This window comes from Planococcus sp. VCh962, from assembly GCF_057748275.1.
The window spans coordinates 1-40,761 of the sequence record NZ_JBYLHS010000016.1 but is presented as its reverse complement, the minus strand read 5'-3'; the positions used below and the strand labels follow the sequence as shown (position 1 = coordinate 40,761).

Sequence of the window (40,761 nt, the reverse complement as noted above, 5' to 3'; positions counted from 1 at the left end):
CATACCATCTTTCGAGAGGGGTTACACTTTTTTCTTAAGTTGACAGCTATGGGCTTGGCGCTCGCCCGCGGCAAGCGCAGCTGGTTGGCGGAATATCGATTAAAAGATGATAGCCAATACAAGTTCTAACTTTCTCAACAAGCTGAAAATAAAAAGATGGAGGAGCACCGTCTGGGTGCTCCTCCATCTTTTATTTAGCCGATCTTTTTCTCCAAAGCAGATACTGTTCTACAGCAATCGCAGCTAATGTCCCTGTAATCAGCCCGTTCGAAAATGTGGCGGCAACTACCGCTGGTAGCTCGGCTACGCTTTCCGGCGGCAAAAACATGAAGCCTACGCCAATCATTAAGCCAAAAGCGGAGACTTTATAAGCTTGCTGGCTGTCACTTTCTTCTGTCAGTTCATCGAAAGCCATTTCCACCATTTTTGTAAAGATGGCAAAAATCACTGCATAAGCGACCGGTGCTGGAAGTGCCGCCAGCAGCGCCATCAAATTCGGAAACAGGCTGATGAAGGCAACAATCAATCCACCTATGATAAACGGCTTTAAGGAAGGGTTCCGGGTTGCACTGACAAAGCCTGCGGCGCCTGAAATTGGCACAGGCCCAATTGCAGAAAACAACCCGGCCAGCATATGATTGATGCCGGACGCTACAGAAGCCTGCTTAACACGGTCTTCCTGCTCAATGGAAAATGTATTTTTCAGCACCATTTCCATCACCCGTATGGATGCCATCATATTGGCAATGAGCAAGATGGTGAGAAACAGCGCGGTAACGAACATGCCGCTGTCCCAAATGAGCGGACCGAACACGAGCATTTCTGGAAACGCCACTACCGCATTCGATGTAAAAGTAATTTCCTTTGTTTTGCCTAACACGCCAAAGATTAGCCAGCCTGCTGCAATTGCGAGCAGAATTGAGTAACGGTTGACCCAGGCAATTTTGTGGCTCATTAGAAAAAATGTGATGCCTACCACTGCAATGCCTCCAAGCAAAACCAGCAGATCCACCGGCTGTCCTTCCTCAACGATGCCAAGCAATCCGCTTATAATGGATTCGCTCAATTGCAAAACAAGCAGCACCAAGTAAACGAATGTAATCGTTGGCGTGAGCAAGGATTTCATCTTCCCTACCACTCCGGTATAAGCGAAAATGATGAACAACACACCGCTGTAAAGCAATCCGCTTTGCAGCGCTTGCAATGACGTCTCCATTGAAGGGTACATGACGCCAACCAGCCCGGCATAAATAACGAATATGCCCCACCATAATCCTGCTGGTCCTTCGTTAATGGGCATTCTGTGGCCTAGCCATGCTTGTACAAGACAGGCGATGCCGAGGATAAAAATCGTCCGCTGGACAAATAGAGCGGTATCTCCGCTGTCCATGCCGAATACATTAGCGATGGCAATCGGAGCTGCAATGGACGAAGCCAAAAGAAACACCGCCCATTGTAATCCCCCAAATAAATTTTTCATCATATCATTGCTCCAATTCCTGCTTTCTGCTATTTCATTTCAGTATACCCACTTTTTTCTCCATTAAAAAGAAGCCCTGAATTAGCTCAGGACTTCTCGTCGCGTTCACTGTTATTTTTTCCAACAGGATGTTTTCGTTCCTCTGGAATTTCAATCTGGTTTTCTTGTTCACTTTCAGCGCCGCTATTTTTATGGTAAACAACAGGATACCCTTGTTCCTCCAGCTGTTTCACTTGTCTTCGAGATGCTCTTACTAAAAGCCATACAATCAGAATCGATAAGAGAAAAATAATGACTACTGAGATAATCCCTGGAATGTATTCTGACTTATCTTCAGGAAAATATAAAAAATCCATCGCTTTGTTTCCCGCCTTTATATGTTGAAGTTTCCCTTCATTATACAGGAAAGCAAATTCTACTTAAGAGAGGAACGTGAACATTTAGTGGCGAACTTTTGGCAAATCGCGTAAATATTCGGCCATGACTTGTTTGGTTTTTTCTTTTAGAAAGTGTGCGGGCGCTTGGAGCGACTGCTCTGCCGTAACAGACCCGCCTGCCACCGCATGCATTTCCGGAAAAATTCCTGAAAACTCCTTTGATGCTTCTAATGCACCGGAAATCAAAATGACAGGCTTCCTTTGCTCGCGGCACTTTTTCGCAATGCCAAAGGTGTTTTGCCCGCCAAAGTCTGAAGATCCGTTTTGCCTTCTCCCGTAATCACTGCATCCGCATCTTTTATCCGTTCTTCAAAATCCATCGCTTCCAATACGACATCAATTCCTCTTTTCACTTTCCCGCGAAAGAAAGCTTGAATCGCTCCACCGGCCCCTCCTGCTGCTCCGGCTCCTTGCGCTTGGTGAAGAGCTATTCCAAATTGGTGGGTCACTACGTCTGCAAATTGTGTAAGGCTGGTATCCAATTGATTTACCATTTCCCGGGAAGCCCCTTTTTGTGGCCCGAAAATGCTGGAAGTACCGTTTGGCCCCACTAATGGATTATCTACATCGCTTGCCACTACAAATTCACAAATTGAAAGGCGTCCATCAAATTCACTGTCGTCAATCCGGAAAAGCAAACGGAGTGGCGCACCGCCTTCAGCCAGTTCCTTTCCGTCTTTTTGCAGGAATTTCATTCCCAAAGCACGGAGCATACCAGTTCCAGCATCATTGGTGGCACTGCCGCCAAGCCCGATAATAAATTTCCGATACCCTGCATCTAAGGCGTGCTTGATTAACTCCCCTGTCCCAAATGTAGAACTGATCAATGGATTTCTTTCTTCAGGAAGCAGCAGATTTAAGCCGGATGCTTCTGCGATTTCAATGACACAAGTTTCTCCGTCTCCAAGCACGCCATATCGGGCTTTTCTTTCTCTCCCTAATGGATCCCGGACAACAACTGAGACTGTATTGCCATTGGTGGAACGAATCAGGCTGTCCATCGTTCCTTCGCCGCCGTCTGCTGCTGGAAGAGCAGTTACTTTAATCAGAGGATCGACTTCCAAGATGCCTTCTGCCATTGCTTCCGCAGCTTGTACAGCGGTTAAACTTCCTTTGAAAGAATCAGGTGCTACAACGATTTTCACAATTCCAACTCCCTGCTGCCGCTTTTAATTCCAGTATAGAACAATTTATCCGTTAAAACACCAACATAAAAACCGACTGCCTTCCGAAGGATTTCTTTTCCTTCAAGCAATCGGTTTATCCCCATTTATTTAATTGGATTCTGACACAACAGTAAAGCGTTTGTTGATGTGCTTAGGATTTTCAATTTCATCCACCAAGGCAATCGCATAATCCGGATAGCTGACATAACTCTTGCCTTTTTTATTGACCGTAATGCTGTCTTCACCAATTTCGTAATGCCCTGTTCGCTTGCCTTCAGAATCAAAAAATGCAGCAGGACTTAAGAAAGTCCAGCGAATTCCTTCAGCGTCTTCCAGATCAGCCAAGTTTTGCCCTTGGTTTGATGCGATGGCCTTGAAAGCATCCGGGAATTCCGGTGTTTCGATTAAACGAGTGGTTCTGGCTTCATCCACGAATAAGCTTCCAGCCCCGCCGACGACGATCAATCTTGTTTCCGGCGCATCTTTTAATGCCTGAATCAGCGTTCTACCGGCTTCCACATGCTGCGCTGCTTTTTCAGGTGGTACACCAAAAGCATTCACAACTACGTCAAACTGCTTCAAATCTTCAGCAGTCAGACTGAATACGTCTTTTTCAATGGTAGCCACAGCCTCCTCTTCCATTTTCGAAGCATCCCTGACTATTGCTGTCACCTCGTGCCCTCTTGAAACCGCCTCTTTCAATATGAGGCCTCCCGCTTTTCCTGATGCACCAATAATTCCGATTTTCATCCTATTCGCCTCCATTGTTATAGCTGTTCTACAGCTTCTTTCAATAATTCAAATGAACGCTTTCTCTTTTCCTGGTCGTAAATATAAGAAACTGCCATCAATTCATCGATTTGCAGCTCTTCAACAAATGGCCGCAACTGACGGCTGATCGTTTCCTGATCACCTATAAATGTATACTGCGACATACTGCGCGCTATATTTTCTTCGTATAAGCTCCATTTGCCATCCATTGTATCAACCGGTGGCTGAAGAAGGTTTTTCGTGCCTCTCACCACATTCAAATAAAACAATTGGCTGGAAGTCGACAGTTTTTCCGCTTCTTCATTTGTTTCTCCTGCTACCACATTTACGCATACAATGACGTACGGTTCCGCTAAATATTCAGAAGGCTGAAATTGGCTGCGGTAAATCTGAATGGCTTGCTTTAGCTGCTGCGGAGCGAAATGGGCTGCAAAAGCATAAGGCAGGCCGAGGCGTGCAGCAAGTTGTGCGCTAGAGGTGCTGGATCCAAGAATAAAGATCGGCACTTCCGTCCCAACTCCCGGATACGCATGAACCATGCCCTGATGCTCGATGGGTTTTAAGTAATTCTGGAGTTCCACTACATCTTGCGGAAAAGCATATGCTGTCTCTTGTGTGGTTCTGCGCAATGCATGGGCCGTTTGCATATCCGTTCCCGGTGCGCGGCCAAGGCCCAGATTGACGCGGCCCGGATACATCGTTTCCAATGTCCCGAATTGCTCTGCCACAACAAGCGGTGTATGGTTCGGGAGCATGATGCCTCCAGATCCTACTTGAATTGAGTTTGTATGATCCAAAACTTTTGAAATCAAAATCGATGTTGCAGAACTCGCGAGTGTCGCCGAATTATGGTGTTCAGACAGCCAAAAACGGTGATACCCGAGTTTTTCGACATGCTGGGCCAGGCTCACCATGGCTTCAAGTGCATCTTTTGCCGTTTGCCCTTCTGAAATGGCTACCAAATCAAGAACGGATACCGGCAATGTGTTTATATGTTGGTCCATCAACTAACTTCCTTTCGATATAAAGCTGCTATTTAACAATAGAACCAAAATATCTTGAATACAAACTATCTGCTTGCTCAGTCGGTAACCCCAAAGTTTATTGAATCACTGAATAGGCAAATGATTCTGCGCCCTTGCCCCCAACCAAAGCCCTTCTTCTTAATATAGGGCACAACCTTAAAAGCTCGTCTTTATTCATTATTTCCCTGATTTTCCTTTGAAAACACATGAATAAATTTCGAATATCGGTTTTCTTTAAATTTCAAAAGCCTGGCCAATCTTTGCAAATTGCACTTTCCCTGTATAGGCGGTTCGGGCAGCTTCAAGAATCTCTTGTATATCACCATACTGTGGCAAATGCGTTAGCCATAATTCCTTGGCTCCTGCCAGTTCAGCAAGTTTTCCGGCTTGGCTGCCGCTCATATGCCCTTTGATAATGCCCATGTATTTTTCATATAAATTCGCCTCTGACACCAACAAGTCGGCATTTTTTGAAAAGGCAACCAATTCTTCTTTCCATTCTGTATCTGCTGTGAAAACCACTGATTTTCCTTCAGCCGTAAACTTTAATGCTAAACAATAAACCGGATGAATCGTTTCACAAAAAGCCACTTCCCACGGCCCAATCTGCATCTTTTGAGAAACATCGATGGCTTGTCCTTCTGTTACACCTTTATATGACAGGCTCTCAAACATTTCGGAATCTTGATCATGGCCATAAATCGGAAATGGCGTTTTCCATTCCTTTAATTGCATGCCAACCATGGCCGCATGCTGCAGCACTCCAATATCCGCCACATGATCCGGATGATAATGGCTGATAACCGCCGCATCCAGATCCCGCAGTTCCGTATAGTTCTGAACAGCAGCCAAAACTCCGCTGCCGCAGTCAACAAGACAGCGGAACCCGTCTTGTTCGAGCAAAAAAGAGGAGGTGGCCTCGTTTTTATTCGGATAGCCTCCCCAAATTCCAATTGTTGTGATTTTCAAAAGAATCGCCCCTCTGCTATTGTTTTCCTCAGTATAACGGATTTGCAGAATATCCATCTTGTTTACTTCAAGAACCTTAGTGGTATGTATAGTAGTGAGATTAAATTTAACAATAAAATCTGGAGGGATTATTTTGACAGTTAAAATGACAGTAGAAAACGCATTGCAAGCAAAGGCAGAAATCGAAAAATTAGAAGCACAGGGCTTCACGCATGACGATATTTACGTTTTTGCCCATGACAAACGACGAGAAGCGGATATTGCAGACGCTTTAGATACTGAAAAAGTCGGCATGGCAGAACAAGGATTTTTAAATAATTTGAAAAACATGACCGTATCACGCGGAGATCAATTGCGCTCTGAAATGGCAGCAGCTGGCTTGACCAAAGAAGAAGCTGAAGAGTATGAAGAAGAACTCGACAAAGGCAAGCTTGTAATCATTGCCAATAAAAATGCCTAAACTATTTTTTAAAAACCACCTTTCTTATTGAAAGGTGGTTTTTTTATGACAATTTAAGGTTATATTAAAATAACTTGTTAAATTTAATTTAATTTTTCTTATCTTAAATTTAACTGCCGCTTCTATTGGAATTACAATTCCATATCCATAGTTGTATAGAATTATAAAAGCGTTTTCATTTTATACCTAATTCTATATTGTAACGCTCACTCTATTTTGTTATATTTGAATAAGGTTAATTTTCTAATTATAAAAACAAAAGCTTTTTATAAATAGTAAATAACTTCAAGGGGGATATTATGATGAAAAGTTTAAAAATGGCAAGTGCCTTTATCGGCATTATCGTTGGAGCAGGTTTTGCTTCCGGCCAAGAAATTTTGCAGTATTTTACAAGTTTTGGAATCATGGGAATCTTTGCCGCTTTTATCTCGACGGTTATGTTTGCTTATCTTGGAATGAGCTTGACACGTCTTGGAAGCCGAATGCAAAAAACTTCCCACAAAGACGTCATTTATGGCATTAGCGGAAAAGTTCTGGGCACAATCGTCGATTATATCATTATCTTCACGCTATTCGGTGTTGGTGTGGTGATGGTGGCAGGAGCTGGATCTATTTTCACCCAGCAATTCAATCTTCCCGCTGCGCTAGGCAGTACTGTCATGGTTGTTCTAGTGATTCTTACAATCATGCTCAATGTTGAAAAAGTGATTGGCATCATTGGCGGTATTACACCGTTCCTTATATTGACGGTTATTGTGCTGGCTATTTACAGCTTGCTAACAATGGATTCATCGTTTTCAGTATTAGATCCCATTGCGAAAGAACAGTTGACAGCGGTTCCAAACTGGTTCTTATCTGCAGTAAATTATGCATCTTTTAATATTGCAGTCGGTGCTTCAATGGCCATTGTAATGGGCAGTACTGAAAAAGATGAAAAAATTGCTGCTCGCGGCGGGTTGCTCGGGGGCCTTGGGCTCGGGGTTTTAATTATTTTAAGCCATCTGGCGATTTTTGCGAAAGTGGATGAAGTTGGAGGTTCTGAAATGCCAATGCTTCAAATCGCCAACGACATTTCACCGATTATCGGCTTGTTTATGTCCTTCATCTTATTTGGAATGATTTTTAACACGGCAGTTAGTATGGTATATGCGTTTTCAGCGCGTTTTGTCCAATCCGGCACACCTAAATTCAAGATTTTTGTAGTCATCGTGGGAGTCGTTTCCTACGTATTAAGTTTCCTCGGCTTTACCGAACTTGTGAATATGTTCTATCCGGTCGTCGGCTACCTCGGGTTCTTCCTGGTTGCGGCTTTGATCTGGACGGATATCAGAAATTCAGGAAAACCTGTTGGTGTGAATAGCAGCCTGAATAACAATTAAAAAAAGCCGTCAAAGCATGGGATTCCCGCTTTGGCGGCTTTTCATGTTATGGTTTTATTAAACCATGGCGGAAGGAGCGATTTTCATGGATGCTTTTATCAAAACACCTGAACAGCAAAAATTAATCTCTCAAATTCAGGAATTGAAGCCTCTTTTCCAAAAACGTGAGCCGGAGCTCGATGCCCTGGGCTCTTTTCCTTTTGAAAATATACAGGATTTGAAAAATATCAATTACCATACATTGACGCAGCCAGCAGAGTACGGCGGACAAGGTTTCGGTTTATATGAATACATATTGGCGCAAGAAGCGATTTCCGAAGCTTCCGGCCCAACCGGGTTATCGATTGGTTGGCATGTCGGGATTGTACTTGAGTATGCCGAAAACCGGCATTGGCACAAAGCTTCAGCCCTTTGGCTGATGAAAGAAATTGCCCAAGGGGCGTTGATCAATACCGCTGCTACTGAAAGCAATGCAGGAAGCCCTGCGCGCGGCGCTTTGCCGCGGACTACAGCTGTGCGCGATGGCGAAGAATGGATTGTCAATGGGGAAAAAACCTATACTTCCATGGCACCCGTGCTCGACTATATTTTTGTAACGGCGACTACGCAAACCGACGAAGTGATTACCGTCATTATTCCCCGAGAAGCAGATGGCGTTTCTTTTGATGAAACGTGGGATATGCTAGCGATGCGTGGCACCGCAAGCCATACCCTTGTGCTTGAAAACGTGCGCATACCGGCCTCTTTTGTGCTGAAACCATTGAACGCCCAAGCGGCTGGAAAGGGATGGCTGCTCCACATACCTGCTTGTTACATTGGCATTGCGGCTGCCGCCCGGGCCTACGCCATTGACTTTGCAGCAAGTTATGCCCCGGCTTCGCTTGGAAAGCCGATTGCCGAAACGCCGAATATCCGGCAAACGATCGGGGAAATGGAATTGGAGCTGGCAACCGCTCGCCATCTGTTATACGGCACTGTCGAACGCTATGAAAATACGTCCAACAAAGCAATGATGGATGAAGCACTGAACGTGACAAAAATTGCGGTCACCCACGCAGCAATGGGGATTGTCGACAAAGCCATGAAGATTGTCGGTTCCCGTGCCTTGTCCGAATCCAATCCGATGCACCGTCATTACTTGAATATCCGCGCCGGCCTCTACAATCCACCCATGGAAGACATGGTGAAAGGGCAAATGGCCGGAAAAGCCATTGCATACTTCAAAACCAGATCTGGAGGCGAATCAAAGATATGAGCATCCAAATTTTCATCAACGATAGAGTGATTGACACTTTCAGTTTTTCACAAGAAACAGTGACTGATCCTGCTTCTCAGCGAGACTTGCATAAAATTATTTTCGACTTTAAAGTAAGCAGTAAAGATTACCACGACATCGCGGTACTCCTGTATGAAATGGATTTCCATATCCGCGTGCCTGAAAAAGGCCTTGATTTCCCTGCTTCCATTTCAAATTATTCAACTTCCATCACAAACCTTTATCACGAAGGGGAAGTAGCTGACTATCATTTGGAATTGATTGAAAAAGCATAAAAGAACGCAAAAAGATGGCCGGAGACTTCCTCCCAGCCATCTTCTTGCGTTTATGCCCAACTTCGGGCGGTTTATGCCCAAATTTTTTATTATATGCCCAACTTCAAGCTGGTTATGCCCAACTCCCTTATTCCCGTTTAAAACGGCTGCTCCGGCGCCTCGATCTTAGTTTCTGCATCAAATCTTCTGCTTCATCCATTTTTGCCGCGGCAGTTTTTTCATCCAATACAATGGATGTGATTTCTTCTCCGTCCATCACAATTTCAAACCATGAATTCACCTGGCTGCCTTCCGGCAAATACTGAACGGGCAACACAATTTCTCGTTGTTCTTCTTCCAGCAGAATGACAGCTAACTGGCCATCTTCTATCCGGTCTAATGTCCCTCTCATCCAATCACTCCCCTACACAAGCAAGGCCTTGTTCTTTGATGGCATTAATTTTGCCTGTGCCGATTCCTTTGATTTCATCCAGTTCTTCGATCACCTCAAAAGGCCGCTCCTTGATGATGGCATCTGCCAGAGCCGGTCCTATTCCCTCAATTTCCTGAAGCTCAACAGATGACGCTACGTTGATATCAATGCAGCGATTCTTCCCTTCAACTGCTATTCCTTCTTTTTCAGTGCTTATTTCATAGGTCTTGCCATCAGTCTCAAGCACAACCGTTCCGTTGATATCAGTGCCATATACTTTGGCTCCGGCATTTTCAGTCGCTGCGATCACTTCCGCATGCGGGTGTCCATAAGAATTATCAATTCCAGCGCTGTAAACGGCTACTTCAGGGGAAACCGCTTTTAAAAACGCAGTACTTGTGGAGGTATTAGATCCATGATGGCCAAGGTGCAGAATTTCTGCATCCAAATCTGTTCCATTGTCGATCATTTCCTGCTCTTCCTTCACTCCGGCATCTCCTGTGAAGACAAAACGGACATCACCGTAAGTCAATTTCAATGAAATGGATTCTTCATTGACCTTACCCGTGACTTGTTCCGGATATAACACTTCGATTTGCAGGCTTCCGACATCGAAAACCTCCCCGCTTCGCGGTTCATAATAATCCGTGCCGGTTTCGTCAATCGCCTTTAAAGCATCCATAAAAGTATTTGATGTACTGGCATTTCCCGACATCCATACTTCACCCACTTCAAAATCCTGGACAACTTGCTCTAATTGGCCGATATGGTCGGAGTCTGGATGGGTTCCCACAACGATATCCAATTTTTCCAGCCCTACTTTTTTTAAATAATCGACTGCAGCCGTACTGTTCCAGTCACCGGTATCAATCAATAACGCATATTCTTCAAATTGCAGCAAAGTCGCATCTGCTTGTCCTACATCAATAAAATGAACCGTTAAATTGCCTGGTTTCTTCTTAGAAACAGCTGTTTCCGGGGGTTCAGCGGGCTTTTCTTGCGTTGCCGGAGCTTGAAGACATCCCGCCAAGACAAGTGCCAGCAGCAGACTTGCTATCAGCAAAAATTTATTTTTCATTTTCCCTCGCCTCTTTCTATAGTGAATTTTACCATATCGGCCACTGTCCGTTCTCTAATGAGACTATCTTGTGGTAGAATGGGAAAACAAGCTATAGAAAAGGAGGTTGTCTGCATGGAGGACTTATTAAGGCAGATGCTGGCTGAATTACGGGAATTCCGGGAAGAAACAAATGATAAGCTGGAGAAACTGGAAGCCGGCCAAAAAGAGCTTAAAGACATGCTGCGGCATAATTATGCCCTGACGGCTGAAAATCTTACTGATATCCGGCAAGATGTCCGTCTGAAGCATCAAGATGTCCAAGCAGACGTCGACCTTCTTTTCAGAGAAGTGGAAGCCGTTAAAAGGCAGGCCAATAAAGAGCGCTTCCAATCACCGGAGGATTTCTCTACCTTGCAATGATTGTCAGTTGGCCAATCGGCCTTTTATAGAACGGATGATGTTATCCGTGTATGACTTATAGATTTAAAGAGGCTGGCCAGGGGGAACCCCGGCCAACCTCTTTTTTACGTATATTCAAGTGGACATATAATCTCCGCCATTCATATGCAAGAATTGCCCGGTCATATAAGAATTCTGGGGATCCGCCAGAAAGACGAAAGCTTTTGCAAGTTCATACGGCTGGGCTGGCCGGCCGGCTGGAACATCTTTTCCGAATCCTTCTTCCAGATTCGGGTCCAAATGACCGAAAGTTTTTGTGATCAACGGTGTCCAAACCGGTCCCGGTGCAATGCCATTCACTGCGATTTCTTCACGGACAAGGCGGCGGGCAAGGGAACGCGTCATCGACACCATAGCACCATTAGCCCCTGCATAATCAATCAAATCCGAATGTCCCCGGTACGCATTAATAGAAGCCGTATTAATGATCCGCGCCCCTTTTTTCAAATAGGGAAGAGCTGCCCGTACAAGATAAAGCATCGCAAATGCTTTAATCTCAAATGTCTTCAATAAGTGTTCATCGGTGATATCCACTGGATTGTTTTGAGGGTATTGATAACCGGCATTGTTGACCAGGATATCAATTTGGCCAAAGGTTTCCAGCGCGAATTGAACAAGCTGATTGCAGTTTTCCGATTTTCCAAGATCGCCGCTCAATGCTTTCGCTTCGCCGCCGTAACTTTCAATCGTTTCAATCGTTTTAGCGGTGGCTTCTTCATCATCCAAATAACCGATAACGACTTTCGCCCCTTCTTTAGCGTAGGCAAAGGCTACTGCCTGGCCAATCCCACTGTTCCCTCCCGTAATAATAGCCACTTTGCCTTGGAGTGCCCCGCTGGCTTTATAGTCTTTCAAATCGGTATTGTCGAAGTTCCCTTCAGCCATATTCCCCATCCTTCCAAATATTCTTATTTGCTGTGTATTTTTTCTAAATCCCACACTTCATCTGAATATTGCTGAATGGTCCGGTCGCTTGAAAAAATTCCGGACTGTGCGATATTGACCGCCGACATTTCCTGCCAGGTAAGTGCATCTTCATACGCCGCTAAAACGCGGTTATGGGTTCTAGCATAATGCTGAAGATCTTTCAGCACAAAATAAGGATCGTTTCCATCAATAATTTGATGCCGGATAAAATTGATGTTTTCCGGTCCTTCTGACAGCTCCCCGCTCAATAGTTCGCTGATCAGCTGTCCGATTTCCCGATCCTTTTCAATCACTTCCCGTGCGTGATAGGTTTTTTCTTTTTCAAACTGCATGACTTGCTGCGCTGTCACACCAAATATAAATGCATTATCTTCTCCTATTTGCTCAACAATTTCTATATTAGCCCCATCAAAAGTGCCCAAGGTAATGGCACCGTTCATCATGAATTTCATATTCCCGGTACCGGAGGCCTCTTTTGAAGCAGTTGAAATTTGCTCGCTGATGTCAGCTGCAGGAAACATTTTTTCTGCCCGGCTGACGTTATAATCTTCCACAAAGACAATGTGGAGATGTTTGCTTGCTAGTGGATCGTTATTGATTTTTTCAGCCACTGTATTAATCAGCTTAATGACCTCTTTGGCAAATTGATAACTTTTCGCTGCTTTGCCGCCAAAGAAAAATGTACGGGGATAAGGCCGGTATGATGAATCTTCTTTGATCCGGTTGTAAAGCATTTGAATATGGAATATATTCATTAATTGCCGCTTATAGCCATGAAACCTTTTGATGTGCATATCAAAAATGGATTCAGGATTGATTTTTACTGCTTGGTTTTTCTCGAGATACTCAGTAAGCTGATTTTTTTTGTGTTGTTTTACAGCTTTAAAGTCTCCGAGAAAAATCGGATCCTGCACAAATTCATTCAATTTATGCAGTTTCACCGGATCTTTAGTCCATTCGTTTCCGATAACCGAAGTGATAAGGCTTGAGAGTTCGGGATTTGCTTTCATCAGCCAGCGCCTGTGAGTGATGCCATTGGTTTTATTATGGAATTTATGCGGAAAATGTTCATTCAGCTCTTTCATTTCCCGCATTCTCAAAATTTCCGTATGCAGTTTTGCGACTCCGTTAACTTTGTAGCTGCCTACTACGGCGAGTGTTGCCATTTTGACTATCCCGTCGTCGATAATCGCAAGCTTCTTCTTCGCTTCTGATTCTAAATTTTCCTGATGGCATTTTTCCTTGAAGCGGCGGTCAATCTCCTGGATGATCATATAAATCCGAGGCAGCAGCCTTTCAAGCATGCTGCTGTTCCACTTTTCCATCGCTTCTTCCAAAATCGTATGATTTGTATATGAAATCGTATGGGTGGTGATTCCCCAGGCTTCTTCCCAAGATAGCCCTTCGTCATCAAGCAAAATACGCATAAGTTCAGGGACAGCCAAAGCCGGGTGGGTATCGTTGATTTGGATGGCCACATGCTTCGGCAAGGAAGTGACTGGAAAATCACGATTTTTCAATATCGTCTGAAGGGAAGCACTGCACAAAAAGTATTGCTGCTTCAGTCGGAGTATTTTTCCTTCTTCAGTCGAATCATCGGGATATAGGCGGTCAGATATGGCTTCTACATGTTCCTTATAAACGTCCACGTCCGCATCCGGAAGCAAATGCTGTTCTGGAAGTTCCGCTTGCCAAAGCCTTAATGTATTGACCGTTTTCCCGTACGCTCCGACAATCGGCATATCGTATGGCACAGCCTTTACCCACTCGGCATTTTCCAGCATTTGGCCCTCTGCCGGCTGGGCTTCTCCAAAAAACGAGATATAAACTGCCAAGTCTTCCCTTCTGGCATCCCAACCTGCAGAATCATTTATCCAGTCTGTCGGATGTTCAGTCTGGAAACCGTCTTTCAGGACCTGATTGAATAACCCGCCCTTGTAGCGGATTCCGCAGCCATGCCCTGGCATCTGCAGCGACGCAAGCGAGTCCATAAAACAAGCCGCTAGCCGGCCCAGTCCGCCATTGCCGAGGCCCGGTTCAGGCTCTAGTTCCTCCAGTTCCGCGAGATCATAGCCCAGTTCTCCAAGTCCCTCATTTACCAGTTCATAAATCGCTAGATTCATCAAATTCTGCCCCAGCATACGGCCGATTAAAAATTCAATTGAAAAATAATATAACTGTTTCCGTTGTTCTTTTTGATAGAAATGATTGGTCTCATCCCAATCCCTTTCAACAAATCCCCGCACCATTCCGGCAAGAATTGAGTAGGCGGTTTGAAGTGATGCTGGCTGTTCTTGCTGCTCTAGGCGCTTTGAAAAGTTTTCCTTGAATTCCTCTTTTGAATAAAACATCCGCCACCTTCACTTTCCGGCGAGTCTCTCATATACGCTAGCATATTCTTTTGCAGAACGTGACCAAGAGTAATCGCCCTGCATGCCGTTTTGTTTGATCGTTTTCCAATGCTCCGGCTGTTGGTATAGAGATAAAGCCCTGTTTATTGCTTCCGCGAAACTTTCCTGTTGTGAAAAATCACTTAAAAACCCGTTGCCGCTCCGCAAGGTTTGATCATATTCCATTATGGTATCCCTCAAGCCGCCGGTCTTATTGGCGACGGGCACAGTGCCATATCGCATGGAGACTAGCTGGCTCAACCCGCATGGTTCGAAATGGGATGGCATCAGAAAGATATCCGCCCCCGCATACAGCAAATGGGCAAGTGATTCGTCAAAACCGATATGGGCAACCACTTTTTCTGGAAAATCTGCTGCAAGTTCCCCGAAAAATTGCTCATATTGGCTTTCACCAGAACCGAGCAAGACAAATTGCACGTCTTGTGTCTTCAGTATCCCCGGCAATGTTTGCTGCAAAACATCTATTCCTTTTTGGCCAGCCAGTCTGGAAATCATTGTCATTATCGGTACATCACCGCGCTCCAGCAGTCCAAAACGCGACTGGACGGCTCTTTTATTTACCGCCTTATTTTCTATTGACGTCTGATCATAGACCATTTCTATGGCCATATCGGCGGCGGGGTTATAGGATTCCGTATCTAAGCCATTTAAAATGCCGATCAAATCCGACTCTCTTTCGCGCAATAGCGGATCCAGCTTCTCTCCGTATTGCTCCGTTAAGATTTCGTTGCGATAAGTCGGGCTGACGGTCGTAACTTTATCAGCGTATAAAATACCCGACTTCAGGAAATTTAGATTACCGTGCCAGGAGACCCCTTCGTCATGAAAATATGAGTCGCTCATTTCCAGCTCTTCCAATAAAAGAGATTTCGGAAACCAGCCTTGAAACTGCAGGTTATGAATGGTTAAAATCGTCTTTAGCTTCCCTTTTAAAGAAGCATAGCGCTCATCTTCCTTCAGCAGAAATGGAATCATTGCCGTATGCCAATCATGTATATGTAAAATATCCACGCCTTCTTTCAGGGATTCCACTACGGCTAAAACAGCCCTATTGAAAAACGCAAAACGTTCACCGTCATCAGGCTGGCTGTAAATCTGATCTCGTGCAAAATAGCCTTCATTTTCCACTAACAGATAGTGCACATCTTTCAGCTGGTATTCAAAGATCTTATAGTCAGTTTTTTCCCCTTTAAAGGGGACGGCGATTTCTTCTTTTAACGAGAACTCATTTTTGTGTTCTTCTGGAATCAGGCTGTAATAAGGAAGAATCACGGTGACTTCATGGCCAAGCGCCACTAATTCTTTTGGCAATGCGCCTATCACGTCTGCAAGCCCTCCGGTTTTCACAAAAGGCACGCATTCCGCAGCAGCCATTACAATCTTCATCGGACTTCCTCCTTTGACACTCGCTCTCCTTTACGGAGAACCACCGGTTTTTCCGGTGTTCCCTTAAGGACTACACCTTTTTCAATATAAACGTTTTTATCTGCAATAACGTACGTTAAATCGCAATTTTCCTCGATTACGGATTTTTGCATGATGACACAATGGTCCAATTTGGCATCTTTTTTTATGGCCACCGCCCGGCTGATTATGCTGTTTTCAACAGTTCCTTCAATTATGCTGCCATTAGCCAATAAACTGCGGTTCACTTGCGAACCTGGCAGATAACGGGTAGGCGGTTCATCTTTGACTTTTGTATAGATCGGTTGCCCTGGCAGAAAAAGTGCATTTCTTTTATCGTCTTCCAACAAATCCATCGAAGCTCTAAAATAATTTTCAATGGAGTTGATGTTAGCGTAATAGCCAGTATATTCATATTTGCCATATGAATAAGGGGCTTTTTTCAGTTTCACGACGTCTTCCACACTGATTACCCGCTTTTCACGGTACGTCTGAATCAATTCCATAAGCAGATCTTTCTCTAGAATATAACTATTCAGTTTCACATCTCCGCTTACTGCTTCTGTAATATCAACACCGGAAGCGATGTGTGCATCCAACATTTCTTCATAATCGATTTGGCAGACAGTTGAACAAGTCGTTACGACTACGTATTTTTGACGGCTTTTCTCAAAAAATGCAGTATGTTCTTCAAGCGCTGCAAATGCCCCTACAGAAACTTGCCCACCAGCTTTTTGAGAAACAGGAAGAAAGAATAAGCCATCTTTCCGGCGGTCTAAATCCCAGTTTTTCCCTACCCCTATATGATCCAGCAAAGAAACAAAAGGATAAGAAGCAAACACTCCTACAGCATTAATATTGGAGTTTACGATATTCGATAAAGTGAAGTCAACTAGACGGTAGCGACCGGCGAAAGGCACTGAAGCAGTGGTACGGTACATCGTCAAATCTTCCAAGCCCGGTTTCTTGACAGAAGCATCAATAACTGCGACTAATCTCATTGTTGTGCACTTCCTTTCCACTCATCTATCATATCTTGAGTCAGTAAGACAATTTCGCCATTTTGTTCTTTCAGCTCGAAATTTTCCGGAATTTCAAGATTTGGCTCAATGATGACTCTTGATAATTTTGCGCCACTGCCTACAACTGCGCAGCTCATTACCACACATTCATAAAGAGAAGCACCTTCTTTTACTTGAACATCCTGGAAAATCACAGATTTTTCTACTTTACCGTCAATGACACACCCTTCATTGATCAAAGATTCTTGCAAGTAACCTGTCTTTCCTATTACTTGCGGCGGCAATTGCGGATTAGATGAGAAAATTCGCCATGCCGGATCGTTCAAATTCAATCCCGAACTTGAATTCAGTAGATCCATATTGGCTTCCCATAAACTCTCTACAGTCCCTACGTCTTTCCAGTAACCTTTGTACGGATAAGCCACCATTTTTTCGCCCTGCTCCAGCATCAAAGGAATAATATCTTTTCCGAAATCATGAGAGGAATTTTCATTTTCATTATCCATTAGTAAATATTTTTCTAACTTCTTCCAATCAAAGATGTAAACCCCCATCGAAGCGAGATTACTTTCCGCTTCTGCCGGTTTTTCCACAAACTCTTTTATTCGCAGATTCTCATCTGTATTCATAATTCCAAAACGATTGGTATCTTTCCACGGCACTTCAATCACTGAAATTGTTGCTCCCGCGTTTTGTTCAATATGGAAATCCAGCATGGTCTGGTAATCCATTTTGTAAATATGGTCGCCAGATAAAATAATTACATATTTTGGATCTTGCTCCGTCAGGTATTTGATATTCTGATAAATGGCATCTGCCGTGCCGGCGTACCATTTAATGCCTTCCATTCCGGCGTATGGCGTCAGCATGGTGACGCCTCCAGTGCGCCGATCCAGGTCCCAAGGCGTCCCGAGTCCGATATAATTATGCAAAACGTGCGGCTGATACTGCGTCAGCACTCCTACTGTATGAATTCCCGAATTTACGCAATTCGATAAAGGAAAGTCGATAATCCGGTACTTTCCGCCAAACGGGAGAGCGGGTTTCGCAATGTCATGTGTCAACGATTTTAAGCGGCTTCCCTGTCCTCCTGCCAAAAGCATTGCAACTACTTTTCTTTTCATGCCTCTACACTCCCATCGTGTTTTTGTTTCCAAATGTTCATTGTAAACGCCGGTAAGTCAATCTCTATTGAGTATTGATGCTGGTTCCATGGAACTTCCTGTGCCTGTAGCCCTGCTTCTTTTTCATTTCCCGGTCCTCCGTAAGCAGCTTCAGCAGTTGAAAATATCCGTTGATAATATCCACTTTCCGGAACTCCCACTTGATATCCCTTGTAATTTTGGTTAGAAAAATTACAAACGACAATGCAGGTTTCTTCAGCTGAATTGCCTCTTCTAATAAAAGAAACTACGCTTTGCTCGCTATTATCAGCGTCCAGCCACTCAAACCCTTTGCTGTCGTAGTCTAATTCAAAAAACGCTTTTTCCTTTTTATAAAAAGCAAGAAGCTCTTTAGTAAACAACGCCATTTGTCTGTGGACTTTCAAATCAAATAAATGCCAATCCAGCTGCGGGCGAAAATCCCAAGGTTCGAAATGGCCAAATTCCTGCCCCATAAACAGGAGTTTTTTGCCTGGATGGGCAATCCAAAAACCAAGCAGCAATCTTAATTGATGAAACTTTTCGTCTAGCGTTCCAGGCATCTTCCCTAATAAGGACCCTTTTTCCGGAATCACTTCATCGTGGGAAAATGTAGAAATATACCGCTCTTCATGATAATATGCCATCGAAAAAGTAATTTTCCGATGGACTTCGGGGCGTTCGGAAGGCGGGTTTTTCATAAACGCTTGAGCATCATGCATCCAGCCAAAGTTCCATTTATAGTGGAAGCCGATCCCTCCTTCTTCCACTTCTCCCGTTACTTTAGGGTAATGCCAGGCGTCTTCTCCGATCAAAATGGCTTCTGGATAGTGATGCTTCAAGCTTGTCGTCAGCATCTGCAAAAATGCTGCCCCTTCTTCGTTATGCGGCCTTTCCGGGCGGTTCGGGATGAACAATAGATTTACAAGCGCATCCATCCGGCAGCCGTCAAATTTATACTCCTCAAACCAATAATGCGCGCTCGATAAGATGAAACTGACGACTTCACCTTTTTGCACGTCAAAATTCAATGTGCCCCAATCCGGATTACTCCTGCGCTCCGGCCGCTTTTCTTCGTAAAGATCTGTGCCATTAAACGAAGCCAAAGCATGCGTATCGACACAGAAATGTCCGGGCACCCAATCGGAAATCAATCCGATGCCGCTTTCGGCACATTTGGCTATAAAGTATTTTAAATCGTCTGCTGTGCCATATCGGCTTGTCGGCGCAAAAAAGCCGGTCGTCTGATACCCCCATGATTCATCCAGCGGGTGTTCGGTAATCGGCAAAAGTTCAATATGAGTAAACCCTTGCTTTTTTACATACGGAATCAATTCCGCAGCCAGTTCACGGTAAGTTAAAAATTCACCTTCTTTATTCCGCTTCCAAGTTCCGATATGTACTTCATAAATAGCCATCGGTTTTTCAAAATGGTTTTTCACAATATTCTTTTTCTGGTACAATGCAGCTTTGGACCATACGTGTTTCGACTTAGCGGTCACAATGGATCGGTGCTGCGGCCTTTTTTCATTTGCCCGTGCAAAAGGATCCGTTTTTCTAATCACATCCCCATCTGCAGTTTTAAATTCATATTCATAAATGAAACCGGCTAATTTCTCCGGTATCCGGACTTCCCAAATAGTCGGATCGAGTGGAAGTGGAGCCATTTCATGACTTTTCTCATTCAGTTCCTGAGGGTCAATAATGACGACCGCTGCACTTCTCACATCCGGTGCCCAAACAGTAAAGATGGTCTCATCGTGGTGAATATGCGAGCCAAAATATAAATAGGCATCTATCATCTTTCCGTTATGAAAATCTGATAAAGTTTCAGAAGTAAAAGAGACCAAGGTATCGCCCAAAAAAAACACCTCCAAAAGTACTGGCAATTTTCTTGTTCCTATTACCATTATTCTACATTAAACATCAAAAATCCTTGCAAAAAATCGGAATATTTAAAAATCAAATCAGATAAATAGCAAATTCAAAGAGGTGTTCGCAGCTTGTTCGCAATTTTTACACATAAATGATGTCCCAAGCCCTTGTTTGCTCGTTTATTTTCTACTAGGCTTAGTGAAGGCAAGTCATTTTAGAAAGGAAGAGGAATCTTGCGAAAAACCTTTTTGATTTCGTCACTTTTACTATTCAGCTTATTGCTTGCTGGATGCAGCCAAGCAATTGAAGATCCCCTTAAGTGGGAAATAGAAGATTTTACTTTTACAAATCAAGAAAATGAAGAATTTGGATTAGCCGATTTAAAAGGGGAAGTATGGTTGGCTGATTTTGTTTTTACAAATTGCACCACCGTTTGCCTTCCAATGACATCCAATATGGTGGATTTGCAGAAGCAGTTTAAAGAACAGGGGCTGGACGTGGAAATCGTGTCGTTCAGTGTGGATCCCACCGTCGACAAACCAGAAATCTTAAAATCTTATGCCGAGAATTATGGAGCGGATTTATCTTCCTGGAATTTATTGACGGGTTATTCTCCTGAATTTATTGATAAATTCGCTATGGAAAATTTCCAGACACTCGCCAGAAAACCTGAAAATACAGATCAGGTTATCCATGGAACTTATTTTTATCTGGTTGATCAAAATGGGGTCGTGATGAAAGATTACGACGGCGTAAATCTTTCATCAGAAGATATAATTGCGGATGCAAAGATTCTGCTTTCGGAGGAGTAAAGGATGAATAACAAGAGAATTTGGATTGCAGTTGCCTTAGTTGCAGCAGCTGTTCTCGCTGCATTGATTTTCATGCCGCGCAATAACGAACCCTCTCCAAATACACGCGTTGTACTTGAACATACTTATCGGACATATATCGCGCCTTCTTGTTTTGATGAGGCAGACGCTACCAATTTCTTGGAAGACGCAACTCTAGGGGATGCTAAGGAACTTGGTTACCTGCCTCACTCGCCTTGCACCGAAAAATCATTGCAAGGCAATAACGACAGCTTTTTTATCGATTTAATGAAAGAGCTCAACGTTATGGAAAGAGATTCTAAAGATTGGTGAGTGTAAAAGTAAAAACTTGTATTAGCCTTCATTCCTTAACCGATATTCCACCAACCAGCTGCGCTCCTGTTTCTGCATCGCTGCGCTAGCTTCGAAACATGAAAAAGCGTTGCAGAGTCTCGGCTGTCTCGCTATCCCGCAGGCAAGACATTGGCCGACGCCTGCGAGGGCAAGTCTTTGCGACGAAGTGCGCAGCACTGCAGGAGCAGTACGGTTTTCTCCGCTGGTTGGCTCCATATCTGGAGAGCAGGAAACAATAAAAGAGAATTTACTCAGACAATTATGATTTTAAAGATTCTCTAAAAGTGACAAAACAATGCAGAATGCAGCGGAAGGCGGCGACTTCTGCGGGAGCAGCGTAGCGAGGCGAGTCCTGAGACCCCGCAGGGAATGAATTGGGCAAATTGCTTTTGCCCAATTCATTTGCGACGAAGCTAGCGTAGCGATGCAGGAGCACAAGGTTTTTACCAGCGAGCGAGGAGGCTCAGGGCCGCACCCCGCGAAAAGCGTCCGTCCTGGAGCGAAATGATAGAAGAACATACAAGTTTCTCAACAGCCTAGAAAAAGCAGGCAGAGTTTTCTCTGCCTGCTTTTTCTTTATCCAATCACTTTTATGCATACCGGCGTGTTGGTATAAACCGGCTCGCTAATCTCTTCTGGAATTCCAGATGCGCCAATTTTCAAGACATTTATCGAATCCGAATCTTCGTTCGCTACGGCCAGCCATTGGTGGCCGGGAATAAGGGTAAAGTGGCGCGGTCCTGCGCCTCCTGCAGTGGCATAATCTTCGAGTTGCAATACTCCGTTTTCTTGAATGGAAAAAACAGTGATGCTGTCATGGCCACGATTAGAGGCGTAAAGATACTGTCCATCTTCAGACACTGCCACTTCTGCACTCGTATTTGTTCCAGTAAACTGCTCCGGTATCAATTCAACCACTTGTACAAATTTCAGAACATCTTCCCCACCTATTTCATATACGGATAGAGTTGAACTCAACTCCTCAAGTGAATAAACAACAGCCAACTCATGATGAAAAGCCAGATGGCGCGGTCCAGATCCCGGAGTAGTCAGAACAGATTTCTTTAGTTCCAGCTTTCCTGTTTCTCTATCTAATCCATAAATGGAAATCATGTCCGCTCCAAGGTCAGAAACGAAAAAATCATTGCTTCCCGGTTTCTGAAAAACGGAATGTGGATGAGGGGCATCCTGCCTTTCCTTATTTGGACCACTGCCCTCATGCCTTACCGAATCCGTTCTCTCCCCAATTGAACCATCTTCCAAAATACGATAAACATTCACATTGCCGCCTGAATAATTGGTGGCTAGCAGCCAGTGCCCTGATGCATCAATACAGACATGCGACGGATGAGCTCCATTAGCCGTTTGTCGATTAATTTCTATTAGTTGGTTATTTGCCAAATCCAACTGATAAGAAACCAGTTCCCCATCTTCTACTTCGCTTGTTGCAATAAAATTAACTCCATTTGGATGCACCGCAATAAAAGATGGGCGTTCAATGCCTTCAATTCCCGATTTTTCTATGCATGTCGCTTCCAAAGGATTAAATTCCCAAAGCTTGATTCCTTGTTCATGCGAAGACGAGTAAGAACCCGTAAGCAAATGTATATTAGCCATAAACTTCCTCCTTAATTTTTTGAAAAATAAATGAATTTTTATACAAGCTAGTGTAAAGTAAGGGTTATGAACATAGCAGGTCCATTTACTAATTACAAAGAAACGAGTGGTTGTCAGTGAGAAATTTTGGATTGTCAATTCGTGAAAAAAGCATTGTATGCATCGGCTTTATGGGAGTTGGAAAAACGACTGTAGGAAAGCTGCTTGCGCAAAAGCTTTATCGAAATTTTGTCGATATCGATGCAGAAATCGAAAAAGAATTTGCGATGCCGATTCCTTTAATATTCGAGACATACGGTGAAAAAGCCTTCCGTAAGAAAGAGAAAGAATTAATCGAGTATTACAGCCATCAGCCACTTTACATCATTTCTGTGGGAGGCGGCGCTTTCTTACAAAAAGAAATACAAGCGATGTGCCTGGCAAATTGCATTGTACTGTTTCTGGATATTTCCTGGGATTCATGGAAAGAAAGAATCCATATTCTTTCCGGCAACCGCCCATTGCTGCAAGGCCGCTCTATCGATGACATCAAACAGCTTTTTCTTGAACGGCAATCCATTTATTCACTGAACCATTCAAAGTTCCAAATAGATCATTTCGAAGCAGAAGAAGCTGCCGAATACTTGGCAGATGCGTTAAAGCTGTCATGGGAAATCCACGCCCCTCAACCTTGAAAAGCGGAAGCGCCTGTCCCGCCCCGACAGGCTTAAGACAGAACACGCAGGAAATCCTGATTTCCGTAGTGGGTTGACTTAAGACCCCGAGGGGCTGAGCGCTGCAGCTAGACAAAGAAAAGCGGAGGTGGCTTGCTCAGCCCCGACAAGCGCTGAAGAATACAAAGGAAAGGGCACTCTTTGCCGTTCCTTTGTATTTCAGAGCCAAATGTTTAGACTTATGCAATTCATTTCCCAACCTTTCTAAAATCGAATCCAATACCTCTGGCTTATTGATTGACCACTCCAGTTACAAGCTGTTTTTCCGGAATATTCTTTCCGTTTGGACGTAAGACAATAATGGAAGTTCAGCCAGTAGGTGCTCTTCATCCGGCTGCTTTTTAATTGAACCAACCGGACTTTTACAGGCAGCGTCAGTTTTTTTACATTAATCCACTTACTTTATTCAAAAGCTTAAATCCTATAAAGTTTCTTTGCTATTTAAATCTATTTGCCAACCCCCTTGCTATATAACGTTAGGAGGAATTTAAACTATCGATTATAATAAGAATCAGGAATGAATGAAGTTCCTTTTTTAATTGTTTTAATGGATTTTATTGTAGATAATTTATGCTTAGTAAATAAGCTTGGATGAAATATACCGTCTTTCACATAATTTAAGGGCTGCCTTGAATACGTTTTCATTAGCATAGGAGGAAAAACAGTGAGTTTAACGCGAGATTTTTTTATTGCTTTATCTAAGAATCAATTATTGAATAATGGGGCAAAAAAATGGGGCTTAAAATTAGGTGCCAGTAAAGTAGTCGCTGGAACGGACATTAACAGCATGATGAAATCCGTAAAAGAACTGAACGCCAATGGCATCGGAGCCACAATTGATAATCTCGGTGAATTTGTCTACAGCAAAGAAGAAGCATTAGAGGCAAAAGCAAATATCCTGGAAACATTGGAAGCGATTCAACAGCATGGTGTGACAGCGCATATGTCAATCAAACTGACACAAGTCGGATTGGATGTCGATTATAAATTCTGCTTAGAAAATATGCAGGAAATTGTAGCGGCAGCTGCAAACTATGCGATTTTCATCAATATCGATATGGAAGATTATAGCCACTTGCAACAGACCCTTGATATTCTCCATGCGCTTCTGAAGGACTACGACAATGTCGGCACTGTAATTCAGTCTTACCTTTACCGTTCCGAAAAAGACTTGGAAAGCTTACAGAATGTGAGACTGCGCCTTGTCAAAGGAGCATATAAAGAAATTTCCGAAGTTTCATACCAAAGCAAACAAGATATCGACAAAAATTACTTGAAGTTGATCAAGATTCGGTTGCAGCAGCCGGCATTCACTTCTATCGCAACTCATGACCATCACATCATCAATGCGGTCAAGAAGTTTGCTAAAGAAAACAGCATTCCGCGCGAGCGTTTTGAATTCCAGATGCTGTACGGTTTCCGCTCCGATATGCAAAAAGAGCTCGCAGAAGAAGGTTATGCGTTCACGACCTATGTTCCATTCGGCCAGGACTGGTACGGCTATTATATGCGCCGTCTGGCTGAGCGGCCGCAAAACATCAATTTGGCATTAAAGAGTCTTGTATCCAAGTAAAGGTTCTAGAAAAAGAGCGTCCAAGGGAAGTTATTCTTCCAAAGGACGCTCTTTTTCGTTTATTTCAATCCAATTCTCTGACGGTAATCGGCAGCAAATCATCATTCAGCCGCCCCCGGTAATGTTCATACTGTTTCGGCAGCATTAATCCTTCTCCCAGAGCCTCAGGTGCTTCATCGACAGCAAAACCAGGTGGATCCGTCGCAATTTCAAATAATAAATCGCCATATTCCCGGAAGTAAATTGCGTTAAAATAATTGCGATCTTGCACAGGCGTTACCTGCAAGCCAAAGTCTTCAATATGGCGTTTCCAGTCCAGTTGGTCTTTATCATCTTCTGCCCGCCAGGCGATATGATGGACAGTGCCAACTCCCATTTGTCCTCTGCCGACAGGAGTCAGTTTTACATCAATCACATTTCCAAGGTCTGCAGAAGCGTGAAAACGCATCAAATCGTCTTCTTCGCCGATTCTCTCCAACCCTAAGCCTGTTTCCAATAATTCCGTTGTCTTTTCGGCATAGGCAGTAAGCAACGTCGCTCCCCCAAACCCTTTAATGGAAGTTTCAGGACCCATTTCACTAAAATGCCAAGCACTCGGTTGCCCCGCTTCCCTCGCTACCAGTTCCAACTGCAGACCATGCGGATCATTAAAAGTTAGGTACTGCTCCCCGAAACGCTCTGTTTTTTCATAAGATACACCAAACTTCGATAATCGCTGTTCCCAAAACTGCAAAGCGCCGGCAGGGACAACAAAAGAAGTCACGCCGACTTGGCCATCGCCAATTCTGCCTTTATACGCGTTGTCCCAAGGAAAAAAGGTGATAATTGTCCCTGGCTCACCGGCTTGATTGCCAAAATAGAGATGATAGGTGCCTGGATCGTCAAAATTGATGGTCTTTTTTACAAGCCGCAACCCCAGTACCCCGGCATAGAAATCTACATTTTCCTGGGGATTCCCTACAATTGCCGTAATGTGGTGAATCCCTTTTGAACTTTTCGCCATACTGCATTTCCTCCAATTCAAATAGTCTACTTTATATCGTACCATCCAATTACTTCGAATTAGATACAATGAATGTTATTCCCAATATCCTTTCTTTTATCGCTCTTCTTTCTCGTTATTTTGCTCCTGTAATTTCTGCTCTTTCACTTCTTTCTTTTCCTGTTCTTTCTCCTCTTTCACTTCTTTCTTTTCCCGTTCTTTCTCCTCTTTCACTTCTTTCTTTTCCTGTTCTTTCTTTTCTTCAACTTGTTCTTTTTGGTGCTCTTTTAATCCTTCCTTTTCTTGTTCTTTCTGCTCTTCAATTTGTTCTTTTTGTTGTTCTTTCATTTCTTCTATTTTCTTCATTTCTTCCTGGTACTCTTCTTCTACCTCTGTTGTCGACGGGATGAAGGGCTCCTGATTGTAGTCAACCCGGCGGCCGTAGCGCAGCATTTCATAAATAATAAATCCATTATTGGGTTTGCCATTCGCTGTCTTCATAGGCACTATATCAAATAATACATAATAAAAAGCATAAAAAACAAACCGGTCCCAAAACGTTTTATATTCTTCAAAATAGCCATTTGCTATGAGGGCGTTGATGATCAATGCCAGCACAAGGTTGACCAGAATGGGACCGGCATAAATGGAGACGTAGACAAACTTGCTCTCCCTCTTTAAAGAATCGTAAGAATACCAACTATATAAATGGTAATATTTTCTAATATCAAACATTCCTAGTTTAACAAGTCGGGGGCCTGAACCAATTGTCAGTCTTGGATTATTAACACCAAATATTGCACTGACAAGCAAATAACCACTTTCACGCAGAAATACTACTACTGGCAAAATAATAAATGCAGAGACAATTAATGACAAAAAATCTGCTAGACCGAACATTCAACTTCACATCCCCATAAAAAGCTTCAACCCTATAAATACCCTTTTTAGAGTAGTCAAACCATCTGCAAGGTAAAATAAATATTCTTCTTTCGCCCCATATAGGTATTTAGCGCCTATCTTTTTACTGTTCTCACTCGATAACATATAGCTATTGTTCTATCCAAAATTTATTGCTAAAGGATGCCTGCCATGACAGTCATAAAGAAACTTAATGCGCAAAAAAAGTGGAAAATCTTCCTTTCTTTTATTGCACTTTTAACCGTAATCATTATAGCGGAACAAATTGCCGCATCTTTTGATGCTTCTGCCTCTAAGCAACGCTCTGAAGCAACCTTGTTCAACCTGGAAGACATTCACCGCGAAGTTCAGGTAGTTAAAAATCTGGTATATAGCGACAAAAAAGATAGCCTGCTGGATATCTATTATCCAAAAAATGGAGGACAAAACCTCCCCGTCATTTTATGGATTCACGGCGGAGGCTATGTCGGCGGTTCAAAAGACAGCCGGCAAGAATATGGTATGGCTTTAGCACATGCCGGTTATGTCGTTGCGAATATCGATTATGCATTGGCACCTGGACAGAAATATCCAGGCCCAATCATCCAGGCAAATGAAGCCCTCAATTATTTGCAATTGCACGCTTCGAAATACGGAGGCGATATGGGTAAAATCTTTATCGGCGGCGACTCAGCCGGAGCTCAGATATCAAGCCAAGTTGCGGCCGTCATTTCAAATAATGACTTAGCCAAAGCCATGCAGATTGTTCCCGCTGTTCACGCAGCGCAACTCCAGGGAGCCCTCCTTTTTTGTGGGTTATTCAATATGGAAACCGTACGGGCAACAAAATTTCCCAATATTGACGGGTTTTTAAATACTTATACCGGAATCGAGCCTTTCGAAAAGTTTGAGGACATTGATCAATTATCAACAGTGAAGCAAATCACTTCCGCTTATCCGCCGGTGTTTATCACGGCTGGCGATGCTGATCCGCTTGTATCGCAATCGGTTAAATTTGCCGAAACACTTGAAACCAAGGGCATTGCCGTGACGAGTGTATTTTTCAATGGCACGGACAAAGAGCTGAAGCACGAATTCCAATATGCTCTGGATACGCTGGAAGCTCAGGAAACTTTAGCAAAAGCCCTGGATTTCCTATTCATTAACAGTAATTGACCAATAAAAAACGAGCCGCTTGCATGAAGCAAGCGGCTCGTTTTTTATCATATCGAACTATGGTTTAAAGCAGCGCTTTTTTGCACCGGAACTGCAGCTTTTGCTTTTCTTTTCGAAGGAAGCATGTGGAAGAGAATGTTCAGCACGATTGCGGTAACGCTTCCTGCCACAATCCCATTGCTTGTCAAAATTTGAAGGCTTCCAGGCAGTTGGGCAAAAATTTCAGGTACCACTGTAACACCAAGGCCGATTCCAACCGAGCAAGCAATAATCATTGAATTTTCCTGTGACTCCGTAATGACTTTGCTGAGCATTTTAATGCCTTGTGAAATAACCATCCCAAACATAGCAATCATGGCTCCACCGAGAACAGCTGTTGGAATAATGGTAGTAGCAGCTGCAACTTTCGGCAAGAAACCAAGAGCGATCAGCATTAATCCTGTAATCAAAATAACTTTTCTTGATTTGACACCAGACATTTGGATGAGTCCGACGTTTTGCGAGAAAGTGGTGTATGGGAAAGAATTGAAAATTCCTCCAAGAATAATGGCAAGTCCTTCTGCACGATATCCTTTTGACAGGTCCTTCTCCGACAGTTTCTTTCCAGTGATATCACTCAACGCAAAATAGGTACCAGTCGATTCAACTAAAGAAACTAAAGCAACCAGCGTCATCGTAATGATGGCAGACCATTCAAACGTTGGTGCACCAAAATAAAAAGGTTCTACCATATGGAAATAAGATGCTTCACCGATGGCAGTAAAATCAACGACTCCCATTACCGTTGCTACAATTGTTCCTGCTGCCAAGCCAAGCAAAATGGAAATGGCTTTTACAAACCCCGTAGCAAATTTATAAACTAAAATGATGAACAGCAATGTGCCGAAAGACAAACCAATATTGGTTAATGAACCAAAGTCGCTCGCCCCTTGGCCGCCGCCCATATTGTTAATGGCAACCGGTATCAGTGTAATCCCGATAATCGTTACGACAGATCCTGTAACAACTGGCGGGAAGAAACGGACAAGGCTTCCAAAAAATCCGCTGATCAGCACTACGATCAACCCGGAAACCAGAATCGAACCGTAAATAGCTGAAATTCCGTATTCTCCACCGATGGCAATCATGGGGCCGACTGCTGTAAACGTACAACCTAATACAACAGGCAAGCCAATTCCAAAAAAGCGGGTGTTGACGATCTGCAGAATAGTGGCGACACCGCAAAGCAGAATATCTATCGCTACTAAATAAGTCAATTGTTCTGACGTAAGTCCAAGAGCTCCTCCAACGATTAACGGCACCAATACTGCACCTGCATACATTGCCAGCAAATGCTGGAATCCTAAAGCTGCGTTTTTCATTTGGCAATAGCCCCCTCAGCGAATTCTGGTTTTCCATTGGCCAAAGAAGAGATGATTGCCAGGGACTCTACTCGAACGCCCCGGTCCCGGATTAATTTGCCGCCATCTTGGAAGCCTTTTTCAATCACGATTGCGACACCGCTAAGGGATGCATCAGCTTGTTCAATAATATCAATCAAGCCAAGGACTGCTTGTCCATTTGCTAGGAAATCATCCAAAATCAACACCACATCATCGCTGTTGATGTAATCTTTCGAAACAGAAATGTCATTCGTTTCATTTTTAGTAAAAGAATGCACACTTGCAGTGTAAAGGTCACTGACCAATGTCAGAGACTTGCGTTTTCTGGCAAATACCACCGGAACGCCTAGTACAAGGCCCGTCATCATTGCCGGGGCAATTCCCGAAGACTCGAGCGTTAAAATTTTTGTGATGCCTTCAGTCGCAAACTTGGAAGCAAATTCTTCTCCTATTGCTTGCATGAGCACCGGGTCGATTTGATGGTTCAAAAACGAATCCACTTTTAATACCGAATCCGATAAAACCTTTCCTTCTGTCAGTAATTTTTCCTGTAATTTTTTCATGCTGTCAGCACTCCTTTCGTCACGCCGAAGGCATAAAAAATAGCCCTCAGAACGCGCATCCATTCATACCATGAGCGGAGCAATGTCCTTCGAGCTAAAAATTCGAAAGAAAATGAAAAGAAGCATGCCAATCTACAAAAGGCACTTCCCTGTCATTTCGTTGCTTCTCATAGTCAGTTTGTTTACGGCAAACCGGTAGAAACTTGCGGACCATATTTCCGCTATTATATGAGTGAATATTATTAGAATGGTCTTATTATAGCACGTCAAAAAGCCATTTCAAGATACTTAAAGATAAAAGAAAATTCAATTAACTGATTAGAGAAACAGCACTCATTTTAATGATGGCTGTACTAAGCCAGCAAATTAAAACTTGCGGAAACAAAAAAGAACAGCTCATTAACTGAGCCATTCTTTTTGAAGACCTTATTTCACTTTTTTGCTTTTTGACGTCAAACGGCCTAATACAAAGGCTCCGGCAAAGATGCCAAGCGCTGTATTCGTGCGTTTATTGAATACTTGTTTTGCGACAAGGTTCAAGTTTTGCGGGCGTTCTGCCAGACGGCGCATAAAGTAGCCATACCAGTCATCTCCGAAAGGCACGTATGTGCAGAAATTATAGCCTTGTCTTGCTAAGTCCAGCTGCATGTCTTTACGGAAACCATATAGCATCTGGAATTCGAATTTCTCACGTGGAATATTGTTTTCTTCTACAAATTTAATAACATGGTTGATGATATGGTGATCATGGGTAGCGATTGAAGTGAACTTCCCGTTTAACAAATGATACTCGATCAACTCAATAAAATTCGCATCAATTTCTTCACGTGTTTGGTAGGCGTATTCAGCAGGCTCTTTATAAGCTCCTTTTACAATACGCAGACGCAAGTCTTTATGTTTTTTGATATCATCTTCAGCGCGATAGAAATAAGCTTGAATGACGGTTCCAACGTTGTCGTAATCTTTCAGAAGCGTTTCCAATAAATCATACGAAGGCTGGACATGGCCGTAATCTTCCATATCAATGTTGATATGCATATCGTATTTGTGGGCAGCAGCTACGATTTCTCTCAAGTTTTCGTAGCAGAAATCGTAATCGATATCTAATCCGATTTGAGTAGGCTTCAAGGAAACGTGCGCATCTACTCCATTGGCATGGATGCTTTCAATCACTTCAAGAATATTTTCTTTTGCTTTTAATGCTTCTTCTTTTTCGAAAACGAATTCTCCAAGGTTATCTACTGTGCAGCTGATTCCTTGTGCGTTCAGTTCCCGGATGCTGTTGATTGTTTGTTCAATATTAGTTCCAGCAACGACGGTTTGAGCACCTAGCTTCAAGCCGTACTTTTTCGCCGCGCTCGTTAAAAATTGGTTTTGTGACAAGCTGATGAAGACATCTTTTAACATTATTTTCCCTCCTGATACAATTCACCCAAAAATCGCTTATAAGAATAGACAACAGTGTGGGACTTTATCCTTCGATACAAGCAAGTCTTATTGTAATCCTTTTTTTAAAAACCTGCATTAAGAATTTATAAACAAAATAAAGAGCCCCAATAGTTATTGGGGCTCTCTATCATTGGCAGTTAAATTGTTTTGTTATAAAACTTAATAAAGTTGTCGACGACCTGGTCCAGGAACCCAAGAGTGCCGGAATCGATAATCTCGTTGTTTTCATTTATTTTCTCATGGACTGACCCAATGTAAACTTCATTGCCTGGAAGAAGCAGCGGTGACAATGAAGGGTTGGACAGCACTTCTCTCAAATGGATTTGAGCACGGACACTGCCCAGAACCCCCATTGAAGAACCGACGATAAAAGCCGGCTTCTCACGGAGCACAAAGCCGCCGCGTGACAGCCAGTCGATGGCATTTTTCAATGAGCCTGGAATAGAATAATTGTATTCAGGAACTGCAAAAAGAACGGCATCTGCTTGTTTTATCTTGTTTCTAAAATCCACAACTTCCTGTGGCACATTTTCTTCAATATCCGGGTTAAACAAAGGAATATTGTTTATCGTTACAGGCTCAATATCCAAACGGTCTGCATAGCGCTTTTTCATGAATTCTACCAGTCTTAAATTCATGGAACCCTCTCTAACACTCCCAATAACTGCTGCTACTTTTATTGCCATGGTCATCGCTCCTTTATATTAGCTATGTAATCCGAAAACCAGCCACCCTCTCTTATTGACTGTCTTTTCTGTAAATTAGTTTAACATGAAGGCATTTTTACCGCCAAAAATTGGATCAGCAAATTGAAAAAGAGCCTTTACTCCATCAATGGATGAAATGAAAGACCCTCGTTGACTTAATTATTAATGTATTTTTCGAAAACATTTCCAAAGTCTTTTACATGGTATTGACTGCGTACTGAAGTCATCCAAGTAAAGCCGAAATCCGTCAATTTCGAGTATTGCACATCTAATGCCACATCACTCGGCCGTGAATTTTGCAAAACGGTTACTGCTTTATCAAGGCTTTGGTTTGCCATAGAAATGAGGATGGCATTTTCATGCGTCATTTCTGCAATGCGCAATAGCGACTTATAAAGATCTTTCAGCCGTTCAATCTGGTTTTTCTGAACGTCGATTTTAAAAGGAATCTGGCCTAGCTTAAATCCGATTTCAATATCCAAATCGATTTTCCCTGCTGTCTCCATCACTACTTCTGAAATGGAATGCTGGGAATACGGATATCTTTTTAAAGTTCGTTTAGAGGACATTGCACTGTCGCCATCTACATGGATCAGCGCAAGATTGGTAAAGCAGTATTCGTCTGCTTTTGTTTTAATTAAGAAAAAAATCTTTTCTTCATCTTCGTGCATGACGTAGTCGTCTGCATCTGTTTTGTCGTAGTCCTGAGGATCGATGATTTTCCCTACATCCGATAAACCTAAAGCATCTGACGCTATTTTCTTAAACATATGTATGGACTCCTCCTATTGGAAAATATTACTTTTCTTCTATGGATTAGTTTATCAAAAAATTGGCTCGTCAACATCGGAAAATATAAAATAGTCAAAAAATCCAGGATTCCAAAGCCAGCGTTTCCTTTGAAGTTCAGGCCTGTGTTTTCAGCGATTTTATTACCGCCAAAAAGTTGAGCAGTCCGCTTTGTCCGAAATATTAAAATCAATCATTTTCTCGAGCAATGCGAAATCAACCGGGTGATTCCACTGGATACGCACTAGTTCTTTAGTGTGATCGTAACCAGCCTGAACAATTTCGTTAGAAAAACGATCCATCGCTACCTTTTCAGGAGCAACAGACATATGTTTTTTTGCGGCACTAAATCCAATAATATAGGTGCCGTGGTCAGTAAACATAGGTTGATTCCATTTGATCACTGGCGTTAAATTCGGGAATTTCTTAAGTATCCAAGTAAACACTTCTTCCATTCGCTCCCGATGTTGAGGATCGTCGATACGCGTTAAAAATTCTTCAAAAACTTCCATGGTATTCTCTCCTAAAACTAAACATATTTTTGAAAGGTGTAAGATTTCCAGCCTATTTGCCAAAGGCTCCCTTGCCTTATTTGTAAACAATCCGCCTGTTCAATCATTCATTAGTCAATTGCAGATTCTCGCATTCTTCCTAAAGAATAAAAAGCTTCCCCACAGACAATCATAGCTAACCGAGAAAAACGGCGCAAACTTTTAAAAACGTGCGATTTTTCACATGCATAAAAACCTCAGAGAAAAGATGCTCCGAGGTTTGTCTAAACTATGATTTTTCAAAGAATTTATGGACACTCTCAATATGCTGCTCCATCAACATACGTGCTTTTTCACTGTCTTTCGCTACAATAGCCCCATAGATATTCTGGTGAAAATCCAATGATTCTTCCATTACGCCTGGCACAAGAGCTGCTTTTGTTTGAGCACGCAATACGAGGCTCGTGATGGAGTTGTACAAATCAATCATCACCCGGTTATGGGAAGCTTCAGCAATCTTTTCATGAAATTGCATATTCGAAGAAACGTATTCGGTGCCGTTATTTTCAGCAATCGCTTTTTTCATGTCGTCAATTGTTTGTTTAATTTCGGTCAGATTTTCAGGAGTAGCCCGTTTCGCCGCCAATCCGGCCAATTCTTTTTCGATAAAACGCCGAGCTTCAAAAAGATCTGCCCATTGGACTTCTGAAAAGTACAGTTGATAAATAAGAGAATCTGAATAAACATCATTGAAGCTGGGTGAGATGAACGTCCCTTTCTGGGAACGTACAATCAGCCCTTGTGATTCGAGTACGGCCAAAGCTTCCCTTAAAGACGTTCTGCCTACTTCAAACATCTCCATTAATTCTCTCTCGGGCGGCAATTTATCGCCTGGCTTTAATTTGCCGTCCAAGAAAAGATCTTTAATTTGATTCACAATATTATCTCCGACATTTAAACGCTTGATTGGTTCCATCATGGGTTTCACCTTTTCATTTTTAAATAGGATACCACAGCTTAAGGCTTGTCTGCTTCCAGTGCAATGCTTCTTACCCCGGCTTTTTCTCGAGCTTTCACTAATGCAAAGATTATGAGCGCCAAAGATATCAACATAGCAGCAAGGCCGATAAAGAGATTCTTGGTTAAGCCAAGTGTGACATAACCGATAATTGATACCAAACTTGAGACCATTGCATATGGCATTTGAGTCATCAAATGGTCAATCGGATGGACGCCTCCTCCAATGGCTGCAAGGATTGTCGTATCAGATAACGGTGAACTATGTTCTCCGAAAATACAGCCTGCCAGAACTGCACCGAAAACTGGGATTAAATAAGCAATATCAACAATGGCCACAATTTCAGCACCGATCGGCAGCATCAAGCCAAAAGTTCCGAACGTACTTCCCATTGAAAATGACATGAATGCCGAAATGATGAAGAAAATAACCGGCAGCCACATAAGGGATAAGTTGCCGTCAATCAGGGAAGCTAAATATTGCCCCACGCCCAGCAACCCGATGACTTGAGCGGTCATCAATGCCATGAACAGAATGACGATGCTGGGAAATACCGATTTTGCACCGATAAATACGGCTTTCGCAACCTCTTTGCCTGCTGTTTTTCTAAGCAGCAGGCGTATAACAGAAACCGCACAAGCGACTAAACCGCTGTAAACCAGAGCCGTGATGACATCTGCGTTCATTAAAACATTTAATGGCGTTAGCGCTCCTTCCGCACTTGTAATGCCACCCCATCCCGCAATGATAATCGTCAGCACCACCAGAATGCCTACCGGCAAAAATAAATCAAGGAGGTTCCCGTCTTCTTTTGCCGGAAGTTCTGCTACGCTTTGTCCAGGTACGATGCCTCTTGAAGTATCAAATAAGATCCCTTCTTCTTTTGCCCGTTTTTCATCCCGCTTCATTTGGCCAAGATTGATGTTAAAATAAGCTACTGCAAAAACCAGCAAAATGGTGGAAATTGCATAATAGTTAGCCGGAATCGTCAATAGGAACGCTTCATAACCCTGATATTGCGTAATGCCGTTATCCACAAAAATGGTCGCCATCAAAGCTGCGATAAATGCAGCCCAAGCTGAAATCGGCATCAGGATAATGACAGGAGCTGAAGTTGAATGCAGTAAGTAAGCTAATTTGGAATGCGAGATATTATGTTGGTCAGTCAGTGGTTTGATGACACTTCCCCGGAACAGACAGCTGAATGCATCATCAAAAAAGCTGACAAACCCTAGCAGAAGTGTGACAAGCTTCGCTTGGAACGGCGTTCTCACTTTCGTGACTGCCCATTCAGAAAAAGCCTGGATTCCCCCTGACAGATAAATTAGCGCACTCATTGCCCCCACAATTAAGATGAACACGAAGATATTGCCTTCGGCAAACACTATACCGATAATACTAAAGATTGCGCTTACGCTTGCTGCAGCGTTCCAACCGTTTGCTAGCAAGGCACCAAAAATGATCCCCACTCCTAGGGACAGTAAAATTCTCTTAGTAATAATAGTTAAAGCGATCGTAATGACTGGCGGCAATAGTGACAAAATTGAACCTTCCATTTACAGGACCCCTTTGTATTTTAGTCACATGCTTTACTTTTCACCGAGACCAGCAACACAACTATAGTAAGCGCTTACATATTTATTACAGAGAGAAAGGTCTCTCTGATTTCACAATGAAACAGCTTGTTCTTTTTCTTCTCTGCTTTTCACACCAATCAACCGGTTTTCAAGCCTGCCCAAGCCTTCCACTTCACAGACAATTTCATCTCCAGGCTTCAACCATACGGGTTCTTCCATCCCTAAAATGACGCCTTCCGGAGTGCCTGTATAAATTACATCTCCAGGTTCGAGGGTCATGATTTGAGACAAGTCACTGATGATTTCCGCTACAGGAAAAATCATGTCTTTGGTATTGGCGTGCTGTCTCAATTCTCCGTTCACCCAGCAGCTGAGCGCCAGGTTTTGTGGGTCTGCCACTTCTTCAGCTGTCACCAAATAAGGCCCGATCGGTGCAAAACCGTCAATCGCTTTCCCGAACATCCATTGATTGCTTCTGAACTGTTGTTTACGTGCAGATAAATCGTTCCCTGTGGCATAACCATAAACTTTAGCCAGCGCTTCTTCCTGCGTGACTTTATGAGTTTTTTCCCCAATCACGGCAACCAATTCCACTTCGTAATCCCCTTGGTCGACAAACCCAGGCAACACGATATCTTCTTCATGAGCGGCCAAACTATTTGCAAATTTAGCAAAGTAAATCGGATATTCCGGTACAGAGAATTTAGCTTCTTCCGCATGTGCTTTGTAATTGGCTCCCACACAAATGATTTTCCCGGGATTTTGTACGGCCGGAGCGTATCGGAATTCTCCTTCAGGCACAATTACAGCAGAAGCTGAAAGAACCGCATTAAGCTCTCGCCGTCCCGCTTCCCCTTTGGAAATTAACTCTTGGATATTTTGGCTGACCGGCAAACCGGCAGCTTCAGCGCTTGCTTTAATATCTACAATACCTTGATCCGTTTTGACCCCGTAACTTAAACCTTTAGAAGTGATAAATGACAATAGCTTCATTCTTCTACACGCCCCTTTTGCTTTTAGTTTTATAAAGTCGACGACTAACGGAAAAGATTCCTCCTTTTGGTCAGGCCTCTTATTAAACGCTTTGTTGTCACATGGTCTGACCATCATCTTAAAGCAAGTATAATCAAATAATGAAATTATTCAAGACATTTTTTAAAATTTTCTGATTTTTATTATTGAAATGATAAAATAACGAATAAGAAGGGACATAGAGAAGGGCAGGAGAAGATGAATGGATATAAAATTGACTCCAGTGACCAGAGATAATTGGGAAGGATGCCTGAATTTGAAAATCAGCAAAGCGCAAAGTACATTTGTCCCGTCCGTGGCAGTTTCTTTAGCCAAGCCTTATATTAAACCGGACGGGAATCAAGTGGAGTACCTTCCATTTGCCATCTATGACGGCGAAGTGCTGGTTGGATTCATCATGCATGCTTTCGAAAAAGAAACAACCGATATGTATTGGATCAACGGCTTTCTCATTGATAAGAAGCATCAAGGAAAAGGCTATGGCAGAGCCGCATTAACGGAAATAATCCGTTGGATTTCGGCCCACTCGCCTCAATGCCAGGAAGTGCGGCTGACCGTTTATCCAGAGAATCAGCGAGCTCGTCGCCTTTATGTCAACTTCGGATTTGCTCCTACCGGAGATTTTCATGGAGCAGAAGAAGTGCTGGCTTATGCTATCGGATAATCGTTTTTCGAACACGGGTATTGATAACCTGTGGATTCGGTTGCATAAAAAGAATGCGGAGAAAAGCTCCGCATTCTTTATTATTGCTTAGTTGTCTGGCCATCCACCTGATAAGTAAATTCGACCACAGCCGACTTACCTGCAGCAACTCGCACGCTAAATTCCACTTCACTGGTATTCTTGACTTCGTAGTCATGGGAAGACGATTCCATTTTCCAAAATGGTTCGTAAATGGCATGGCTGATATCGATGCGGACATTTTCGTTCTTGCCGTTTCGCAATCCATAACGGTGCGTCACATATTCTATCCCATTGCGTTTTTCACGTACAGTTTCCCGGCTCTCCGAGACAATATCAAAAGCCTCTCCAATGGTCAGAGATAACCGTTCTTCAATTGGTGTATGGCCAATTGTGTCTTCTCCTGTAAATTCCAACTCCCCGTAACTGTCAAGTTCATAAACTTTTACAATGCCTTTAGGCAAAGGAACGCCAAGGCCATTCTTTCCGGTGTTATCTATCTGTACACTGACTTTTGCATGCTTGCTTGTTTTTCCCACTTTATAGACTTTTTTGAAAGAGCCCTTTTTCGCAGATAAAAAGCCGATTCTCTTGGATTGTCCATCTACTAAATCCACTGCCCTCTCAAGCGTATATGCATGCTTGTCTGCAAAATGGCGCTCTTCAAAAGATTCCCGGATTGGCATGCTTTTTTGAAGCATCATATGCGCTTCTTCATATAAATGAGTTGGACCATGCCGATTTACTTGGCCCGCCATCAATTTCAGCCGGGCACCTTGAAAATCAGTGCCTGTCTCATTATGGATATTGACCCAACCTGCAAGCCCAAAAGTCTCCTCCCGAATCTCCAATATATATTTCGCACTCCATTCCAGTCCCTGCATTACATACGATACATGCACTTCCTGATTTAACGGTCCGGGCATTATTTGCCAAACCAATGCCGGCTTCATTTTAAACCCTTCCGGCAGCGGCGGAAGGATCAAGTCTCCGGTAGGATTTAAAAGGATTTCAAGGGTATCAATGCGCTCTCCGATAATACCAGTCACTGTGCTTAATAACCGGATTTGCGTTTCATCTCCCAGCTCGGGATTACGCACGGTCACGACATCGCCGATATACGATTCAAGCAGTTTCCCACTATCGGCAAGTCCGTGATCATAGGTTTGTTCCAGCACTTCCAGACCATGGACAACAATGGAATCCGGTTCAATCCGCTTCGCTATATCCAGAAACTGCACTTCATTAACCGTTGATTCCGATACAAGCTCCCGTACTTCTTTGACAACCGCAAAGCCATCCATGTATACAGTTAAACCAAGTGACTTCTGTGCTTTTCCAGTGGATTCAAATCTCATTTCAACACATCCTTTGAGTGGTGTATGCTTGCTGCTTCAAATGCGCCCTATTTTCTTCATGCTACCATAGAAGGAATCCCGCATCACGATTTATCTGAATATTTAAATGTTCCGATTTAAAATCGTTAGCATGACTATGCTGGGTGAAAGATCTGCTTTAAACTGTAAAGGGGAGGCGGATGCAATGACGAAGAAAATGTTCGCAAGCGACAATAATTCAGGAATCCATCCTGTTATTCTGGAAGCAATCGCACAGGCAAATGACGGACATGTCCCGGCCTATGGCGATGATCACTATACGGCTGCAGCAAGCCAAAAATTCAAAGAACATTTTGGCCAGGAATGTGAAGTTGCATTTGTTTTCAATGGCACTGGAGCCAATATCACCGGGCTAAAAGCAATGGTGCGCTCGCATCAGGCCATCATCTGCACAGACGGTGCACATATCCATGCTGATGAAGGCGGTGCGGCTGAAGGCTTTATCGGCGGAAAACTGCTGACTGTCCCTTCTGCGAACGGCAAACTGACCGTCAACCAAATCGCACAACAATTGCACCATATTGGCAACCAGCAGCGAAGCCAGCCAAAAGTCGTTTCCATTTCACAATGTACCGAACTTGGAACGGTTTATACGATTGAGGAAATTAAAGAAATCACTTCTTTTGCTCATGCCAACGGGCTGTATGTACATATGGATGGCGCGCGGCTAAGTAATGCAGCTGCCCATCTCGGCTGCAGCTTTGCAGAAATGACAGTGGATGCTGGCATCGATATGCTGGCGTTTGGCGGCACCAAAAACGGCCTGATGATTGGCGAAGCAGTTGTCTGCCTTAACAAAGAGCTGGCTTCTGAATTGAAATACATTCGCAAGCAAGGCATGCAGCTCGGCTCGAAAATGCGCTTTATCGCCACTCAGTTTGATTGTTTGCTGACGGATAATTTATGGCTGGAGAACGCCAGCCACGCCAACCGTATGGCTGGTTTACTGGCAGACGGCCTGCAAACATTCCCTGGTATCACTCTTACTCAGCCCGTTGAGTCGAATGCTATTTTTGCTTCGATGCCAAGAGCTCAGATTGAAGAGCTGCAAAAAACCTATGCGTTTGCTCTATGGAATGCAGCCATTAATGAAGTTCGTTTAGTCACCTCGTTTGATACGGCAGAAGAGGATATTGAAATTTTCCTTTCCCATGTCGGGAAAGCATCCTCTTAAACACTTAAAAAACCACTTCAGCGATTGAAGTGGTTTTTTAAATACGCTATAACTGCTCTGCGACAGCTTTCCGATAAAGGCGACTTTTCAGGATGCACCAGTTCACCGTAAAGCAAATCACCCAAAAACCGCACTTCTTCCCAATATCTTTTCTCTGTTTGCGCATCCCATATATCCATTTGAATATAAAGAGAACTTCCCCGCTCCGCGTAATCAATGATGGAAATCCGGTGTTCCATTTGATCGCCTCCTTTTGATTTGGTTATGAGCAACTTTAGGCTGAATACGAGCGACTTCTACCCATTTACGAGCAAGTTGGCTCTCAAAAATCAGAAAAGCCCAAAAGGGTAGTGACCCCTTAAAGTTAGAGTTTTCGTTATGCAGCTAATTGGCTGGCATGCGTCCGGTATTGCACCGGGCTCA

41 protein-coding genes and 1 riboswitch are annotated in these 40,761 nt (G+C 43.3%); of the genes, 12 read left to right on the top strand and 29 right to left on the bottom strand.

Annotated features, from left to right (window positions below; all coding sequences use genetic code 11):
- Positions 1-190: 190 nt before the first annotated feature.
- The 7 genes from AC3AQ9_RS20340 to AC3AQ9_RS20310 form a co-directional block, all read right to left on the bottom strand.
- A complete protein-coding gene (locus tag AC3AQ9_RS20340; RefSeq protein WP_488309298.1) occupies positions 191-1,483 on the bottom strand; it encodes a purine/pyrimidine permease in 1,293 nt (430 codons plus the stop codon).
- An 83-nt stretch (positions 1,484-1,566) separates the two neighbouring features.
- Positions 1,567-1,836, bottom strand: coding sequence for a hypothetical protein (locus AC3AQ9_RS20335; RefSeq protein WP_488309297.1), 270 nt, complete (start codon positions 1,834-1,836; stop codon positions 1,567-1,569).
- 84 nt (positions 1,837-1,920) lie between these two features.
- Positions 1,921-2,103, bottom strand: a complete 183-nt coding sequence (locus AC3AQ9_RS20330) for a hypothetical protein (protein WP_488309296.1) — start codon at positions 2,101-2,103, stop codon at positions 1,921-1,923.
- Entirely contained in the window at positions 2,100-3,062 is a 963-nt protein-coding gene (locus tag AC3AQ9_RS20325; protein ID WP_488309295.1) for a glycerate kinase, read from the bottom strand. The genes AC3AQ9_RS20330 and AC3AQ9_RS20325 overlap by 4 nt, the downstream gene beginning before the upstream one ends.
- Positions 3,063-3,191: 129 nt before the next feature.
- Positions 3,192-3,833 carry an NAD(P)-dependent oxidoreductase gene (locus tag AC3AQ9_RS20320; protein ID WP_488309294.1) on the bottom strand — a complete coding sequence of 214 codons (642 nt, stop codon included), beginning with the start codon at positions 3,831-3,833 and terminating at the stop codon, positions 3,192-3,194.
- A gap of 17 nt (positions 3,834-3,850) precedes the next feature.
- Positions 3,851-4,858, bottom strand: coding sequence for an LLM class flavin-dependent oxidoreductase (locus AC3AQ9_RS20315; protein WP_488309293.1), 1,008 nt, complete (start codon positions 4,856-4,858; stop codon positions 3,851-3,853).
- Positions 4,859-5,113: 255 nt separating this feature from the next.
- Positions 5,114-5,905: an MBL fold metallo-hydrolase gene (locus AC3AQ9_RS20310; protein ID WP_488309292.1), complete on the bottom strand. Its 792-nt coding sequence runs from the start codon at positions 5,903-5,905 to the stop codon at positions 5,114-5,116.
- A gap of 76 nt (positions 5,906-5,981) precedes the next feature.
- Between AC3AQ9_RS20310 and AC3AQ9_RS20305 the strand changes: the two genes are divergently transcribed.
- The 4 genes from AC3AQ9_RS20305 to AC3AQ9_RS20290 all read left to right on the top strand — a co-directional run bounded on the left by AC3AQ9_RS20305 (position 5,982) and on the right by AC3AQ9_RS20290 (position 9,238).
- A complete protein-coding gene (locus AC3AQ9_RS20305) occupies positions 5,982-6,308 on the top strand; it encodes a YflT domain-containing protein (RefSeq protein WP_488309291.1) in 327 nt (108 codons plus the stop codon).
- Positions 6,309-6,607: 299 nt separating this feature from the next.
- The gene (locus tag AC3AQ9_RS20300; protein WP_488309290.1) at positions 6,608-7,687 is read left to right on the top strand and encodes a YkvI family membrane protein; all 1,080 of its coding nucleotides are present in this window, start codon (positions 6,608-6,610) and stop codon (positions 7,685-7,687) included.
- Positions 7,688-7,772: 85 nt separating this feature from the next.
- On the top strand, positions 7,773-8,942 hold the full coding sequence (locus AC3AQ9_RS20295; protein WP_488309289.1) for an acyl-CoA dehydrogenase family protein: 1,170 nt from the start codon (positions 7,773-7,775) through the stop codon (positions 8,940-8,942).
- Entirely contained in the window at positions 8,939-9,238 is a 300-nt protein-coding gene (locus tag AC3AQ9_RS20290; protein ID WP_488309288.1) for a DUF3219 family protein, read from the top strand. Before AC3AQ9_RS20295 ends, AC3AQ9_RS20290 begins: the two co-directional genes overlap by 4 nt.
- A gap of 127 nt (positions 9,239-9,365) precedes the next feature.
- Here the strand turns inward: AC3AQ9_RS20290 and AC3AQ9_RS20285 are convergent, their stop codons facing one another.
- Together AC3AQ9_RS20285 and AC3AQ9_RS20280 are read right to left on the bottom strand one after the other, a co-directional pair.
- Positions 9,366-9,629: a DUF3006 domain-containing protein gene (locus AC3AQ9_RS20285; protein WP_488309287.1), complete on the bottom strand. Its 264-nt coding sequence runs from the start codon at positions 9,627-9,629 to the stop codon at positions 9,366-9,368.
- A gap of 4 nt (positions 9,630-9,633) precedes the next feature.
- On the bottom strand, positions 9,634-10,728 hold the full coding sequence (locus tag AC3AQ9_RS20280) for an MBL fold metallo-hydrolase (protein WP_488309286.1): 1,095 nt from the start codon (positions 10,726-10,728) through the stop codon (positions 9,634-9,636).
- 114 nt (positions 10,729-10,842) lie between these two features.
- Between AC3AQ9_RS20280 and AC3AQ9_RS20275 the strand changes: the two genes are divergently transcribed.
- The gene (locus tag AC3AQ9_RS20275; RefSeq protein WP_488309285.1) at positions 10,843-11,130 is read left to right on the top strand and encodes a hypothetical protein; all 288 of its coding nucleotides are present in this window, start codon (positions 10,843-10,845) and stop codon (positions 11,128-11,130) included.
- Between the two features lie 114 nt (positions 11,131-11,244).
- Here AC3AQ9_RS20275 and AC3AQ9_RS20270 read toward each other — a convergent pair whose 3' ends face one another.
- The 6 genes from AC3AQ9_RS20270 to glgB are packed head-to-tail and all read right to left on the bottom strand — an operon-like array spanning position 11,245 to position 19,937.
- Positions 11,245-12,054, bottom strand: coding sequence for an SDR family oxidoreductase (locus AC3AQ9_RS20270; RefSeq protein ID WP_488309284.1), 810 nt, complete (start codon positions 12,052-12,054; stop codon positions 11,245-11,247).
- 23 nt (positions 12,055-12,077) lie between these two features.
- Entirely contained in the window at positions 12,078-14,447 is a 2,370-nt protein-coding gene (locus AC3AQ9_RS20265) for a glycogen/starch/alpha-glucan phosphorylase (protein ID WP_488309283.1), read from the bottom strand.
- 9 nt (positions 14,448-14,456) lie between these two features.
- Positions 14,457-15,893 carry a glycogen synthase GlgA gene (glgA, locus tag AC3AQ9_RS20260; protein ID WP_488309282.1) on the bottom strand — a complete coding sequence of 479 codons (1,437 nt, stop codon included), beginning with the start codon at positions 15,891-15,893 and terminating at the stop codon, positions 14,457-14,459.
- Positions 15,890-16,912, bottom strand: coding sequence for a GlgC family sugar phosphate nucleotidyltransferase (locus tag AC3AQ9_RS20255; RefSeq protein ID WP_488309281.1), 1,023 nt, complete (start codon positions 16,910-16,912; stop codon positions 15,890-15,892). Before AC3AQ9_RS20255 ends, glgA begins: the two co-directional genes overlap by 4 nt.
- Positions 16,909-18,057 (bottom strand): glucose-1-phosphate adenylyltransferase, encoded by a 1,149-nt coding sequence (locus AC3AQ9_RS20250; RefSeq protein WP_488309280.1) that lies wholly within the window; start codon positions 18,055-18,057, stop codon positions 16,909-16,911. Before AC3AQ9_RS20250 ends, AC3AQ9_RS20255 begins: the two co-directional genes overlap by 4 nt.
- The gene (gene glgB / locus AC3AQ9_RS20245) at positions 18,054-19,937 is read right to left on the bottom strand and encodes a 1,4-alpha-glucan branching protein GlgB (RefSeq protein WP_488309279.1); all 1,884 of its coding nucleotides are present in this window, start codon (positions 19,935-19,937) and stop codon (positions 18,054-18,056) included. The genes AC3AQ9_RS20250 and glgB overlap by 4 nt, the downstream gene beginning before the upstream one ends.
- A gap of 243 nt (positions 19,938-20,180) precedes the next feature.
- On the opposite strand from glgB, the gene AC3AQ9_RS20240 reads away from it, so the two are divergent.
- Both AC3AQ9_RS20240 and AC3AQ9_RS20235 read left to right on the top strand, forming a co-directional pair.
- Positions 20,181-20,762: an SCO family protein gene (locus AC3AQ9_RS20240; RefSeq protein WP_488309299.1), complete on the top strand. Its 582-nt coding sequence runs from the start codon at positions 20,181-20,183 to the stop codon at positions 20,760-20,762.
- 3 nt (positions 20,763-20,765) lie between these two features.
- Positions 20,766-21,095 (top strand): hypothetical protein, encoded by a 330-nt coding sequence (locus AC3AQ9_RS20235; protein ID WP_488309278.1) that lies wholly within the window; start codon positions 20,766-20,768, stop codon positions 21,093-21,095.
- A gap of 597 nt (positions 21,096-21,692) precedes the next feature.
- On the opposite strand, the gene AC3AQ9_RS20230 is transcribed toward AC3AQ9_RS20235, so the two are convergent.
- Positions 21,693-22,733, bottom strand: coding sequence for a lactonase family protein (locus tag AC3AQ9_RS20230; protein WP_488309277.1), 1,041 nt, complete (start codon positions 22,731-22,733; stop codon positions 21,693-21,695).
- Between the two features lie 116 nt (positions 22,734-22,849).
- Between AC3AQ9_RS20230 and AC3AQ9_RS20225 the strand changes: the two genes are divergently transcribed.
- Positions 22,850-23,407 carry a shikimate kinase gene (locus AC3AQ9_RS20225; protein ID WP_488309276.1) on the top strand — a complete coding sequence of 186 codons (558 nt, stop codon included), beginning with the start codon at positions 22,850-22,852 and terminating at the stop codon, positions 23,405-23,407.
- A gap of 703 nt (positions 23,408-24,110) precedes the next feature.
- A complete protein-coding gene (locus AC3AQ9_RS20220) occupies positions 24,111-25,019 on the top strand; it encodes a proline dehydrogenase family protein (protein WP_488309275.1) in 909 nt (302 codons plus the stop codon).
- Between the two features lie 64 nt (positions 25,020-25,083).
- On the opposite strand, the gene AC3AQ9_RS20215 is transcribed toward AC3AQ9_RS20220, so the two are convergent.
- Both AC3AQ9_RS20215 and AC3AQ9_RS20210 read right to left on the bottom strand, forming a co-directional pair.
- Entirely contained in the window at positions 25,084-26,022 is a 939-nt protein-coding gene (locus AC3AQ9_RS20215; protein ID WP_488309274.1) for a ring-cleaving dioxygenase, read from the bottom strand.
- A gap of 96 nt (positions 26,023-26,118) precedes the next feature.
- Positions 26,119-26,901 (bottom strand): hypothetical protein, encoded by a 783-nt coding sequence (locus AC3AQ9_RS20210; RefSeq protein WP_488309273.1) that lies wholly within the window; start codon positions 26,899-26,901, stop codon positions 26,119-26,121.
- Positions 26,902-27,093: 192 nt separating this feature from the next.
- Here AC3AQ9_RS20210 and AC3AQ9_RS20205 point away from each other — a divergent pair, with 192 nt between their 5' ends.
- Positions 27,094-28,077, top strand: coding sequence for an alpha/beta hydrolase (locus tag AC3AQ9_RS20205; protein ID WP_488309272.1), 984 nt, complete (start codon positions 27,094-27,096; stop codon positions 28,075-28,077).
- 47 nt (positions 28,078-28,124) lie between these two features.
- On the opposite strand, the gene AC3AQ9_RS20200 is transcribed toward AC3AQ9_RS20205, so the two are convergent.
- The 9 genes from AC3AQ9_RS20200 to AC3AQ9_RS20160 all read right to left on the bottom strand — a co-directional run bounded on the left by AC3AQ9_RS20200 (position 28,125) and on the right by AC3AQ9_RS20160 (position 37,046).
- Entirely contained in the window at positions 28,125-29,438 is a 1,314-nt protein-coding gene (locus AC3AQ9_RS20200; RefSeq protein ID WP_488309271.1) for a nucleobase:cation symporter-2 family protein, read from the bottom strand.
- On the bottom strand, positions 29,435-30,022 hold the full coding sequence (locus AC3AQ9_RS20195) for a xanthine phosphoribosyltransferase (RefSeq protein ID WP_488309270.1): 588 nt from the start codon (positions 30,020-30,022) through the stop codon (positions 29,435-29,437). The genes AC3AQ9_RS20200 and AC3AQ9_RS20195 overlap by 4 nt, the downstream gene beginning before the upstream one ends.
- Positions 30,023-30,172: 150 nt before the next feature.
- Positions 30,173-30,274: riboswitch (purine riboswitch) on the bottom strand.
- 174 nt (positions 30,275-30,448) lie between these two features.
- Positions 30,449-31,429 carry a proline dehydrogenase family protein gene (locus AC3AQ9_RS20190; RefSeq protein ID WP_488309269.1) on the bottom strand — a complete coding sequence of 327 codons (981 nt, stop codon included), beginning with the start codon at positions 31,427-31,429 and terminating at the stop codon, positions 30,449-30,451.
- Positions 31,430-31,608: 179 nt separating this feature from the next.
- Positions 31,609-32,157, bottom strand: a complete 549-nt coding sequence (locus AC3AQ9_RS20185) for an NADPH-dependent FMN reductase (RefSeq protein ID WP_488309268.1) — start codon at positions 32,155-32,157, stop codon at positions 31,609-31,611.
- 176 nt (positions 32,158-32,333) lie between these two features.
- A complete protein-coding gene (locus AC3AQ9_RS20180; protein ID WP_488309267.1) occupies positions 32,334-32,948 on the bottom strand; it encodes a PH domain-containing protein in 615 nt (204 codons plus the stop codon).
- 162 nt (positions 32,949-33,110) lie between these two features.
- Positions 33,111-33,479 (bottom strand): iron chaperone, encoded by a 369-nt coding sequence (locus AC3AQ9_RS20175; RefSeq protein WP_488309266.1) that lies wholly within the window; start codon positions 33,477-33,479, stop codon positions 33,111-33,113.
- A 268-nt stretch (positions 33,480-33,747) separates the two neighbouring features.
- A complete protein-coding gene (locus tag AC3AQ9_RS20170) occupies positions 33,748-34,434 on the bottom strand; it encodes a FadR/GntR family transcriptional regulator (RefSeq protein ID WP_488309265.1) in 687 nt (228 codons plus the stop codon).
- 41 nt (positions 34,435-34,475) lie between these two features.
- Positions 34,476-36,032: a Na+/H+ antiporter NhaC family protein gene (locus AC3AQ9_RS20165; protein WP_488309264.1), complete on the bottom strand. Its 1,557-nt coding sequence runs from the start codon at positions 36,030-36,032 to the stop codon at positions 34,476-34,478.
- 111 nt (positions 36,033-36,143) lie between these two features.
- Positions 36,144-37,046, bottom strand: a complete 903-nt coding sequence (locus AC3AQ9_RS20160; RefSeq protein ID WP_488309263.1) for a fumarylacetoacetate hydrolase family protein — start codon at positions 37,044-37,046, stop codon at positions 36,144-36,146.
- 241 nt (positions 37,047-37,287) lie between these two features.
- Here AC3AQ9_RS20160 and AC3AQ9_RS20155 point away from each other — a divergent pair, with 241 nt between their 5' ends.
- Complete coding sequence (locus tag AC3AQ9_RS20155) at positions 37,288-37,749, top strand: GNAT family N-acetyltransferase (protein ID WP_488309262.1); 462 nt, start codon at positions 37,288-37,290, stop codon at positions 37,747-37,749.
- A gap of 80 nt (positions 37,750-37,829) precedes the next feature.
- Here AC3AQ9_RS20155 and AC3AQ9_RS20150 read toward each other — a convergent pair whose 3' ends face one another.
- Positions 37,830-39,125, bottom strand: coding sequence for a DUF4139 domain-containing protein (locus AC3AQ9_RS20150; protein WP_488309261.1), 1,296 nt, complete (start codon positions 39,123-39,125; stop codon positions 37,830-37,832).
- A gap of 184 nt (positions 39,126-39,309) precedes the next feature.
- Here AC3AQ9_RS20150 and AC3AQ9_RS20145 point away from each other — a divergent pair, with 184 nt between their 5' ends.
- The gene (locus tag AC3AQ9_RS20145) at positions 39,310-40,338 is read left to right on the top strand and encodes a threonine aldolase family protein (protein WP_488309260.1); all 1,029 of its coding nucleotides are present in this window, start codon (positions 39,310-39,312) and stop codon (positions 40,336-40,338) included.
- A gap of 17 nt (positions 40,339-40,355) precedes the next feature.
- On the opposite strand, the gene AC3AQ9_RS20140 is transcribed toward AC3AQ9_RS20145, so the two are convergent.
- On the bottom strand, positions 40,356-40,577 hold the full coding sequence (locus AC3AQ9_RS20140; RefSeq protein ID WP_488309259.1) for a hypothetical protein: 222 nt from the start codon (positions 40,575-40,577) through the stop codon (positions 40,356-40,358).
- Positions 40,578-40,761: the final 184 nt, after the last annotated feature.

What these genes read in the sequence shown, in the direction of transcription:
- AC3AQ9_RS20340 (WP_488309298.1), bottom strand. Translation starts at nt 1,483, where the DNA reads ATGATGAAAAATTTATTTGGGGGATTACAATGGGCGGTGTTTCTTTTG.
- AC3AQ9_RS20335 (WP_488309297.1), bottom strand. Translation starts at nt 1,836, where the DNA reads ATGGATTTTTTATATTTTCCTGAAGATAAGTCAGAATACATTCCAGGG.
- AC3AQ9_RS20320 (WP_488309294.1), bottom strand. Translation starts at nt 3,833, where the DNA reads ATGAAAATCGGAATTATTGGTGCATCAGGAAAAGCGGGAGGCCTCATA.
- AC3AQ9_RS20315 (WP_488309293.1), bottom strand. Translation starts at nt 4,858, where the DNA reads ATGGACCAACATATAAACACATTGCCGGTATCCGTTCTTGATTTGGTA.
- AC3AQ9_RS20310 (WP_488309292.1), bottom strand. Translation starts at nt 5,905, where the DNA reads ATGGATATTCTGCAAATCCGTTATACTGAGGAAAACAATAGCAGAGGG.
- AC3AQ9_RS20300 (WP_488309290.1), top strand. Translation starts at nt 6,608, where the DNA reads ATGATGAAAAGTTTAAAAATGGCAAGTGCCTTTATCGGCATTATCGTT.
- AC3AQ9_RS20295 (WP_488309289.1), top strand. Translation starts at nt 7,773, where the DNA reads ATGGATGCTTTTATCAAAACACCTGAACAGCAAAAATTAATCTCTCAA.
- AC3AQ9_RS20290 (WP_488309288.1), top strand. Translation starts at nt 8,939, where the DNA reads ATGAGCATCCAAATTTTCATCAACGATAGAGTGATTGACACTTTCAGT.
- AC3AQ9_RS20285 (WP_488309287.1), bottom strand. Translation starts at nt 9,629, where the DNA reads ATGAGAGGGACATTAGACCGGATAGAAGATGGCCAGTTAGCTGTCATT.
- AC3AQ9_RS20280 (WP_488309286.1), bottom strand. Translation starts at nt 10,728, where the DNA reads ATGAAAAATAAATTTTTGCTGATAGCAAGTCTGCTGCTGGCACTTGTC.
- AC3AQ9_RS20275 (WP_488309285.1), top strand. Translation starts at nt 10,843, where the DNA reads ATGGAGGACTTATTAAGGCAGATGCTGGCTGAATTACGGGAATTCCGG.
- AC3AQ9_RS20270 (WP_488309284.1), bottom strand. Translation starts at nt 12,054, where the DNA reads ATGGCTGAAGGGAACTTCGACAATACCGATTTGAAAGACTATAAAGCC.
- AC3AQ9_RS20265 (WP_488309283.1), bottom strand. Translation starts at nt 14,447, where the DNA reads ATGTTTTATTCAAAAGAGGAATTCAAGGAAAACTTTTCAAAGCGCCTA.
- glgA (WP_488309282.1), bottom strand. Translation starts at nt 15,893, where the DNA reads ATGAAGATTGTAATGGCTGCTGCGGAATGCGTGCCTTTTGTGAAAACC.
- AC3AQ9_RS20255 (WP_488309281.1), bottom strand. Translation starts at nt 16,912, where the DNA reads ATGAGATTAGTCGCAGTTATTGATGCTTCTGTCAAGAAACCGGGCTTG.
- AC3AQ9_RS20250 (WP_488309280.1), bottom strand. Translation starts at nt 18,057, where the DNA reads ATGAAAAGAAAAGTAGTTGCAATGCTTTTGGCAGGAGGACAGGGAAGC.
- AC3AQ9_RS20235 (WP_488309278.1), top strand. Translation starts at nt 20,766, where the DNA reads ATGAATAACAAGAGAATTTGGATTGCAGTTGCCTTAGTTGCAGCAGCT.
- AC3AQ9_RS20230 (WP_488309277.1), bottom strand. Translation starts at nt 22,733, where the DNA reads ATGGCTAATATACATTTGCTTACGGGTTCTTACTCGTCTTCGCATGAA.
- AC3AQ9_RS20215 (WP_488309274.1), bottom strand. Translation starts at nt 26,022, where the DNA reads ATGGCGAAAAGTTCAAAAGGGATTCACCACATTACGGCAATTGTAGGG.
- AC3AQ9_RS20210 (WP_488309273.1), bottom strand. Translation starts at nt 26,901, where the DNA reads ATGTTCGGTCTAGCAGATTTTTTGTCATTAATTGTCTCTGCATTTATT.
- AC3AQ9_RS20205 (WP_488309272.1), top strand. Translation starts at nt 27,094, where the DNA reads ATGACAGTCATAAAGAAACTTAATGCGCAAAAAAAGTGGAAAATCTTC.
- AC3AQ9_RS20200 (WP_488309271.1), bottom strand. Translation starts at nt 29,438, where the DNA reads ATGAAAAACGCAGCTTTAGGATTCCAGCATTTGCTGGCAATGTATGCA.
- AC3AQ9_RS20195 (WP_488309270.1), bottom strand. Translation starts at nt 30,022, where the DNA reads ATGAAAAAATTACAGGAAAAATTACTGACAGAAGGAAAGGTTTTATCG.
- AC3AQ9_RS20190 (WP_488309269.1), bottom strand. Translation starts at nt 31,429, where the DNA reads ATGTTAAAAGATGTCTTCATCAGCTTGTCACAAAACCAATTTTTAACG.
- AC3AQ9_RS20185 (WP_488309268.1), bottom strand. Translation starts at nt 32,157, where the DNA reads ATGGCAATAAAAGTAGCAGCAGTTATTGGGAGTGTTAGAGAGGGTTCC.
- AC3AQ9_RS20180 (WP_488309267.1), bottom strand. Translation starts at nt 32,948, where the DNA reads ATGTTTAAGAAAATAGCGTCAGATGCTTTAGGTTTATCGGATGTAGGG.
- AC3AQ9_RS20175 (WP_488309266.1), bottom strand. Translation starts at nt 33,479, where the DNA reads ATGGAAGTTTTTGAAGAATTTTTAACGCGTATCGACGATCCTCAACAT.
- AC3AQ9_RS20170 (WP_488309265.1), bottom strand. Translation starts at nt 34,434, where the DNA reads ATGGAACCAATCAAGCGTTTAAATGTCGGAGATAATATTGTGAATCAA.
- AC3AQ9_RS20165 (WP_488309264.1), bottom strand. Translation starts at nt 36,032, where the DNA reads ATGGAAGGTTCAATTTTGTCACTATTGCCGCCAGTCATTACGATCGCT.
- AC3AQ9_RS20160 (WP_488309263.1), bottom strand. Translation starts at nt 37,046, where the DNA reads ATGAAGCTATTGTCATTTATCACTTCTAAAGGTTTAAGTTACGGGGTC.
- AC3AQ9_RS20155 (WP_488309262.1), top strand. Translation starts at nt 37,288, where the DNA reads ATGGATATAAAATTGACTCCAGTGACCAGAGATAATTGGGAAGGATGC.
- AC3AQ9_RS20150 (WP_488309261.1), bottom strand. Translation starts at nt 39,125, where the DNA reads ATGAGATTTGAATCCACTGGAAAAGCACAGAAGTCACTTGGTTTAACT.
- AC3AQ9_RS20145 (WP_488309260.1), top strand. Translation starts at nt 39,310, where the DNA reads ATGACGAAGAAAATGTTCGCAAGCGACAATAATTCAGGAATCCATCCT.
- AC3AQ9_RS20140 (WP_488309259.1), bottom strand. Translation starts at nt 40,577, where the DNA reads ATGGAACACCGGATTTCCATCATTGATTACGCGGAGCGGGGAAGTTCT.